Origin of the sequence: Sphingobacterium sp. (genome assembly GCF_039596235.1) — a bacterium.
In the GTDB taxonomy this organism is placed as follows: domain Bacteria; phylum Bacteroidota; class Bacteroidia; order Sphingobacteriales; family Sphingobacteriaceae; genus Sphingobacterium.
Window position 1 is genome coordinate 230,685 of the sequence record NZ_JBCNKE010000006.1, and the last position, 57,671, is coordinate 288,355.

At 39.9% G+C, this 57,671-nt stretch carries 56 protein-coding genes (2 of these 56 cut by a window edge); 26 read left to right on the plus strand and 30 right to left on the minus strand.

Annotation, left to right across the window (positions count from 1 at the left end; genetic code table 11):
- Positions 1-6, minus strand: the 5' end (the start) of a protein-coding gene (locus ABDW32_RS14340) for a response regulator (RefSeq protein WP_343563523.1). Its footprint begins 3,426 nt before the window's first position; 6 of the gene's 3,432 nt are visible here — the first part of the coding sequence; the start codon lies at positions 4-6; its stop codon lies beyond the left edge, outside the window.
- Positions 7-608: 602 nt separating this feature from the next.
- Here ABDW32_RS14340 and ABDW32_RS14345 point away from each other — a divergent pair.
- On the plus strand, positions 609-1,127 hold the full coding sequence (locus ABDW32_RS14345; protein WP_343563525.1) for an HAD-IIIA family hydrolase: 519 nt from the start codon (positions 609-611) through the stop codon (positions 1,125-1,127).
- Positions 1,127-1,708 carry a Maf family protein gene (locus ABDW32_RS14350; RefSeq protein ID WP_343563527.1) on the plus strand — a complete coding sequence of 194 codons (582 nt, stop codon included), beginning with the start codon at positions 1,127-1,129 and terminating at the stop codon, positions 1,706-1,708. The genes ABDW32_RS14345 and ABDW32_RS14350 overlap by 1 nt, the downstream gene beginning before the upstream one ends.
- A gap of 38 nt (positions 1,709-1,746) precedes the next feature.
- On the opposite strand, the gene ABDW32_RS14355 is transcribed toward ABDW32_RS14350, so the two are convergent.
- The 16 genes from ABDW32_RS14355 to ABDW32_RS14430 form a co-directional block, all read right to left on the minus strand.
- Positions 1,747-4,335: a TonB-dependent receptor gene (locus ABDW32_RS14355; protein WP_343563529.1), complete on the minus strand. Its 2,589-nt coding sequence runs from the start codon at positions 4,333-4,335 to the stop codon at positions 1,747-1,749.
- A gap of 102 nt (positions 4,336-4,437) precedes the next feature.
- Complete coding sequence (locus ABDW32_RS14360) at positions 4,438-4,857, minus strand: hypothetical protein (RefSeq protein WP_343563531.1); 420 nt, start codon at positions 4,855-4,857, stop codon at positions 4,438-4,440.
- Between the two features lie 350 nt (positions 4,858-5,207).
- A complete protein-coding gene (locus tag ABDW32_RS14365) occupies positions 5,208-7,673 on the minus strand; it encodes a phospholipase C, phosphocholine-specific (protein WP_343563533.1) in 2,466 nt (821 codons plus the stop codon).
- Positions 7,674-7,822: 149 nt separating this feature from the next.
- Positions 7,823-8,584: a tryptophan synthase subunit alpha gene (gene trpA, locus ABDW32_RS14370; RefSeq protein WP_343563535.1), complete on the minus strand. Its 762-nt coding sequence runs from the start codon at positions 8,582-8,584 to the stop codon at positions 7,823-7,825.
- Between the two features lie 3 nt (positions 8,585-8,587).
- Positions 8,588-9,772, minus strand: coding sequence for a tryptophan synthase subunit beta (gene trpB / locus ABDW32_RS14375; RefSeq protein WP_343563537.1), 1,185 nt, complete (start codon positions 9,770-9,772; stop codon positions 8,588-8,590).
- Positions 9,769-10,395, minus strand: a complete 627-nt coding sequence (locus ABDW32_RS14380) for a phosphoribosylanthranilate isomerase (RefSeq protein WP_343563539.1) — start codon at positions 10,393-10,395, stop codon at positions 9,769-9,771. Before ABDW32_RS14380 ends, trpB begins: the two co-directional genes overlap by 4 nt.
- Before the next feature lies 1 nt (position 10,396).
- Positions 10,397-11,386 carry an anthranilate phosphoribosyltransferase gene (trpD, locus tag ABDW32_RS14385; protein ID WP_343563541.1) on the minus strand — a complete coding sequence of 330 codons (990 nt, stop codon included), beginning with the start codon at positions 11,384-11,386 and terminating at the stop codon, positions 10,397-10,399.
- Positions 11,387-11,777: 391 nt separating this feature from the next.
- Positions 11,778-12,245 (minus strand): hypothetical protein, encoded by a 468-nt coding sequence (locus ABDW32_RS14390; protein WP_343563543.1) that lies wholly within the window; start codon positions 12,243-12,245, stop codon positions 11,778-11,780.
- Positions 12,246-12,325: 80 nt separating this feature from the next.
- A complete protein-coding gene (locus tag ABDW32_RS14395) occupies positions 12,326-12,547 on the minus strand; it encodes a DUF2795 domain-containing protein (protein WP_028072584.1) in 222 nt (73 codons plus the stop codon).
- A 123-nt stretch (positions 12,548-12,670) separates the two neighbouring features.
- Entirely contained in the window at positions 12,671-13,429 is a 759-nt protein-coding gene (locus tag ABDW32_RS14400; protein ID WP_343563545.1) for an ABC transporter ATP-binding protein, read from the minus strand.
- A complete protein-coding gene (locus ABDW32_RS14405) occupies positions 13,411-14,202 on the minus strand; it encodes a lysophospholipid acyltransferase family protein (protein WP_343563546.1) in 792 nt (263 codons plus the stop codon). Before ABDW32_RS14405 ends, ABDW32_RS14400 begins: the two co-directional genes overlap by 19 nt.
- A 67-nt stretch (positions 14,203-14,269) precedes the next feature.
- Positions 14,270-15,184 (minus strand): substrate-binding domain-containing protein, encoded by a 915-nt coding sequence (locus tag ABDW32_RS14410; protein WP_343563548.1) that lies wholly within the window; start codon positions 15,182-15,184, stop codon positions 14,270-14,272.
- A gap of 4 nt (positions 15,185-15,188) precedes the next feature.
- Complete coding sequence (locus tag ABDW32_RS14415) at positions 15,189-15,662, minus strand: hypothetical protein (RefSeq protein WP_343563550.1); 474 nt, start codon at positions 15,660-15,662, stop codon at positions 15,189-15,191.
- A 1-nt stretch (position 15,663) separates the two neighbouring features.
- Positions 15,664-16,644 (minus strand): c-type cytochrome, encoded by a 981-nt coding sequence (locus ABDW32_RS14420; RefSeq protein WP_343563552.1) that lies wholly within the window; start codon positions 16,642-16,644, stop codon positions 15,664-15,666.
- Positions 16,645-16,724: 80 nt separating this feature from the next.
- Positions 16,725-17,627, minus strand: coding sequence for a LysR family transcriptional regulator (locus ABDW32_RS14425; RefSeq protein ID WP_343563554.1), 903 nt, complete (start codon positions 17,625-17,627; stop codon positions 16,725-16,727).
- 61 nt (positions 17,628-17,688) lie between these two features.
- Positions 17,689-19,059 (minus strand): dipeptidase, encoded by a 1,371-nt coding sequence (locus tag ABDW32_RS14430; protein ID WP_343563556.1) that lies wholly within the window; start codon positions 19,057-19,059, stop codon positions 17,689-17,691.
- 108 nt (positions 19,060-19,167) lie between these two features.
- Here ABDW32_RS14430 and ABDW32_RS14435 point away from each other — a divergent pair, with 108 nt between their 5' ends.
- The 7 genes from ABDW32_RS14435 to ABDW32_RS14465 all read left to right on the plus strand — a co-directional run bounded on the left by ABDW32_RS14435 (position 19,168) and on the right by ABDW32_RS14465 (position 27,916).
- Positions 19,168-19,482 (plus strand): hypothetical protein, encoded by a 315-nt coding sequence (locus ABDW32_RS14435; protein ID WP_343563557.1) that lies wholly within the window; start codon positions 19,168-19,170, stop codon positions 19,480-19,482.
- A 6-nt stretch (positions 19,483-19,488) separates the two neighbouring features.
- Positions 19,489-20,040 carry a sigma-70 family RNA polymerase sigma factor gene (locus ABDW32_RS14440; protein WP_343563559.1) on the plus strand — a complete coding sequence of 184 codons (552 nt, stop codon included), beginning with the start codon at positions 19,489-19,491 and terminating at the stop codon, positions 20,038-20,040.
- The gene (locus ABDW32_RS14445; RefSeq protein WP_343563561.1) at positions 20,033-20,377 is read left to right on the plus strand and encodes a hypothetical protein; all 345 of its coding nucleotides are present in this window, start codon (positions 20,033-20,035) and stop codon (positions 20,375-20,377) included. The genes ABDW32_RS14440 and ABDW32_RS14445 overlap by 8 nt, the downstream gene beginning before the upstream one ends.
- 188 nt (positions 20,378-20,565) lie before the next feature.
- The gene (locus ABDW32_RS14450) at positions 20,566-23,307 is read left to right on the plus strand and encodes an outer membrane beta-barrel protein (RefSeq protein WP_343563563.1); all 2,742 of its coding nucleotides are present in this window, start codon (positions 20,566-20,568) and stop codon (positions 23,305-23,307) included.
- A gap of 17 nt (positions 23,308-23,324) precedes the next feature.
- On the plus strand, positions 23,325-24,113 hold the full coding sequence (locus ABDW32_RS14455; protein ID WP_343563565.1) for a GLPGLI family protein: 789 nt from the start codon (positions 23,325-23,327) through the stop codon (positions 24,111-24,113).
- A gap of 292 nt (positions 24,114-24,405) precedes the next feature.
- Entirely contained in the window at positions 24,406-27,123 is a 2,718-nt protein-coding gene (locus tag ABDW32_RS14460; RefSeq protein ID WP_343563567.1) for an outer membrane beta-barrel protein, read from the plus strand.
- 1 nt (position 27,124) lies between these two features.
- On the plus strand, positions 27,125-27,916 hold the full coding sequence (locus ABDW32_RS14465; protein ID WP_343563569.1) for a GLPGLI family protein: 792 nt from the start codon (positions 27,125-27,127) through the stop codon (positions 27,914-27,916).
- 75 nt (positions 27,917-27,991) lie between these two features.
- Here the strand turns inward: ABDW32_RS14465 and ABDW32_RS14470 are convergent, their stop codons facing one another.
- Positions 27,992-28,171 carry a histone H1 gene (locus tag ABDW32_RS14470; protein ID WP_077437839.1) on the minus strand — a complete coding sequence of 60 codons (180 nt, stop codon included), beginning with the start codon at positions 28,169-28,171 and terminating at the stop codon, positions 27,992-27,994.
- Positions 28,172-28,289: 118 nt separating this feature from the next.
- The gene (locus ABDW32_RS14475; protein WP_343563572.1) at positions 28,290-30,428 is read right to left on the minus strand and encodes a S46 family peptidase; all 2,139 of its coding nucleotides are present in this window, start codon (positions 30,426-30,428) and stop codon (positions 28,290-28,292) included.
- A 176-nt stretch (positions 30,429-30,604) separates the two neighbouring features.
- On the opposite strand from ABDW32_RS14475, the gene ABDW32_RS14480 reads away from it, so the two are divergent.
- The 4 genes from ABDW32_RS14480 (at position 30,605) to ABDW32_RS14495 (ending at position 33,108) form a co-directional block, all read left to right on the plus strand.
- Complete coding sequence (locus ABDW32_RS14480; RefSeq protein ID WP_343563574.1) at positions 30,605-31,975, plus strand: DEAD/DEAH box helicase; 1,371 nt, start codon at positions 30,605-30,607, stop codon at positions 31,973-31,975.
- Between the two features lie 5 nt (positions 31,976-31,980).
- A complete protein-coding gene (locus ABDW32_RS14485; protein ID WP_343563576.1) occupies positions 31,981-32,226 on the plus strand; it encodes a hypothetical protein in 246 nt (81 codons plus the stop codon).
- Between the two features lie 94 nt (positions 32,227-32,320).
- Positions 32,321-32,671 (plus strand): gliding motility protein GldC, encoded by a 351-nt coding sequence (gene gldC / locus ABDW32_RS14490; RefSeq protein WP_343563577.1) that lies wholly within the window; start codon positions 32,321-32,323, stop codon positions 32,669-32,671.
- Between the two features lie 26 nt (positions 32,672-32,697).
- Entirely contained in the window at positions 32,698-33,108 is a 411-nt protein-coding gene (locus tag ABDW32_RS14495) for an EVE domain-containing protein (protein ID WP_108635912.1), read from the plus strand.
- 110 nt (positions 33,109-33,218) lie between these two features.
- Here ABDW32_RS14495 and ABDW32_RS14500 read toward each other — a convergent pair whose 3' ends face one another.
- The 7 genes from ABDW32_RS14500 to ABDW32_RS14530 all read right to left on the minus strand — a co-directional run bounded on the left by ABDW32_RS14500 (position 33,219) and on the right by ABDW32_RS14530 (position 41,059).
- Positions 33,219-33,749 (minus strand): acyl-CoA thioesterase, encoded by a 531-nt coding sequence (locus tag ABDW32_RS14500; protein WP_343563581.1) that lies wholly within the window; start codon positions 33,747-33,749, stop codon positions 33,219-33,221.
- Between the two features lie 14 nt (positions 33,750-33,763).
- On the minus strand, positions 33,764-34,678 hold the full coding sequence (locus tag ABDW32_RS14505; protein WP_343563584.1) for an SDR family oxidoreductase: 915 nt from the start codon (positions 34,676-34,678) through the stop codon (positions 33,764-33,766).
- Between the two features lie 130 nt (positions 34,679-34,808).
- Positions 34,809-35,753: a M20/M25/M40 family metallo-hydrolase gene (locus tag ABDW32_RS14510; RefSeq protein WP_343563586.1), complete on the minus strand. Its 945-nt coding sequence runs from the start codon at positions 35,751-35,753 to the stop codon at positions 34,809-34,811.
- A gap of 130 nt (positions 35,754-35,883) precedes the next feature.
- A complete protein-coding gene (locus ABDW32_RS14515) occupies positions 35,884-36,534 on the minus strand; it encodes a lipoprotein signal peptidase (RefSeq protein WP_282250257.1) in 651 nt (216 codons plus the stop codon).
- Positions 36,535-36,588: 54 nt separating this feature from the next.
- Complete coding sequence (locus ABDW32_RS14520) at positions 36,589-36,975, minus strand: TraR/DksA C4-type zinc finger protein (protein WP_046674049.1); 387 nt, start codon at positions 36,973-36,975, stop codon at positions 36,589-36,591.
- Between the two features lie 3 nt (positions 36,976-36,978).
- On the minus strand, positions 36,979-40,392 hold the full coding sequence (ileS, locus tag ABDW32_RS14525) for an isoleucine--tRNA ligase (protein ID WP_343563589.1): 3,414 nt from the start codon (positions 40,390-40,392) through the stop codon (positions 36,979-36,981).
- A gap of 316 nt (positions 40,393-40,708) precedes the next feature.
- A complete protein-coding gene (locus tag ABDW32_RS14530; protein ID WP_343563590.1) occupies positions 40,709-41,059 on the minus strand; it encodes an iron-sulfur cluster assembly accessory protein in 351 nt (116 codons plus the stop codon).
- A gap of 284 nt (positions 41,060-41,343) precedes the next feature.
- Here ABDW32_RS14530 and glyA point away from each other — a divergent pair, with 284 nt between their 5' ends.
- The 8 genes from glyA to purE all read left to right on the plus strand — a co-directional run bounded on the left by glyA (position 41,344) and on the right by purE (position 49,124).
- Positions 41,344-42,615 carry a serine hydroxymethyltransferase gene (glyA, locus tag ABDW32_RS14535; protein ID WP_343563592.1) on the plus strand — a complete coding sequence of 424 codons (1,272 nt, stop codon included), beginning with the start codon at positions 41,344-41,346 and terminating at the stop codon, positions 42,613-42,615.
- Positions 42,616-43,218: 603 nt separating this feature from the next.
- On the plus strand, positions 43,219-43,809 hold the full coding sequence (locus ABDW32_RS14540) for a sigma-70 family RNA polymerase sigma factor (protein ID WP_077437828.1): 591 nt from the start codon (positions 43,219-43,221) through the stop codon (positions 43,807-43,809).
- A 231-nt stretch (positions 43,810-44,040) separates the two neighbouring features.
- Positions 44,041-44,736: a zinc metallopeptidase gene (locus ABDW32_RS14545; RefSeq protein ID WP_077437827.1), complete on the plus strand. Its 696-nt coding sequence runs from the start codon at positions 44,041-44,043 to the stop codon at positions 44,734-44,736.
- A 136-nt stretch (positions 44,737-44,872) separates the two neighbouring features.
- The gene (gene ffh, locus ABDW32_RS14550; protein ID WP_121126251.1) at positions 44,873-46,213 is read left to right on the plus strand and encodes a signal recognition particle protein; all 1,341 of its coding nucleotides are present in this window, start codon (positions 44,873-44,875) and stop codon (positions 46,211-46,213) included.
- A gap of 125 nt (positions 46,214-46,338) precedes the next feature.
- A complete protein-coding gene (locus ABDW32_RS14555; RefSeq protein WP_343563601.1) occupies positions 46,339-46,926 on the plus strand; it encodes an NADH-quinone oxidoreductase subunit A in 588 nt (195 codons plus the stop codon).
- Between the two features lie 2 nt (positions 46,927-46,928).
- Positions 46,929-47,432 carry an NADH-quinone oxidoreductase subunit B gene (locus tag ABDW32_RS14560; protein ID WP_077437824.1) on the plus strand — a complete coding sequence of 168 codons (504 nt, stop codon included), beginning with the start codon at positions 46,929-46,931 and terminating at the stop codon, positions 47,430-47,432.
- Positions 47,433-47,464: 32 nt separating this feature from the next.
- Positions 47,465-48,607 carry a 5-(carboxyamino)imidazole ribonucleotide synthase gene (locus tag ABDW32_RS14565; protein WP_343563604.1) on the plus strand — a complete coding sequence of 381 codons (1,143 nt, stop codon included), beginning with the start codon at positions 47,465-47,467 and terminating at the stop codon, positions 48,605-48,607.
- Between the two features lie 7 nt (positions 48,608-48,614).
- Positions 48,615-49,124, plus strand: a complete 510-nt coding sequence (purE, locus tag ABDW32_RS14570) for a 5-(carboxyamino)imidazole ribonucleotide mutase (protein WP_343563606.1) — start codon at positions 48,615-48,617, stop codon at positions 49,122-49,124.
- Between the two features lie 43 nt (positions 49,125-49,167).
- Here purE and ABDW32_RS14575 read toward each other — a convergent pair whose 3' ends face one another.
- From ABDW32_RS14575 to bshA, 4 genes are all read right to left on the minus strand, one after another.
- Complete coding sequence (locus tag ABDW32_RS14575; protein ID WP_343563608.1) at positions 49,168-50,151, minus strand: sugar phosphate isomerase/epimerase; 984 nt, start codon at positions 50,149-50,151, stop codon at positions 49,168-49,170.
- A 244-nt stretch (positions 50,152-50,395) separates the two neighbouring features.
- The gene (gene frr / locus ABDW32_RS14580; RefSeq protein ID WP_343563610.1) at positions 50,396-50,959 is read right to left on the minus strand and encodes a ribosome recycling factor; all 564 of its coding nucleotides are present in this window, start codon (positions 50,957-50,959) and stop codon (positions 50,396-50,398) included.
- 28 nt (positions 50,960-50,987) lie between these two features.
- On the minus strand, positions 50,988-51,692 hold the full coding sequence (pyrH, locus tag ABDW32_RS14585; protein ID WP_343563612.1) for a UMP kinase: 705 nt from the start codon (positions 51,690-51,692) through the stop codon (positions 50,988-50,990).
- Between the two features lie 74 nt (positions 51,693-51,766).
- The gene (bshA, locus tag ABDW32_RS14590; protein ID WP_343563614.1) at positions 51,767-52,909 is read right to left on the minus strand and encodes an N-acetyl-alpha-D-glucosaminyl L-malate synthase BshA; all 1,143 of its coding nucleotides are present in this window, start codon (positions 52,907-52,909) and stop codon (positions 51,767-51,769) included.
- Positions 52,910-53,172: 263 nt separating this feature from the next.
- On the opposite strand from bshA, the gene ABDW32_RS14595 reads away from it, so the two are divergent.
- The 5 genes from ABDW32_RS14595 to ABDW32_RS14615 form a co-directional block, all read left to right on the plus strand.
- Positions 53,173-53,892: a DUF1003 domain-containing protein gene (locus tag ABDW32_RS14595; protein ID WP_343563616.1), complete on the plus strand. Its 720-nt coding sequence runs from the start codon at positions 53,173-53,175 to the stop codon at positions 53,890-53,892.
- Entirely contained in the window at positions 53,889-54,293 is a 405-nt protein-coding gene (gene arfB, locus ABDW32_RS14600) for an alternative ribosome rescue aminoacyl-tRNA hydrolase ArfB (protein ID WP_343563618.1), read from the plus strand. Before ABDW32_RS14595 ends, arfB begins: the two co-directional genes overlap by 4 nt.
- A 149-nt stretch (positions 54,294-54,442) precedes the next feature.
- A complete protein-coding gene (locus ABDW32_RS14605; RefSeq protein WP_343563620.1) occupies positions 54,443-54,811 on the plus strand; it encodes a BlaI/MecI/CopY family transcriptional regulator in 369 nt (122 codons plus the stop codon).
- A 29-nt stretch (positions 54,812-54,840) separates the two neighbouring features.
- On the plus strand, positions 54,841-56,895 hold the full coding sequence (locus ABDW32_RS14610) for an energy transducer TonB (protein WP_343563622.1): 2,055 nt from the start codon (positions 54,841-54,843) through the stop codon (positions 56,893-56,895).
- 12 nt (positions 56,896-56,907) lie between these two features.
- Positions 56,908-57,671, plus strand: the 5' portion of a protein-coding gene (locus tag ABDW32_RS14615; protein WP_343563624.1) for a hypothetical protein. The gene runs 130 nt beyond the window's last position; the window shows 764 of its 894 coding nt (coding positions 1-764); its start codon is at positions 56,908-56,910; the stop codon falls past the right edge of the window.

The following is a 57,671-nucleotide window of genomic DNA, read 5'->3' on the forward strand; positions in this document are numbered from 1 at the left end:
ATCCATGCGAGAATGAGTTTAATGATTTTTGGTCACCCAACTATTGTTCATTTTTCTATAGGTAGTTTTCCTGACATTACCTGGGAAAAAAGATATATGTAAAATAACAAAAAAACTTGCTATTCTTAAAATAGCCTCCAGCTATCGATAGCTAAAATTATGTGGCGAAACGAAGCAAAGATCTTAATGAAAAAAACAAAACCCTGATGATGGGCACCAGGGTTTGTTACTAACCAATTATAAACCTAAATTATGAAAAGACTTTTTAAGGGCGACCAAACTAAATTAGTTGCCGTGTTTTTTGCTGTGAAAAACTAAGTTGATTGTTTTTTTAATCTTCTGCAACTACCAACAGAATTGTCTGTTTCAATAGCGCTGTTAGTGTTTTCATAGCGAGATAACCTTTAATTATCTTCTACAAAGATACAGTAAATATCAGGTTCCATCCAAATGTTTTTTATAATAAGTTGCTAATACAACTATGTTGTGACAAATAAATGATACTTTGTCTTATTTGAATAAATTAGTGACCGAAATTTCACTATAGCGAATAAAAGTGTACTCGTATATTTAATGGAAATGCCTTATTTTTACAAAAATATATTTTAATGGTACTGACTGAATTTAGAACGATAAAAGGATTTGTACTGGATGTGGATGGGGTGTTGACGGATGGAACGGTACAAGTGAACGAGGCGGGAGAACAGCTGCGGACGTTTAATATCAAAGATGGATATGCAATGCAATTGGCCATCAAAAAAGGTTACCCCATCTTTGTCATTACCGGTGGAGCTTCAAGAGGAGTTGAACGACGTCTACAGGGTTTGGGGGTTAAGGAGATTCATTCCGGTGTGGTTGACAAACTTTCAAAATTGAAACAAATAGCTGGGAATTATAATTTAACGCTTAGTGAGTTGATGTATATTGGGGATGATATCCCTGATTTTAGCTGCATGCGATCTGTGGGACTGGCTGTTTCCCCAGCTGATGCTACGGAAGAAATTAAGAAGATATCACATTACGTTTCTGGGTTTAAAGGCGGAAAAGGGGTTGTAAGGGAACTGATCGAAAAAGTACTGAAAGTGCAAGGGAATTGGTATGAGGATGAAACGATAAAAAGTATTTAATGATGTTAGAAAACTTAAAAAATAAGACGGTTATCCTTGGTTCCCAGTCGCCGAGACGGAAACAATTATTATCAGGATTAGGCATTGAGTTTGAGGTGGAAGTACGGGAAACGGATGAATATGTTGATCCGAGTCTCTCTGCTCCTGAAGCTGTCCGTCAGATCGCATTGCAGAAAGTGAAAGCTTTTACAGACAAATCAGATTGTCTGGTTGTTTGTGCAGATACCGTGGTCGTATCGGCAGCAGGCGAAATTTTGGGAAAACCCAAGACCGAGGCCGAAGCTAAGCAGACCTTAAGGAACTTATCTGGGCATAAACATTTGGTCATCACTGCAGTTGCTTTACAGTGGCAAGGCGTCATACATTCCTTTGTAGAAACGACAACAGTCTATTTTCATCACTTAGATCAAGACGAGATAGATTATTATGTCACGCATTTTTCACCACTTGATAAAGCTGGATCTTATGGTATCCAGGAATGGATCGGTTTAATCGGTATTGAAAAGATTGAAGGCGAGTATAATAATGTTGTGGGATTACCAACAGCACGGCTCTATCAGGAGCTGAAGAAGATAACATAAAAAAGCGGCTAAGCCGCTTTTTTTATGTTAACTCTGTACTATTTTATGAAATACCGCACTCCGGTATAAAACATCCGGCCAGTTAAAGGTCCCCATAACATGGAGGTATCGAAGTAATTTCCAAAAGGCTGATCTGCCGCAAGGATAGGGGTTTTCTGGAAATAGTTTGAAAGATTTTCGCCACCTAGATAAACAGTGAAGTTTTTATCTTTTCCGAATGTTTTGCTGATCTGCGCGTTCATCGTAGCATACGTTTTTGATTCGGTGGGCATCTGATATTCAATAGGGTTATCCATTGTTGACGGTATACGTTTTGATCCAACAACATTTAAAGTATAATCCAAGCTCCATCCGGAGTGATGATTATAGGCTAAATTAACAAAACCACGGTGTTTAGCTAACAAAGGTTTTGTTTTTCTTCCGCTCTGAAAGTCGGTCTGAACATCCAGCAAGCGGTAAGCCAATCTGGTTTCGAAATGTGGGGCTGGCATAAACCGAAATTCGGTCTGCAAACTGTTTGAAAAAGATTTTCCCGTTAAGTTGTAAAAACTGATTTCTCTTGGATTTTCATAATCGACCACAACCTGATTGGAAAAGCTGTTGTGAAAAAACTCAACCGAGGCGGAGGCTTCTCTTCCAAAGATGCGCAAGTTTTGATCTACCGCTACTCCCGTATTCCAGGATACTTCCGGCTGTAGGCCGTAAGCTTTATTATAAATATCTTGGGACCGGATAATCAGTTTTCTGCTACTGGCCAAAACAGCGGTGTTTTCCGCAAAGATATTTGCAGTACGTTGGCCTCTCCCGGAGCTTGCACGGAATGTGGTTCCGGCAATAGGAGCATAGCGCAAATTCAGCCGCGGCGTGGTAAACCATCCATACAATGAGTTGTAATCCTGACGTAGGCCTACTACCGCATCAAATTTTTCGGATGGACTGAAGGTATATTCTGCAAATGCACCTGAAACCACCTCTTTACGTTTGAAATTTTGATCTGTTAAATACCATTCATCGTAGTTATCGTAGTTGATGGAGGCGCCAATACGATATTTATGTGTTACAGTCCCGATGATATCCTGGAACAATAGGTTTGCATAACCGTTCTGTTGCTCAGCATTATAATTTTTTAATCCGAAATAACTTTTTTGGTTGTAGTTGGAAACTGCCAATTGTAGACCGATACTGCGGTGTTTATTTTCCGGGAAGACATAACCGATTTTAGCAAAACCTTCAATACGTTCGATGTCGAAACCGAGACCATAACGATTTGTTGTACCCTTGTCCGTTTTTTTGTCAAAATCTATTTGTCCGCCAGTACGATCGTCGTTTAAATACTTGACACCAAACTGAACCATTAGGCCCTTACCATTCTCATATAACCAGCGGTTCACACCGGAGAAAAGATTACCAACAGGCACATCCCTAAACCCGTTATGGCTAAAATTCATGGATTTATTGTACATAAAGTTGTCGTGCAATAACACGGATGTTGACCAATGTTGACCTATTTTTTGCGAAAGATTCAGATTCACGTCGGTACGGCCCATATTATTGGCGTAGGCATTAAAAAACAGCCTCTCGGAGTTTTGTGGTTTTTTCAGTTCCACATTGATCTGACCAGCCATACTTTCGTATCCATTAGCTACCGAGCCCACTCCTTTGGCAATTTGAATAGACTCAATCCAGGTACCAGCGATGGAATTTAATCCGAGCGGTGACGCCAGACCGCGTGGTCCCGGTAAGTTTTCTACCGTCAATTGGGTGTATATACCGCTTAGCCCTAGCATCTGAATTTGTTTACTACCCGTTACAGCATCCGCACTGATCACATCCACTGAGGCGTTGGTCTCAAAGCTTTCACTTAAATCGCAGCATGCAGCTTTAAATAACTCTTTTCCGGTCAGAACTTCCAGCCTTGCAGGTGTCATACGATCGATATAATTGGACCGACGTGTTCCTTTGACTTCAACTTCCATCAAGACATTCCCTTTGGCTGTAATCATGACAACCTCATGTAGGTCTTTAATCGTAATTGTATCGGATTTCATGCCGACGTAGCTAACGACCAGTTTGTCAAAACCTTCTTTGTGTTCTATTTTAAATACGCCATTTTCATTACTTTGGGCATTTCTGCTTGGCAAATTCGCCCAATGTAAATTGGCGCCAACGATAGGTTTCAGATCCCCTTTTTCATTCTCTTCAACGACAACACCGGTGACGGTATGCGGATGATCATGTTGTTCGCCCGTTGCAGGCAATGCTTTCTTTTCCGGAACTTTTCCGTTTTCCAATCTCGGATACATGCAACATTCATGAAGCTTCGCATAGGATTCCTCACTTGCAACCAGATTGTCTACATCGTGCCCGACTTGGGCAATATTCTTTTTGATGGTTTCCAGTCCAACTTTTTGTGCATTGTATTTCAGCTGTAGCAAATTATCGCTTGCATTCCAGACTGCGCTTTCAACGCCTTGTAATTTTGCAGCAGTTTCTATCCTTTTTTTACACATCGCACAGTTACCGGCTACAGTAAGCGTTCGGGTGCTATCGCTTTGTGCCTGGACAATTGCGAAGGAGAATAACAATAAAAGGGTTGTTGTATATATTTTTTTTAAAAATTGATTCATAGTTTTTTGATCATGTACGAGCTAAAAAAAAAGAGTATAGCATGTAAGGTCGAAGGTAATTTCTTCGACGTGTATTTTGGTTAAAATACAAGAACTATGAAATCAAATTCTGAAACTCTGGTTTAGAATAAATACAGCAGGACTGTATCTCCTTAGGAAGCTGTGCTGAGTTGTGCTTAATTTGGATAAACTATCCTCATCTGCAGAAAATTGGTAATAATCATATATCCAGTGAAGTGTAATAATCGCCGGAGAAAAATGATTGAAATTGAGTGACTGAGATAAGCGATTAAAATCATCTACTTTTTGTGCTGCAATAGTAACGTCCTTGCAACTGCCGTCTTGATGACAGTGATTTTGTTGTTTTTTTTCTGACTTGGCACATAGTGGACAATGGGCCGTTTGATCTTGGCTTAATGATACACTTTGTGCTTCTCCTTGACAGAAATGCAAATGTAGGGTTGCACCGCTTGCAGTAAGCAAATAAAAAAATAAGCCGATAAACAATGCGATTTTCCTCATCCCGACAAAAGTAGAGAAAATTTGTATTTTTTTTTTGTAATATTTTGTATAAATGTTATAACTTGTACATTAGAAATGAAAAACCAAAAATTACCGTTATGATGTGTCTATTATTTATTAACTCCATCAGTTTATATTTATTAGCTGTTTTTTTGATTGTCGGTGCAGTTTTACTGTACAAAGGATTTTACCACCTTATTCGTCGTATACAAGAATAATATCGAAAAATCACATTATTGTCGTGGATAATTTCTGAAAATAGAAAATTTAGTCTTAATGACGTTTTGATTTGTGAATCCCAGATAGTCGAGGCTATTCCTTTTAGGAATAACCCCGACTATATATTGTATTTATCTGCTTAATAGCGGATCACTTTTTCCGCCTTGTCCAATTTCTATACGACCGGCATATTGCTCTTGGAACGCACTGTAATCTTTACAGCTGATGCGGAAATCATACCAAAAACTTTGTTTGGAAAGATCGAACGGAATGGTCGTTGAAACACCACTTTTAAGCTGAACTTCTTTTTTGCCCTGGCCATAGCTGATATCTTCCACTATGAGCTGATGGTTTCTATTGTCTTGATTTGTACAGGTAAACAAAAGACGGCCCGTAAAGGAGCTCTCGTCTTTACTTTTTTCATAACTACAACGGATTTTAATGTTTGGATGTTTGGCCTCTCCTTTAAACATCCGGTAAAACCCATTTGGTCCATGGATGTCGAGTTGGAATAATCCGTTGTCAAATGCATTGATAGACCAATTGTCGGATAGGCTGTCGCCTGCTGATACGGCGTAGTTACGGGAAGTCCCAATCTCTCCCTTATACGGCATGCTATGATATACTGTAAAAGGAGCACCTGCGGAGCGTTTACCAAACATTTTATTAGATGCTTCAAATGTCAGTTGATACTTTCCATTGGATAGATATTCCCCATGGGTATAAAGCTCATAGGGCAATGTACAGGAGTCGCGAAGCCCTTCTTCCTGTTTTGGAAAATAGGGCGAGCGGCTGGGATCCTTCTCGATCTGTTCGATCTCATCGGCAGTTAATGCTTTGAATCCCATTGGCAGACCTTTAAATTTTGCTTGATGGATCTCTTTGATAAACGGCTGACGTTGCAGTACCAATGGCTTTTTGATGAGCTCCCCATGATAAGGTCTAAACACAGAGGTAAGATCTCCACAGATGGTACGTCGCCATCTGCTGACATTGTTTTCTTTGACGTCTTTATTGACTTTGTGGCTGATGAATTTCTCTAAAAACTGTAAACTTGAAGTATGGTCAAAAACCTGTGAGTTTACCCAGCCCCCCCTTGTCCATGGGGAGGCAATGATCAACGGGACACGATATCCGAGTCCTATATTACTTTCTCTGCCACTTTCTGGATAATACTGTTCATCACGACGGACGAATTCCAATTTGGGATCTATGCCAATAGATACCTTACCGCTATCGGCCTCATAGGGATTAGGGGCCGTAAAAGGAGCGAAATGATCGAAATAGCCATCATTCTCATCATAGGTAAGAATAAAGATTGTCTTTTTCCAGACTTCCGGATTTTGCGTGAGGATATCCATGATTTCGCTCACATACCAAGCCCCAAACCAAGGCGAATCAGGATGGTCTGAGAAAAGCTGCGGCGGTGCAAGCCAGGAGACAGTGGGGAGTTTCCCTTCCTGAACATCTTTCCTAAATTGATACAAGACATCACCTTTCGGGATTTGTAGCTCCCGTTGCTGGTCACCCTCCTGATATAACATCGTTTCGAGCTCCATGTAATCAGGCTGCGCACTATTATTCACAAATGCCCGGCGATGGATCTCTTTGGTTCGTTCATCGAGTTTTTCAAAATTTTCTGCGCTGTATTGTTGTTGCTCTTCCAGCACATGTTGATGTTCCTTATGCAGCTTATCAAGCTTATCTTTGCTTGTCGTTGTGGCTATTTTCTGTTCCAGTTCTTCTTTTTTCCGTGCAAGTAGTTCTCTATAACGAGCACTATATTTGACCTGGTATTGTGGGAAATATTCCATGGGATTACATCCAAAATTCGCTAACCAACCATTAGCTTCGCCACTGTATCCGGCACCGCTTGAAGAAATCTCATTCTGGTATATTTTCCAGTCTATACCAAATTCCGAAAGACGTTCTGGGAAGGTTTTCCAGTTTGCTTTACCACTGAATTCTGAATCGCCGTTCCATACCAATGCCTTACCGTTTAAATTTTCGCGAATATTAGCTGTCCAAAAATAGAGTCTATTGGGATTTGTACCCGTGATACTTGAACAGAAATGCTGATCACAGATTGTAAAAGAATCCGCCAGTGAATAATAGAATGGAATATCCTCCCGGGTATAATGTCCCATGGTCAATGGAAGCGCTGCGAATTCTTTAAATCCGGAATGTTTGACGTCTAGCCATTTGTCCATCTTTCCTTTGTTTCGGGCATCGGTCTGATCGGTCCAATTATGGGGCAGACAGCCCATCCAGGTAATCTTTGAATCCTTAATGTCCAATCGGAAAGGGGCATATGTTTCGCCTGTTTTTTGCGTCTGTAGCCATACTTTGTGTCTGTTTGGCTGACGGATCGCCCTTGGATCATTGAAGCCCCTCACGCCCCGTAATGTGCCAAAAGCGTGATCAAAAGATCTATTTTCCTGCATGAGCAGTACCACATGTTCGGCATCATAAAAGGTACTGCCCACCGCAGGATTAATGGCCATTGCTTTTGCAATAGCCGATGGAATAACCTGGGAAAGGGATGCGCCTCCCGCAAGCATGGCAGCCTTTTTTAAAAAATCTCTTCGTGTGTCCATATGTTAGTTTATTCGGTTCGTCCTACATCAAAAATGGATGCTTTTTCAAATATTGGTTTTTACGAGGTAACTATAAAATACAAAGCGTTCAGTGAAGGAATTGTTACCTTCGGCTGAACGCTCTTTAGATCATCAAAATCAAATAGATTTTACCCCTTTATCGATTTTATAAAGTCAGGGATTTGAGCCATATAATCTTTTTCTCCAAGCCTTTTTACAAACGCACTGCCGATAATTGCTCCGGCAGTATATTGACTTGCTTTTTGGAAGGCTTCTTTGTTTGAAATCCCAAATCCAACGATCAGTGGGTTTTTCAGCTGAAGATCATGTATCCGCTTGAAATAAGCATTGGTATCTTCGCCCACATCCAGTGTTTTTCCCGTTGTGGCATTGGAGGACAATAAGTAGATAAAACTATTGGATAAACTATCTATTTTTCGGATTCTTTCAGTTGAAGTCTGTGGTGTTACGATAAAGATATTCGCGATACCGTTTTTTTCAAACGTTTCTTTGTAGAGATCTTCGTATTCATACATTGGAAGATCAGGAATAATGACCCCGTCTACACCTACATTTTTGCACTCTTCACAGAATTTCTCTACGCCGAATTGGATCACCGGATTGACGTAACCCATGAGGAAGACCGGAATATGTACATGTTGACGTAATTCACGTAGTTGTTCAAATAGCTTTTTGACGGTCATTCCGTTCGCAAGAGCGACTTCTGAACTGTGTTGGATAACAGGTCCGTCTGCAACAGGATCAGAATAGGGAAAACCTATTTCCAAAAAGTCTGCACCTGCTTCTTCCAGTTTCTTAGCGATCTGGATTGTACTGTCCAGTGCTGGGTATCCTGCTGTAAAATATATCGATAGAAGGGGATTTCCTTCTTTTTTTTCAATCGTATTCATGCTTTAAAAATCAAAGTATTTCATATAGTTGTCAAGATCCTTATCGCCGCGCCCTGATAAACAAACAACAACGGTTTCATCACCCTTAAAAGGAATTTTCGCTAAATAAGCGAGTGCATGTGAACTTTCAATTGCGGGAATAATACCTTCCAGTCGAGTGAGCTCCAATCCTGCGTGCATTGCTTCATCGTCTGTAATGCTAACATATTTTCCTCTTCCGGATTTAAATAGCCAAGCATGTTGCGGTCCGATACCGGGGTAATCAAGTCCTGCCGAAATAGAGTAGGGCTCGATGACCTGACCGTCTTCCGTTTGCATCAATATGGATCGGCTTCCGTGCAATACACCTTCTTTCCCCAAAGCTGTCGTAGCAGCTGATTCACCCGAGTCTACACCATGTCCAGCAGCTTCCACAGCATATAGCTGCACAGATTCATTATCCAGAAAATGATAGAACATTCCGGCGGCATTAGAGCCACCACCAACACAGGCTAATACGATGTCTGGATTCTCTTTTCCGGTTTTTGCTAATAACTGCTTTTTCGTCTCTTCGGAGATAATGGATTGGAATCGGGCAACCATATCAGGGTAGGGATGTGGGCCCACGACAGAACCAATAATGTAATGTGTATCCACAGGATTATTGATCCAGTCCCGCAGCGCTTCATTTGTCGCATCTTTAAGTGTTTTTGAGCCTGAGGTAGCAGCAATGACTTCTGCGCCCATCATTTTCATTCGCGCCACATTGGGAGCCTGTCTTTGGATATCAATTTCCCCCATATAGACAGCACATTGTATTCCTTTTAATGCACATACCGTAGCCGTAGCAACACCATGCTGTCCAGCACCTGTTTCCGCAATGATCCTTTTTTTTCCAAGACGCTCGGCCAAGAGGATCTGCCCGATTGTATTGTTGATTTTATGGGCTCCAGTATGATTGAGATCTTCACGTTTCAGATAGATCGTCGTACCATACTTTTCAGACAGTCGCTTCGCATGGTATAAAGGGGAGGGGCGTCCTACGTAATCACGGAGTAGCTGATTGAATTCCTCCTGAAAACTTTTCTCTTCGATTATCTTGAGATATTCCTCACGGAGCTCTTTCACATTGGGATAGAGCATCTCGGGGATATAGGCACCACCAAACGGACCATAATATCCTTTTTCATTGACTTGATATATACTCATTTTTTAATACTATTTATGCTACGGGCCAAAAGATCGATATCTTTTAATCCTGGTTCTACTTCAAATTTTGAATTAAGATCCAAGGCATACAGCCTGGGATCATTTGCTTGTAAAGCATCTTGGACACTGTCCGCATCTAATCCGCCACTAAGGAAATAAGGGTACTCGAGTTTGTATTGCTGCAATAAGGACCAGTCAAATCGCATACCGGTGCCGCCGTAAGAACTGCTTTTGGTGTCGAATAAAAAAAAGTCTACAGCTCCCACGTAAGCGTCCAATACTGACCAATCAAAATCTTGGTCTATACCGAAAGCTTTGATCACGGTTACAGCTGTATGTTGTTTAAGTTCCTCACAAAATTGAGGGCTTTCATCTCCATGTAATTGAACCGCATTTAAATTGAATTCGTCTATTTTATGACAAATTTCCGTTAAGCTTGCGTTCACAAAGACACCAACTTTAGCGACTCCTTTAACCCCTTTTATATATTCCCGACCGGTATCGCCAACAAATCGTTTGGATTTTTCATAAAATATAAACCCGATGTATTGCACATCAAGGGCAGTTACTGCGGCGATATTATCAGGATGCTTCATGCCACAAACTTTTATTTTGACTGCCATTTTACTGTTTTGTTATTTTCTTGAAACTTTTGAGTGCTTTTCCTGTCAAGAGTGACTCTTCAGCTTCATAGAAACAGTCACCAAAAGATTTTTCCGGATGAAATGTTTTTATGGCAAATGCCGCATTTGTCAAAACTACATTATTCTGTACATCGGTGCCCGCATTATTCAAGATAGCTAAAAATGTCTGTGCGGCCTCTGCGATGCTGTCCCCACCTGCGAGTTCCTGTGGAAGAATAGGGCTAAAGCCCAGCTCCTCCATATTATAATAATTTTCACCCTCATTGTTGATGACCTTAAAATCTCCGGTCATCGATATTTCATCATAGCCATCCAATGCGTGGATAATGGAATATTGTTTGTTCGTATTTTGGTATAAATAACCGTATAAACGAGCAAGTTCCAAGCTGAATACACCAACCGATTGAAATTTCGGGTTGGCTGGATTTGTCAATGGTCCCAACATGTTAAAGAATGTTTTTACACCTAAGGCACGACGTATCGGAGCGACTGTTTTCATCGCCGGATGAAACAATGGTGCGTGTAGAAAGCATATATTGGCTTCGTCAAGCTGCCGTTGCAATTCAGCTTTTTCATTCGTAAATTGATAACCTAGATATTCCATTACATTCGAAGATCCGCAGCTCGACGATACACCTATATTACCATGTTTTGCCACCTGATAGCCTGCTCCGGCTGTCACGAAAGAAGCAATTGTAGAAATATTGAATGTATTTTTTCCATCACCACCGGTACCGCATAGGTCGATCAGATCGTAACCTTCAAAATCCAATTGGAGACATAGGTCATACATCGCATCCCGAAATCCACCAAGTTCTTCCACTCGAATGCTGCGCATACCATAAGCTGTCATAAATGCGGCGATTTGATGACTGTCGTATTTACCTTTGGCAATATTGGTCAAGATCTCATAAGCTTCCTGTCGCGAAAAAGTCTTGTATTCGAATAAATGGGCTAAAATTTCTTTCATAATATTTTTAAATAAAAAGGGCTTACCTTATTCAGGCAAGCCCATCATATCTTGATGTATATATCAAATAATGCAATAGGTGTTTGCCACAACGTTATTCGTCGTGCCACCACCAAGCTTTATTTAATACAGTTATTATCATTTCTTTTTTTGTTAATACAAATATGGTTGATAGAATTTTAAAATGCAAGTGTTTTTATTGAAAAATTTTTAAGAAAGATCCCTGCGGTTAAAATTGCTTTTAAACGAACTATTGTAAAGACCGAAAATAAGTTGAATACCTTAGGCTTATTGAATGCCGGGAAACAGAAAGAGTGTTCTGTCAGACATATGCAGATAATCAGAGCGGTTCAATCTGTTAAAGCAAACGATTAATAAGGGCAATTAAAGATTAATAGAATACAAAATGTGCTTTATTGTTCCCTTTGGAAACCAAGGTAAAAGAGGCTATTTTTTTGTCCTGAATAACAGCAGCAAAAACAAAACGATTGAGATATCTAACAAAATAGACTTGCTTTGGATCTATTCCTTCAAGGTCTATATCGTAGGTTTCTTTCCGGCCAGCCTGTAAAAAATTGATGAATTCTAATTTACTGATATCTTTGCTCTGCACATTGATTCGGATTTCGTCTATGCTAGCTAGCAGATATTCCTGTTGATCTTCATCTAGATTTTTTGCCGTTAATATATCCTGGCTTAAAATAATGTCCGTGGCAAGGTTAGTATCGTTTAGACGATGTACAAATTTCTTTAAAACAGTAATATTTTCGGAAGTAAGTGGTTTTTCCTGTGCACTTAAAGAAATACAGAGTATACAGCATACAAACGTTAACAACAATACCTTTACTTTTATCTTCATACGTTTAAGACTGAATTGTACGGCAATGGATTAATTTCCTGAAATAAAAAACGCCTTTCTTTAAAGGCGTTTTTTATTTTCTAGTATTCATCTTCATTGAAGAAGAAATCATCTTTTGTTGGATAGTCGGGCCAAATTTCTTCAATATTTTCATATGGCTCACCGTCATCCTCAAGAGATTGTAAGTTTTCAATCACCTCAACTGGTGCACCCGAACGAATAGCGTAATCGATTAATTCATCTTTTGTTGCTGGCCATGGTGCATCTTCTAGATGCGAAGCTAATTCTAATGTCCAATACATATAAAAACAATTTAAGTTCTCTATTTTCGCAAAACTATCATTTAATTTAATTTAAACAAGTAAATCAGCTGTTATTTTTGTGTAAATAATATAAGTGTTTGATTTATAATGAAATAATATTTTTTAGATGTTCTCAAAGTCACTCCCTTTTTCATTCAGGGCGTTTAATCGTGGCGATACGGATTTGATATCGGCATTGGGATAATCGTTTTCTATCAAACCATCACGCATGCGTACAATGCGGTGTGCATGTAAGGCAATATCCTCTTCGTGTGTGACGAGGATAATGGTGTTTCCCCGGGAATGGATCTCTTCAAGGAGTCCCATAATTTCAATGGATGTCTTTGTGTCAAGATTCCCCGTAGGTTCGTCAGCTAATATGATAGAAGGATCATTGATCAGGGCTCTGGCTACTGCCACCCGCTGACGTTGTCCGCCTGAGAGTTCATTGGGCCTGTGATCCATACGATGTCCCAATCCAACGCTTTCCAATGCGCTGGTGGCTTTTTCTTCACGCTTGGTCTTATTGTATCCCGCATAAATCAACGGGAGTGCAACATTTTCCAATGCAGTACTCTTAGGGAGTAGATTAAACGTTTGAAAGACGAAACCTATCTCCTTGTTTCTTACTTCAGCGAGTTCATCTTCAGACATGTCACTTACATTAATTCCATTGAGGATATATTCACCTCTACTTGGCGTATCTAAGCAGCCTAGAATATTCATTAATGTAGATTTTCCAGACCCGGAGGGACCCATAAGTGCTACAAATTCTCCTTTATGGATATTGAGTGTAACCGAACTGAGCGCATGAATTGTTTCCGAGCCAATTTGGTATTCACGCGCAATATCTTTGATTTCGATTAGTATCTTTCCTGACATATTTTTTGGACGTTCTCTGGTTGATGAAAATACGATTTATTCTTCATAATCCAATAGGAATGCATTTTGTCATAAACAATTTTCTCCAGCTCAGTGGCGTTGTTGTCATCAAAATCTTTTGTTTCTATAGGAGTGAAAACATGCACTTTAACAATTCCCGGATGCGATCCTCTTTTTGCACCATCATCAAAGAAAATATCCCATGCGTTCTCAATGATAATTGGGACTACAGGTACATCATTTTGTACCGCAATACGAAAAGCCCCGGACTTAAAAGCATGTATTTGAGGTGGAAATCCATCGTCTATCTTTCCTTCCGGAAAAATAACGACGCTTCGGCCACTTTGGACAAGTTCGTTAGCGCGTTGGAATGCTTTAAAAGAAGAAACTTTACTCCTGCGCGTAACAGGAATATCTATGGTTTTGAAGAATATACGGGTGACGGGGTTTTTAAGAAGAGAGGCTTTCCCGATAAACGAAAACGGGATCGGACATAAGTAGGTAAGGGCTGTGATATCGAGCACTGAGGTATGATTGGGGCATAGTACCATTGGCCTGTTCCAGTCGATTTTTGATTCATAAGTTACTTTAAAAAATACCCCCGCTAAAGCCGATCCAGCGATCGAAACCCAGCGTCTCATCCGTACAATCCGCGCATAGTTCTTTTCTGGCCGCTGAGCCAAAAAATAGATATAGGGAAATAGCACGAGGAAAACAAGTAGAACACTGATAAAATACCAATAGCGATGGAGTTTTTTAAGCAATAGAACCATACAATTCAGCTAATTTTGACCTAAAGTAAAAAAAGAAAATGGATAATTAATTATCCATTTTCTTTTTTTAGTCTATTGTAAAGCCATACTTCTTGTAGATCTGCTTGGCTGTAGGAGAGTCCATAAATTTCAGGAAATCATCCGCCGCTTTAGCATGTGGTGCATTTTTTAGCTTTGCGGCTACATAAGTTGCTGTGGTATTTTGGCTGTCGGGAATTGTAATGCCTTCAACTGGATGACCGATCAGTTTTTGATAGACAACTTCAGATGTCCAGACCGGAGCTACATCCGCTTGGGCGTAAAGGATACGCATCGGGCTTTCACGATGATGTATTTTTGTTAAATACGTGCTTCCGTTCTTTACTTTATCTTCCATAATCTTCCTGACCAGTTGTTCGCCCCCCGCTTTTTTATAGGATGCTTTGATTTGCTCGCCTATGCCTTCCCATTGTGGATTGGGCATGCTAATGCGCACATTGGAATTGCCTAGATCGTTCAATGTTTTGATGTGAGCCGGATTTCCCTTTGGTACCATCAGACAGATATTGTTATAGCAATAAGTTTGGGTATGACTGAAATAATCTGCCATCTCATTAATTGCACGTTTGCTTGCGGTATAGATATCAGGTTTATGCGTGATGCGTAGATTGCCGATGGTAATAGAGCCACCTTTAATCTGTTTGGCCAGAATCCCCGGTGGCAATGTCTCTACAAAAATCCGTTCATATTGGGGATATTCCTGTTTGAATGATGTTAATAGATCGTCGACAACCATAAACTGATTGCCCGCAAAAAAAACTGTTAACTGTGGATTCTCAATATCGCCGTATAGATCGGGAATATTAGCTATTCCCGGGACTGTAAAATTCAAGGCTGATTCGGGGGGGCTATTCCAGGGTGGATCAAAACGATGCTCCTGAGCCTTAATTGCTGAGCTGGCAAAGAAGGTCATAGCTAGAGTGAAGTGGACTAGTTTTTTCATTATACTATGGTTTAACAATGACCCAACCTTCATTTGCTCTTAGGATCAATTCACCGTTCCCGCTAGGGACATAACCAATGAAATCAAACAGCTCTTCTTTTGCAATATGTTTTTCTTCCAATGTATTCAAACATTGCGCGACAATAACGCCTTTTTCAACAAGGTCCTGCAAGGGTTTCTCATATTGACTGTTCTTTTTTAAATAAGCTTCTGTTCCGCCTGAAAAAGCAACCAGTTCAATTTGAAGATGTCCCTTTAATCGTGGATCTTTCAAAACGTTGTTGATATTTCGGATGGCTTTCTCAATGGTTTTTGGATCATTACTATCCAGTTGATAGATCGCCTTATACATTTTTTTCTTCGCGACTGCACCCGTATATTGATGGTTGTCCTGTAATAATTTATTGTTTTGTGCTTTAGCTTGTACCGTTGTCATCGCAAAGAGGAGGCAAGCAATCGTCAATTGTTTTTTCATCATATTAAAAATTATAAGGTCCGTGTTTATGTTGTTCTAAACTAATATTATCTGCGTAAGGCGGGTAGGGACTGTCCTTTGGTTTTTTTGCTAAATTTGGATAATCGAGCTCCTTGTTTGCTTTTTTAGGCCGGTCGAAAGAATTAATATAGGCAGCCACATCATAGGCTTCCTCATCGCTGAGCTGCGGCGCATCGTAGCTTGCTCCTAAGGGCATGTTTGCTTTTATAAAACGCGCTGCTGTAAGCAACCTTGCCATACCGGCTCCATCGTTATAGCTGTCTTTTCCCCAAAGTGGCGGATATAAATAGCCTTTGCCAGTAGGCTGTGCCATCCCTTGTCCATCTTTTCCATGACAGCTTGTGCATTTGCTTTCGAATACCAATTGACCATGTTTCAGATCTGCAGCACGATTTGGAATGTCGATTTTGACAAAACCTTGGCCGCCTAGTCTTCCTTTGCTAACCGTATTGACACTGATATTTTTTATATAGGTGACTATCGCCCGCATTTCTTTGCTGTTTTCAGGGATAGCTCGGCCGTTCATACTTCTTTCGAAGCAGCCATTAATACGTTCCTCTAAGGATTCAACTTTGTTTTCCCGGCCGATGTATGTAGGGAAAACGTGTGTGAGCCCAACGTATGGGGCTGCAAATGCCTTTGTGCCACCGTTAAGATGACAGCTGCTACAGGCCAGCTTATTTCCGATTTTTAGGTCACCATCGTAAAAATAATCGTAGGTATTTTTAATTAGCTTTTCGCCATAACTAGCCATTTCCCCTTCAGGATTGTTTTTAAAAGAAACGGTTTTGAATTGTGATACATGTGTAATCAATGAATCATGGACCAGAGTTCGTGAATCTGTTGAACTACCATCGCTCGCATGCTTAAGTGGAAATACACAAAGTGTTGTACAGGTGATAACCAATGCGACAATGATCCAACTGAGCGCTTTTAGATAATTTGTTAGTTTTTTGTATTCCATGCCTCTAATTCGTTTGTACAAATCTACCTCCCTAGGGACAGGGATTAAAACGATCTTTCTTTATGAGACATAACCAAATGTTATATCTTGAAATTCTGTCTGAGGCAAAATTGTAGGAATTGATTCGGGGTACCAGCAAGTCCGCCGTATAGATGCGTAAAGTAAAAATAACGTTCAATGGACAAATTGGGAATGTCAATTATGGTCAACTGATTATTTAATACTTCCCGTTGCACGGTATGGATAGAAAGAAAGGCAAAACTATGACGACGGGCAAGGTATCCTTTGATACTCTCCGTTGATGGAAGTATCATGTCGATCTGGATCTCAGTAAGATTGATCCGTTGTTCTTTTAATGCATTTTCAATAATGGTACGTGTACCTGAACCTTGCTCGCGAAGTACCAAGGGTAAACGTGTGATATCAGAGAGAATAGGATTTTTTAACTGTTTTAGCAACGGGTTTTCGCTATTGGTGACCAAAACGAGTTCATCTTTCATGAAAGGGATATATTTTAAAGCCCTGTTGTCCGTTGATCCTTCGGTAATCCCAAGATCCAATGTTTTGTCAATAAGCTGTTCTTCAATACTGCGGCTATTGGATTGAAAAGATTGGATGCGGTTGTTCGGATATTGGGAGAGGAAATCTGCCAATAACGTTGGAAGCACATATTGAGAGATTGTCGTGCTGGCACCTAGGACAAGATTCCCTTTACGTCCAGTCTGTAATTCCTGTATTTCCTGTCCTGCCTGATTATAGAGGTTGATAATCTGTTGAGCGTATTTATAGAGAATTTGCCCGGATTCAGTCAGGTCAAGGTTATTTCCCTTCCTTTCAAAAAGAGGGACACCTAGTTTTTTTTCCAGTTCCTGGATATTTTTGCTAACTGCGGGTTGTGAGATGAAGAGTGCCGAGGCAGTCTTGGTGAAATTAAGGTGCTGAGCAGCAGTATAAAAAACGATGAGACGAAAATCAAAATCCATAAAGAGATAAAGGGTTATTTCTAAAATTTAAAAATAACCCTTTATCTAATGAAAAACTAAATTATTTGCTTAGTTCTGCGTAATATTTATGAAATAAAGGAATTGTGGAGATACCCATTAAGTAGTTCTCGATTCCATATTTTTCGTTTGGAGAGTGCAGGTTGTCACTGTCAAGTCCAAATCCAAGAAGCACGGTTTTTAGTCCTAAAACGTCTTCAAATAAAGCAACAATCGGAATGGATCCACCACCACGTGTAGGGATTGGTTTTACGCCAAATGTTTCATGCAATGCTTTTTCAGCGGCTTTATAGGCCACACTGTCTGTGGGAGTGACCACTGGTTCGCCGCCGTGGTGCGGTTTTACCTCTACTTTAACGTAATCCGGCGCAATACCCTCGAAATGTTTCTTGAATAGTTCTGTAATGCGTTCAGAGTTTTGGTTTGGAACGAGGCGCATCGAGATTTTTGCATTTGCTTTGGAAGGTAACACGGTTTTGGCTCCTTCACCGATATAGCCCCCCCAGATACCATTAACTTCCAGCGTAGGGCGGATTCCGGTACGTTCTAAAGTTGTATAACCTTTCTCGCCCCAAATATTGTCGATACCTAAATCTGATTTGTATTCTTCGATATCAAATGGAGCTTCGTTCAACGCTTTACGTTCTTCAGCTGTTAATTCAACGACATCGTCGTAAAATCCAGGGATTGCGATATGGTTGTTTTCATCATGTAGAGATGCTATGAGTTTTGCGAGAATGGTAGCCGGGTTGGCAACAGCACCACCGTATACACCAGAGTGTAAATCGCGGTTTGGTCCAGTGACTTCAACCTCAACATAAGAAAGTCCACGAAGACCTGTCTCCAATGACGGTTGCTCCATACTGATCATCGAGGTATCCGAAATCACGATTACATCCGCTTTAAGTCTTTCGGTGTTTTCCTTGACGAAAGTGCCTAAGTTAACCGAACCAACCTCTTCCTCACCTTCGATCATAAACTTGATGTTACATGCCAAAGCATTGTTTTGCATCATATATTCGAAAGCTTTCACATGCATATAAAACTGCCCCTTGTCATCTGCCGAACCACGGGCATATATTTTACCATCGCGGATAGTCGGTTCAAAAGGCGGGGTGTCCCACAACTCATATGGATCTGCCGGCTGTACGTCATAATGACCATAGGTCAGTACAGTTGGCAATGAAGGATCAATAATTTTTTCGCCATAAACGATTGGATTACCTGCCGTGGCGCAAACTTCTACGTTGTCAGCACCTGCGTCACGTAATTTTTGAGCAACAAATTCTGCAGTCTTCTGTACATCGCCTTTAAATTTAGGATCAGCACTGACCGAAGGTAAACGCAATAAATCAAACAACTCATCTAAAAAACGTTGCTTGTTTGCTTCTACATATTCTTTAATGTTTTGCATATTGTTTGTATTTGAAACAAATTTACACAAATCGACACATTTAACTCAATTTCGTGTAACCTTTTCGGGCCGGACGGTGACTAATGGTAAAATTAAATCAAAAATATTATGGAAAAACAAACAATGGGGGCAATTGTAGCGTTGGGATTATTTACCTGTATCACGCTGTGTGTATATTTTATCATGCGTTATCGCAGTAAGGCGATCCATATTCCCGGTGAGGAAAGAAGGAGGCAGCCCGCAGATTGGCAAAAGCCGGGTATCCTCGTATTGGGGATAGGTATCGGACTACTTATTGTGGGCATATTACAAAATTATCTTCGTGCCGGTCTACCCGATTCATTGGTAGTGGCGATTTTGATCATATCCGCTGGGCTATCTATGATCCTTGCAAATCGACTAGATAAAAAACACGATATTTAGGCTTAAATGGATGAAATCTATATTCGTAAAGTATTGTCCGGAGACGTTGAATCCTACCGGTATTTTATAAAGACCTATCAGGACATGGCTTTTTCGGTTGCACTCTCTATTGTCAAACAGGAACATATGGCCGAGGATGTCGTTCAGGAAGCTTTTATAAAGTGTTATCAGTCTTTGTCCTCATTTAAAGGTAAATCCAAGTTCAGCACCTGGTTTTACCGTATTGTTGTCCATGTTGCTTTTAATAGCATCCGTTACAAAAAGCTGGGATTGGTCGATTTTGATCTGAAAGATCACGACCATGCTAGTGATGTGTCCGTTCTCGACGAAATTATTGATAACGAGCGTAAGGAAATGATCAATGATGCCTTAGCGATTTTGTCGCCAAAAGAATCTGTTGCCTTACGCCTTTTTTATTTGGAGGAACAGTCTATGGAAGAAATCCAGGAAATAATGGGTTGGACGCTCGCAAATACCAAAGTAGTGCTACATCGGGCAAGGAAAAATATGCTGCAAGTGTTGAATCAATTGATAAAAAAATCAGAATACCATGGATAGGGAAAACAATAAAATAAAGCAAGCCATGCAAATGAGCCGAGTCAATATGCCTTTCGATGACTTCGAGCAGCGTGTTATGAGACAGATCAGCGATTTGGAAAAAGAAAAAGCCAAGGCACTCTCCGATCGGAAATATGCCATCGTATTTTTTCTGTTGGGATCGATATTTGGGATTATGCTCAATAACTACTTTATTAACAGAATTCAGATCCTAACCACCGTGGTTGCGTATCGCAATTATGCGCTCATATTCTCCCAGATTATCTTTGTGCTATTGATCTGTTTTTTCTGTCTGCAGTTGTGGAAATTAATTCAAATACAAAAAGATAAAAGCTAGCAGTAATTTTAATTTTTTTTATGGAAATGTTGGATTCAAGCATCCTAATTATATAAGCTTTATTTCGTTTCAATTAGTGATAGCACCTTGCTAAATGTTTTTTGGAAATAAAATTTAATTTACTGTAACAAAACATTGGTTTTATATACTAATGTTATATTGATGTTAATATACTATCCAACAATTTTATGAAAAGAGTTTTGCAAATTCTCTTATTTTTTGTTTTCGGTATGCACGGAATAGCATTAGGGCAGTCCAAAATCGCCGGAAAAATAAGTGATGTAAAAGATCAGATTAAGCTATCCTATGCAACAGTCATGTTGTTAAGTGCTAAAGATTCCATATTGACTGGTTTTACGAGATCAGATGAAAATGGACTTTTTTCCTTAGCAAAGCCCGATAGCGGTTCCTATCTGTTGATCGTAAGTTATCCCAAATACGGTGATTATTATACCGAAATTTCCCCGGATAAAGATTATTCCAAATTAAGTGTTGGGCTGACCAAGACAGCTACTTTATTAGAAGAGGTTATTGTTACCGGTCGAATTCCCATTACGATAAAAGGAGACACTACCGAGTACGATGCGGGTAGTTTTAAAGTAGAAAAAAATGCGAAGGTTGAAGACCTGTTGAAGGTACTGCCAGGGATCACCGTGGATGCATCTGGGAAAATTACCGCACAAGGTAAAACGGTCAAAAAGGTTCTCGTGGATGGCGAGGAGTTTTTCGGCGATGATCCAACGCTAGTGACCCGCAATATTCGATCGGATATGGTTGATAAGGTGCAGGTGTATGAAAAAAAATCTGAGCAGGCAGAACGCACAGGTGTAGATGATGGGCAACGTGAACAGACCATTAATGTGAAATTAAAAGAGGGCTCCAAAAATGGCATGTTCGGAAAGGCCTTATTGGGAGGCGGTACCCGTGACTATTACATGGGGCAGTTGATGCTGAACAAATTCAAAGGATCACAAAAGATCTCCGTGTATGGTTTATTCGGAAATAATGGAACGACCAGTATGAACTGGCAGGATGCACAGAAATATGGTGGTGATTCGGGCGTTTCATATGGAGACGACGGATCCATGTCCTGGACTAATTTTACGGATCCTTTTTCTGGACAGGGTGTAATCGGCATACCCCGGGCGATTAATTCGGGCGTTAATTTTTCGGATAAATTCAACAAGGATAAACACAGTGTCAATATCAACTATAAATACGGAAGATTAAGCAGTGATGGAGACGATGAGACCATTAGTACAGGGCTAATCAATAATAAGTCAACGAAATCTGTAGATACGGAGAACGATCAGCATCGCGCCAATTTAAAATATGATCTGAATTTTGATTCATTAAATACGTTAACCATCCGGGGCGGAGCTTCCCGCAAAAATCTTTGGTCGGACAACAAGCGTGACGCCTATCAATTTACGCAAAGTATGGATACAACAATCGCTGAAACTACGCGTGAGACCATCAAGAATACCATCAATGAGTTGAATTTTAGCACTTATTTTACCCATAAATTTAAGAAAAAGGGGCGTTCATTTACATTTGATGGTCAATTCAGACGAAGTGAAATGATAGGAGATGGTCATCTATTCTCAACTGTTGAAAATTATGCTAAAAAGGATACCGCGGGCAATAGACTGATTGACCGGACAGATCAACGCAAGGAACGCAATAATAAAAATAATGTGCTGGGCGCCTCAGTTTCGTATACGGAACCGTTATCAAACATTTGGAATCTCGTTGTTGGAACTGGCATAGAAAGTAGTAATAACTCCTCCCGTGTTGAATCATTCAATAAAGGTGCTGACGGGAAATATAATGATCTGGACAGTCGTTTCAGTAACAATTACGATTTTGATAGACGGAGTAGCAACTATAAATTAGCCATCGTGCATACGACGGACAAGTTAAAGTTTACTGTTGCCAATAACTTTAATAATGACAAACTCAAACAATATAATTACTATAGTCAAGAAGGGCTTTCCAGAAGTTATTTTACCTACAACCCCAATGTGAGTGCCGGATATTCTTTTACAAAGACCAAGGGATTATGGATGAATTACACTGGAAAGAATCAATTGCCTTCCATGAGTCAGATCCAGCCGATTTTGGATAATTCGGATCAGATCAACCGCTATTTGGGAAATGAAAATTTAAAGCCTTCTTTTAGAAATTCCCTAAATATCAATTATAATTCATTTCGTATTCTTACGGGAAGTTACGTCTATGTGGGCGGTAATATTACGCTGGATAAAAATCCGATCACACAAAATATCGATACCGCACAGGGGCTCAATATTTATACCTGGAATAACGTAAATGGGAAAACAAATACGTCCGTAAATATCTGGTCCGGATACCATTTTAAATTGAGCAAGAAACTGGGCTTGTCCAATACCCCGCAGTTCTACCTGAATATGAGTGACAATTATAATCTATTCAATCAACAATTGAACAAAGTCAATACAACGAATTTCAATTTTACCTATAATTTCAAAAGAGATACGAAGACCGGGTTGAACTTCGATTTAAATTTCAGTCCGCAATATCGCTTAATGAAATCCAGTCTGGAACGTAACACAAATAGCAATGGCTTTGTGTTTGGATCGAATGGTAGTGTGGAATATTTTATCAACAAAACTTTTAAAGTCTATACAAACTATAGTTACACCTATGAAGCAGCAACAAAGGCTTTTGATGAAAAATTTGAGCAATTCCTGCTTCATCCGGGAGTAAGTAAAAAATTCCTGAAGAATGAATCCCTGATGTTGGATTTTATGATCAATGATGTGCTTGACCAGAATAAAGGCTTTAGCCGTTCGGCATCCACTTCAATTTTTACGCAGCGTCGCTATGACACGATCCGTAGATACTATATGCTGAAGCTATCCTGGGACTTTACAAAAATGTTCTTATAAAATTTAAGTTAATGACCATGTTAAAATATATCTTTTTTCTCTTGTTGTGTTGTACTGTATTAAGCCTCAAGGCGCAGTACACGCTCTTCGGACGATCTGGGAGCATTTCCTATGATAAGACCATGTATATGAAAAATATTGTGAGCAAGAAGTTTATCGCGAAGGCTGACAACAATTCAAAAACATTTTTTGAGCAGGTATTGTCCAAGCTGCCCGAAAATGCTGTATTGAAAAAGACTTTAAAATTCAATGCGAATGAAACCCTGTTTGAGCCGGTCAAAAATGACAATCTGGATCAAATGGTTAAGCAATATATCATGATGTTTGCATTGGACTTTGAAGCGATTACATTGTCCAATATGACCACACGTTCCTTTCAGCGATATAATGATATTGTTGGTGAAAAGATCATTGTTGAGGACACGATGAAATGGATAAAATGGAAGATTACAGATGAATACCGTGAAATAGCCGGATACAACTGTCGGAGAGCAAACGGACTTACAACTGACTCGATTTACGTAATCGGCTATTATTGCAATGAAATTCCAGTCAGTGGCGGACCTGAGTCGATCAATGGACTCCCCGGAATGATACTCGGATTGGTAGTACCTAGCCAGCACGTTTCTTATTTTGCCACCAAGGTCGAATTGAGCAACGATGTGCCTATGGATAAACAGCGGTTCGAAAAAAGCAAGGTAAAACGGATGACCAGAAAATCCATGACCGATCAGATTTCGGGTGTATTGTCTCAGCACATGAATAAAGAAACAGTTCAATTTATTATGGAACTGGGCAATATGTAAGAAGTTTGTCTTATGTTATAATCCATGTGATTGGGCGACATTGTTTCGATCGACAAAGGGCTATTCACGGATAGCCCTTTGTCGATCGGAACAAAATAAAATCACTGTTAATATACTGGCTTGATCTGAAACTTTGGCGACTTTATCTGATCTACGTTGACCCGGCTTAAGGGAAATGGTGATTTTTTCATTACATAGTTATTTTTTTTTATAACGAAGTAAAAATTACCTCGTAAAATAGTAGTTTTACCTGCTGTTGCAATTTGTCACTAAATACCATTTAATAAATTTTATGAAAAGAGTGTGGTCATCACTTTTACTTTTTCTACTTTGCTCATGCGGAATAGTTCAAGCACAATCCAAAATCGAAGGAAAAATCATCGACGCCAAAGATAAAATCAAACTCCATCATGCGACCGTTATGTTGTTAACGGCCAAAGATTCAATTCTGACTGATTTTACCCGGTCTAATGAAGCAGGACAGTTTTCCTTATTAAAGCCGGATACTGGGCAATATATACTTATCGTTACCTATCCAAAATATGGCGAATATTATGTCGATATTTTGCCCTCACGGGATTATACAAACTTGTCGATCGGGCTTACAAATAGTGCTACTTTATTACAGGAGGTGATCGTAACGGGTCGGATTCCAATAACAATCAAGGGAGATACCACAGAATACGATGCCCGCAGTTTTAAGGTCGAAAAGAATGCCAAGGTTGAGGATCTTTTAAAGGTTCTGCCCGGGATTACTGTGGATGCTTCCGGAAAGATTACCGCACAGGGAAAAACGGTCGAAAAGATGCTTGTTGATGGGGAGGAGTTTTTTGGCGACGACCCGAAATTGGTGAGCCGAAATATCCGTTCTGATATGGTCGATAAAATCCAGGTCTACGAGAAAAAATCCGATAAAGCAGAGAAAACAGGTATTGATGATGGCGTACGTACACAAACCATCAATGTGAAGTTAAAAGAAGAAGCAAAACGTGGTATTTTTGGAAAAGTTGACGCTGGTGGGGGAAGTAATAAATTTTATCTTGGTCAAGGTTTCCTCAATTATTTCAATCAATCTTTTCGGGTTTCAACTTATTTGATCGCAAGCAATACCGGTAAAACGGGATTAAATGATCAGGAAGCTTCTAGCATAGGCGATGATGGTGGTGGTTCCGGAAATTTTGATGGCGAAGGAGTTCCAAAATCCCTCAATACTGGTTTCTTATATTCGGATAAAACCGCCAATAAGAAACACTCCTGGCGGATTGACTATAAATATAGTCAGTCAGATGTCGATCTGGATAGAAGTGTATTTACCAGAAATGCAGCCCGGGATACGATTCTGATCAGTAATAACAGTACTTCGGCTGCCAATGAGAATAAAAAACATAATGTTGGACTGAAATATGAATTTAAAATAGATTCTTTATCCGATTTGACGGTATGGGCAGGTGCCAGTAGGAGACGGGATATCAGTTCTTCAAAAACTGTTTCAAATACGGTCAACCAATTTGATCAGATGGTTAATGGAAATACCCGAGATTTTTACAATGATACCAAGTCCGAGCGGTATAATGTTTCGGCACTTTATGTGAAACGGTTTAAGAAGAAGGGCCGTTCATTAACAATCAATTATTTCACATCTGGAAGTAAACAGGATGGCGAACAAAAGCTATATTCCAGCTTGGTTTATTATAGAAACGGAGACTCTGTGGGGAACACAATCCTGGATCAGAAAAAGATCATCGACAACAATACATTATCAACCGGTGGTCAGCTGTCTTATTCTGAACCATTGTCAAAAAAGGTTATACTGGCTTTTGAATATGGTATTAATTTTGACCGCAATAGCAATTCGGTGGAATCCCTGAACAAAAATCTAAATACAGGAAAGTATGACGATAAGGACGAGGTGTATAGCAATGACTTTTTATACAAAACAACGAAGAACACCTATAACCTTTCGCTTAACTATAAACCATTGGAGAAATTTATTATCAATCTTGCCAACAGGTTTGAAAATAGTGATTTATCACAATTAAATAGAGCGGATGACGCACACTTGTCCAGATCTTTTTTTGTATATAATCCAGTTTTGGATTTAAAATACGAGATTAATAAAAATAGGTCAGTTTCAGTAGTCTATCGGGGTACTAATGGACTGCCTTCCCTCAATCAGATTCAGCCCTTACGATCAAATCTTGATCCATTGAACGAATATTTAGGAAACGAAAATTTAAAGCCATCTTATACGAATGAATTGAATTTAAATTTTAGATCGTTTTCAATTCTTCGTGGTGAATTTTATGGGGTTTTCGTAAATGCTTCCCGTACGAATAATGCACTTGTTCAGAATACCACAATTGATTCCGTTGGTAAAACAACCTTTATTTGGGATAATTTGAATCACAATGCCAATAATCAAATCAGCATTTCACCAATGTATTATGGAATTTTATGGAAAAAGTATCAATTGCGACACGGTGGGGGCCCTGCTATTTCCATTGGTAATAATTATAATTACGTGAACAATGTTTTGGCTAATGCAAAGTTTCAGACCTATTCGTTGAGTTATGGACTTCAAAAGTCGACTACGAAAGGTTTGGATTTTGGGGTTGAATTTTCGCCGGGTTATGTCATCCAGGATAATTCAATTGGTATGATGGAAGATAGTAAAGGTTTTACATTTTCTTCCAATGGGGAATTTAAGTACTTCCTACCGGCCAAATTTGTCCTGCGGACAGATTTTAACTACAGATATCAGGCACCAACGGCAGTTTATAGCAAGAAATTCGAACGGTTTGTGCTGAGCCCGGGACTGTCGAAAAAGTTTATGAAAGACGAAAAGCTGGAACTGACCTTTACGATCAATGATATATTGAACCAAAATGTTGGCTTTGAGCGTAATCAAAATGGAACACTGCTGACCGAGCGCCGATTTAATACCATCGGTAGGTATTATATGGTAAAACTGAGCTGGGAAATAAACAAGATGTTAGTCAAATCAAAATAAAATGAGAACGATCAGAAATATAATAACCCTATTTTTGGTACTATGCTTGGGAAAGGCAGCGGAAGGACAATATGCTTACTTTCCGGATCAAGGAACGATTACTTTTGAGAAAACCGTATTTCTTAAAAATCTGATCAAACGTTATGCGGCTTATGCTAAGGATGAGGAGAGCCGCAACGCATTCAAAGGGATGGTCGAACACGCACCCGAAAATCAGGTGCTTAAAAAAACGTTGAAATTTTCTGCAAATGAGGTGCTGTACGAGCACATTCCAGAGGAGTATCCGGAAGCTGCTCAGAACTTAATGCGGATGGGGGTTTTTGAGTCCGGAATTAGCAGTTATCAGAACCTAAAAACAAAGGAATTCAAGTCTGCCTTCGAGTTGGGAGGCGAGCGGATTGTCATAGCAGATTCTACATTGAAGATTAAGTGGAAAATTACCAATGAGTATAGACAGATCGCGGGCTACCAATGCCGAAGAGCAAATGGGCTCGTACTGGACTCGATCTACGCTGTCGCATTTTATACAGACCAGATTCCGGTATCCGGTGGACCTTCTGCATTTAGTGGTTTGCCAGGGATGATTTTGGGATTGGCCGTCCCTGAGCTTCACTATAATATGTTTGCGACCAAGGTAGAACTAAGTCCTGTTACAATTTCTTCTGCGGATTTTCTTAAGAAAAAAGACAAGCCTCTGAATAGAAAGCAAGTTTATGATAAACTGAATGCTGTAGTGGGGGATTATCTTGGTGTGAAGGTATATAATCTTGTGATGGGATGTTATTACTTGTAACAAACTCCAGCTGCCATTAAAGCAAAAAAAAGGCCTTTCATTGAGAAGGCCTTTTTTATGTAAACTCAGGAAAGATTATTTTCCGCTGTTTTTCTTAGCAGTAACTTCGTTACGAATTTCTTGTGCTAAGGTTTTGATGTCTTGTAATCCTTTACGTACACGTGTACCAGCAGCAGAATTACCATTGTTGAAGAACTTGTCTGCATCAGCTTCGATAGAAGCTACTAACTCTTTTAATTTTACGTAGTTTTCCATTTTTTTATAATTATAATTTTAGTTTTTATGGTTTTTCCTAAACACTCCTTAAATATACAAAAACGAATCAAATAGAAAATAAATTTCGTTTTTTTTTATCGAAAAAGCTTAAAAAAAACTATTCAACAATCTTAAGTTCGTCAATAATGTTGCTTGCTCCTGCAAATTTATCAATGATAAATAACACATAGCGAATGTCAACTGAAATTGTACGTTGTAGCTTATGGTCAAAGATTACGTCGCCGGCCATTGCCTCGATATTCCCATCAAAAGCTAGGCCAATTAATTCGCCATTGCCATTTATTACTGGAGAACCTGAGTTTCCGCCTGTTATATCATTGTCACTTAGGAAGTTTACTGGTAAGTGTCCTTTTTTGTCGGCGTAACGGCCATAGTCCTTATTTTTGTACAAATCCATCAAACGTTGTGGCAAATCGAACTCTTCGTCACCTTTTTTGTATTTGGCAATAGTACCTTTTAAGGTTGTATAGAAGTTCTTGTCAGCATCGTTACGAGGGTCTTTCGGTAAGCCTTTGATCGAGCCGTATGAAAGACGCAAGGTGCTGTTAGCGTCTGGATAGAATTTGCCTTTTGGATTTGAAGCCAATACACCAGCAACATATTTACGGTAAGCACCCTCAAACTTATCATGTTCAGCTTTTGCACTAGGGTCTTCCTGGCGGTATTTGTTGATCAATGCCGAGGATAATTTATATAATGGATCATTTGCCAAAATTTCAGCATTTGGATTTTCCAGGTAATTGTTTAGGCGCTCAGCAGAAGCAAAAATACTGTTTTTAACAGCTTCTTTGATATAGGCCGTAAAATCATTGTTGTTTTTGGCCGCTAACTCCGCAACATAAGGTGCGATATTTCCAGCTTTTTTCGCGTAAAGGTTCAATTCGTCGATCAACACTTGTTCTTCCAAAGGCATATACATTTTTTCGTAGCCCGCATCGATCGCTGACTTTAAGCGTGGAAGGATATCTTTTCTGCGTGCATCATCGCCTGCAGCATACACTTCTAAACCAGAACCGATCGAATAAGGTAAAGTCGCAATGGCACTGGAGCGGATCATACCCATCAGGTAATTGTCGTGTTTCGCTTTCTCATTGGTTGCGGTATAGTATGCATTGATTGTGCTGATTACATCACCGTATTCCGCTTTGTTGGCCGCTTTGTTTGCCCATTTGTCAAATTTAACCTCATCTTTCGCTTTCGACTCCGCAGTTTTATGTAAAGTCAATGCGTCAATCATCCCTTGACGGTTTTTCCAGTAATTGGCAACCTGAGAGTATTTGGAAGCATAATTCAATTTGACAGCCTGATCCTGATCCATGAATTTCTTCATGGCATCCATACCTGTTTTGGAAGCCTCCACCCAAGCAGGGTATGCAAATTTTACGTTTTGATTGATTCCACCTGAAGGCATCCAACGGTTGGTACGACCAGGGTAACCTAAGATCATTGCAAAATCGCCTTCCTGAATACCCTTTAGACTTATAGGTAGGAAATGTTTTGGTTTTAATGGAACATTGTCCTTTGCATATTCTGCCGGATTTCCATTTTTGTCTGCGTAGACGCGGAAAATGGAGAAGTCACCAGTATGGCGAGGCCATTCCCAGTTGTCCGTGTCGCCACCGAATTTACCAATGCTGTTTGGTGGCGTTCCCACTAAACGTACGTCATTATAATCTTGATATACAAAATAATAATACTCATTGCCTTGGTAGAAAGATTTCACCTCAACAACGTATTTGCCATTTTCGCTGTTCTCTTTTTGGATTTTAGCAATCTCGGCAGCGATGATTTTGTTGCGCTCATCTTCGGACATTTTATTATTAACCAATCCTAAGATGCGTTTTGATACATCGTCCATGCGTACAAAGAAGCGTACAGATAGCGATTTTGGTTTTAATTCCTCGCTTTTTGTCTTTGCCCAGAAACCATTAGTCAAGTGGTCATTCTCAGGTGTGGACAATTCCGCAATTGCGCCGTACCCGCAGTGGTGATTGGTGAATACCAATCCTTGGTCAGACACAATCTCTGCGGTACATCCACCGCCGAATTGCACAATCGCATCTTTTAAGCTTGAGTTGTTAATGCTGTAGATCTCTTCGGCACTTAAACGAAGTCCCTTTTTTTGCATATCAGCCTCATTCAGACGCTTCAGATACATTAAAAACCACATTCCCTCATCGGCAAATGCAGCAAAGCTTGTTGTTATCAACAACAAACACATCCATAATTTTTTCATATCAACCTGATAAAAAGTTTGTTTATACCCTACAAAAATGCTTTAATTCTGTTAAAAACCAAAATATTAGACTTTATATTGTACTTTTTCCCAATTTTTATGTCAATTAAAAGTAAATCTGTGCTGGATTGGTTATCGAAGAAAGTCAAATGGACTCTTTTCCTTATCTTTGTCGGATGCAGCAATCATTTGAAAATTTTAAATTCAATAAACAGATCCTAAATGCGATAGCAGAAGCGGGGTATGAACAACCGACTGAAATCCAGGAAAAGGCAATTACACCGATATTGGCGGGGCAGGATGTGATGGGAATAGCCCAGACCGGAACGGGAAAAACGGCTGCATTTGTATTGCCCATGTTAATGAAATTGAAGTATGCTCAAGGAACTGATGCGCGTGCTTTAATTTTGACTCCAACCCGGGAGTTGGCCATGCAGATCGAGGAGAACATCAAATTATTTTCTACGTACCTCGATTTACGTTCTGTTGTATTGTATGGTGGATTGGGACCTAAAACTCAGATAGAAGCACTTGAAAAAGGAGTTGATATTATCGTTGCTACTCCGGGTCGCTTTCTTGATTTATACTTAGAAGGACATATCGTCGTTAAGTCACTTAAATTTTTAGTTTTGGACGAAGCGGACAAGATGATGGATATGGGATTTATCAGCAAAATCCACCGTGTATTGGAGATCGTACCGCGCAAGCGCCAAAACCTGTTGTTTTCAGCGACAATGAGTGAGCTTGTTCGTAAGATTGCTGGAGATTTTCTTGCATTTCCTACCGTTATAGAAGTATCTGAACAGGCGACACCGGCTAAAACGGTCAGCCAAGCTTTGTATTTTGTCCCGAATCAGAAAACCAAACTGAACTTATTGCAGCATCTATTGAAGGATGATGAAGCTTTTAGCCGACTGATAGTTTTTTGTAAAACAAAACAAGTCGCAGATAATGTTTTTCATTTTCTGGAGCGTAAATACGGCAAAGATGAAGTGCGTGTCATCCATGCCAATAAAGGACAGAATACACGCATCAATTCGATCAATGCATTTAAGGAAGGTAATATCCGTATCCTGGTAGCAACGGATGTTGCGGCACGTGGACTTGATGTGTCCAATGTGAGCCATGTAATCAACTTTGAGGTGCCTATTGTTATCGAAGACTATGTACATCGTATCGGACGTACGGGTAGGGCCTTCAATGAGGGAGATGCCATCACCTTTTGCAATGAGGCGGAGAAATATTACGTCCGAAAAATTGAGAAATTGATCAAACAGAATATTCCGGTATATCCAATTCCAGAGGAGGTTTTTATTGAAAAAACGCCTTTTCAGGAGAAACAGGATATCGCCCGCGATATCGATAATCAAAAGAAAAAAGATAATCCAGATTATCAGGGTGCTTTCCATGAAAAGAAATATGTGATCAAGCAAAAGGAAGTACGCGAAGCGCAACGTGCTTCGGGCTTTAAGCCGAAGGCTAAAAGCAAGGGTAAATCGGGCGGGGGGAAATCCGCAGGACCAAGCCGTAATTTCAAGAAACGATAATCAGCATGCGGTTTACCCCATTAAATATTGCCAGTGCATGCTTGGTCGTTTGGTTTGTCCTAGAAAATCCCAATGACGAAAGGGTGCTCTTTACATGGGGAGCATTTATTGCCTTAATGGTATTGCTGACAGTCGTGGATATTTTGTTTAGGGTACTTATCAAAGAGAATAAAAAAATGTGGATGTTACAGTTGGTATTTTTGGTGGTGGTTTGTGTTGCCAGCCTGATCGTTAAAGTGACATTCAGCTGATATATTTAAAAGTAAAAATTAAAAAAAATGGAGATAGTGCATAAGCCGTAGGCTTGTTAAGGTAAAATCTCAATACTCATATCTCAATACTAAAATGAAAAAAGCAGAAATAAAATTACAGGTAGAGCTTGACGAAAACAATGTTCCTGAAAACATTATGTGGTCGTCCACAGATGGGAATAATTCGGACGAATTGCCCGCAAAAGCGATGTTTTTAGCTTTATGGGATTCTCATTATAAGAATTCGATGCGGATCGACCTCTGGACGAAAGACATGCCTTACGATGAGATGAAAAGATTCTTTTATGAGACTTTGCAAACGTTGGGAGATTCTTTTATCCGTTCTTCAGGTGGAGATCCCATGGCTGAAAAGGTGATTGGCGATTTACGTGATTACTGTGCCCATTTTGCAGATAAAATGGAAGTATTAATGCCACAACAATAGTTTTTAACGCTTAACAAATTTAGACGATGCAATATTTCTTAGTAAAATCTGAACCATTTAAATATAGTTGGGAGCAATTTAATAAAGATGGACGGACGTTTTGGGATGGTGTACGCAATTACCAGGCTAGGAATAATATGAAAGCAATGAAAGAAGGGGACTTGGTCCTGTTTTATCATAGCAACGAAGGTAAAGATGTTGTTGGAGTTGCGAAGGTCGTGAAAGAGTTTTATCAGGACCCAACAACCGACGATGAACGCTGGGTTGTCGTCGATCTAGCTCCAGTGGAAACATTGAAGAAGTCAGTTACATTGGAGACGATTAAAGCGGATGAACAGTTACAGGATATCGCTTTGGTCAGACAGGGCCGTCTATCGGTGATGCCACTTAAGCCCGAAGAATTTGACCGGATCCTAGCTTTAGGCAATGGGGAGTAAGCATTCGATCTAAAAGGTGCAGAATACCATTGTTCTTACAGCCAATAAAAAAAGAAAGCGCGTACATGACGAAATGTATGCGCTTTCTTCGTATAGTAACTTATCTATGTTTATGAGTTCTTCTGACTGAACAGACTGACCAATGCTTTTAGTTTTTTTGCATTTTCAGGTTTTAATTTCCCTGCAAGGATAAGACGAAGTTCTCTGCGCTGCAATGCATCCTCGTAAGCTTTGTGTTCTGATTCTGTCTCGGGAATCAATACGGGTACAGCTTTGGGGTTGTTGTCGGCATCAACCGCAACGAAGGTATAATATGCCTCATTGGTTTTCACGCGTGTGCCCTCTGGTAAATTTGATGCGAAAATTTCCATACGTACCTCTAGGGAGCTGTTAAATGCACGGGTGACCTGTGCCTGTATGGTAACTACTTCACCCAATTTGATCGAACGCTTAAAAGATACATTGTCCACAGATACCGTGACGACTACATTGCTGCAATGCTTTTGTGCGGCAATAGCCGAACAGATATCCATCCAGTATAATAAGCGGCCGCCCATGAGATTACCAAAGGTATTGGTATCATTCGGAAGGACCAGTTCGTTCATCTCCGTGTATGACTCTCTCGCAAATTTCTCTATCATATCGTTTTTTGTCATTATCTTCCAAATTCCTTGGCTTGGCGATCAATTATAGCCAAAGATTCTACAAATGCTGTCGGCTTATAACCCAGCTCGTTTTTGGACTTGCTAAGATCAAAACCTGTCAGACGAGGCCTGTTGTCTGCTTGTCCAATGCTTGCAGCACTGATTTCCGAAATCAAGGATTTGTCCAGCTGCCAATAATCCGCTATTTTATACACCGCTTCATTGATGGACATCAATTCTGCTCCAGAAATATGAAATATCCCCTGAGCCTGTCGTTCGATAGCCAATTGACATGCATGCGCTAAATCATCTACAAAGGTAGGCATTCTCCATTGGTCATTGACCACTTTTATCGCTTCTTTTTGTGATAACTTTCCTTTTGCCCATAGCACCAGATTCGAACGGTTTGGATCAGCATTGATGCCATAGACCAAAATTGTACGCAGAATTGCATAAGGACAGGACGACTGTGCAAGGACTTGTTCAGAAGCATATTTGCTTTTCCCGTATTCACTTTGTGGATTGGGCTTGTCCAGTTCATTGTAGGAAGTGCCTTTCTTGCCATCAAATACAAAATCTGTCGATAGATGTACCAGTTGTGCTTTATTTTTTTCGCAGTAATCCGCTAGTGTCCTTACCAGGTCCACATTGATCAGCTGACAGGCTGATTTATCGGCCTCACATGCTTCCACACTGGTCATGGCAGCGGTATGTATAATTGCATCAAAGATATGGTTGGATAAAAAATCCGCTAATAGGCTCTGATCCAATAAGTCGACTTGAAAGAAAACATATCCGATTTGATTAGGGTTTCTATTCGGCCCCTTTGAAATGGCTGTAACTTCATAACGATCATTACCAGCAAGTAGGTCGACAACCTTCTGACCCAAAAAGCCATTCGATCCTGTGACAAGAATTTTTTTCATCCGTATTACTATTTTTTTATCCGTGTTTTCATCTCGAAGGTATGCATGGTACCTTCGTCTATTTTTCGCTGGTCTGTCCTCCGGTTAAGGGAATGTCTTGAAAGACTCTTAATGCGTTACTCTATCGGTCTTAGTTGGTCCAGATAAAGTCCATTTTATTTGACTGTTTCATGATGTTCTCGATCACCGATTTCTCCAAATCCAGAATAGATTTTAATGCATTATAGTCGATTTTATCTGCGTCATCCGTTGGCATATGATAATCGGGATGTCCGCCGGTATGGAAAAATAACACCGGAATATTCTTCTTATAAAATGATGTTTGATCGGATCCGCCATTACCATCTTTGCTCAGGTTAAATTTTATAGGCGCCTGGATGTCTTTGAATACCGTAGGCCATTGACTGCTCGTTCCATATCCGATAACAGCAAGCCCATTGTCCGGGTTGTAACGGCCGATCATATCCATATTAAGCATAGCTGTTATTTTTTCTAATGGTAGGGTAGGATGCTCGGTAAAATATTTAGAGCCGACCAAGCCTAGTTCTTCAGCACCGAAAGCGATGAACAACAAGTTATAAGGTTCTTTTTGGTTATTGGTACTGAAATAGCGTGCAAGTTCCAATAAACCTGCTGTACCTGAGGCATTGTCATCGGCGCCATTGTGGATTTTACCAACGCCTAGTGAATCTTTTGAGCTCCCCTGATGACCTGTTCCCAAATGATCGTAATGCGCGCCTATTACGACGGTTAGCGCAGCTCCATTATCGATAAAGCCAATAATATTGGCTGCGTTGCGGATGCTGTCGGCTACTTTTACTTTCCACACCTTGGCTTTGAAGGATTGGCGATAGCCTTTTTCACCCTTTGGTTGCAATTTATATTTTTTGAATTCCTTTTCGATGTAGTCTGCGGCTTTGAACACTTCTTTGCTGCCCGTTCCTCTACCTTTCATTTTATCATCTGCCAGGTAGTAGATATGTTTTTTAAGGTTTGGAATTTCAATTTGTTGTGCTTGTGCTAATTTTGTCACAAAAAGTAAGCCTGCAATCAGGAATAAGTTTATGTTTTTCATTTTTTGGTATGCTATTATTTCGATCATCCTAATCCGGTTTATTAGCTTGGTGGATAAGGGTTAGGATCCGCATTAATTTATTTTTAAAAGAAAAGCCTTGCGATTAACAAGGCTTTTGTAAGATATTTCGTTAATCTTCAACGATTTCGCTATGGATACTTGATTTCTCTTCTTTTTCAGTTTTGAAATACCGTTTTTGAAACAATAGTATAAGCACCACACCAACTGAAATAGCCGAGTCTGCAATGTTGAATACCGGCCGGAAGAATAGGAACTCTTCACCGCCCCAAAAAGGAACCCATGTAGGAAACGTACCTTCAATTAAAGGAAAATAGAGCATATCGACAACCTTTCCATGCAGGAAAGAGGAATACCCTCCACCAGCGGGAAATAAGGATGCTTTTTCGTAAAAGGTGCTTTCACTGAAGATCACACCGTAGAAGGCCGAATCAATGATATTTCCTAACGCACCGGCAAGAATCAGGGCTACATTTAATATAAAACCGCGGTTGTATTTATTCTTGATCATGTAGTGTAGACCATATCCGATACCAGCTACGGCCAGTATCCGAAACACGGTCAGGAACAATTTCCCGTAGTCACCACCGAATTCCATTCCGTAAGCCATTCCATTATTTTCAATAAAATGGATCTGAAAGAATTTACCTAAGATGTGATGACTTTGGCCGATTGTCATAGAGAGCTTAACCCATATTTTTGACAATTGGTCTATTAAAAGAATCGCCACGATTAGTGCGACTGGTTTCGTATACCCCTTCATTGTGCTATAAAAATGGTCTTTGCCTAAGCAAAGACCATATATTTTTACCTAAAATTAATATTGTTTGTTTTTCGCTTCGATGCTCAACGTGGTGTGTGGAACAGCTTTCAAACGCTCTTTTTGGATCAGTTTTCCGGTTTCTCTACAGATACCATACGTTTTGTTCTCGATACGTACCAAGGCTGCTTCCAAGTTGTCGATAAACTTCTTTTGGCGTGCCGCTAATTGATTTGTTTGTTCCTTCTCCAACGTTGCAGATCCATCCTCCAAGGTCTTGTAAGTCCCCGCAGTATCATCTGTACCATTCGCATTGCTGTTATTAAGCGTTGCTGTCAACGAGGAAAGCTCTTCTTTTGCTATTCTAAGCTTGTCCAAGATAATATCTTTGAATTCTTGTAATTCTGAATCGCTATAGCGTGTTTTCTCGTTGTTGTTTGCCATAATTTAATTTTTTTGGATTAATGCCTTAAGTTCTTTGCCATCGATCTCGATGGTCTCTCCTTCAGTTAGTGAATCTTCAAATACCAATGAATCGGCTAGAATTTCGGTGCAAATATACGATAAATTTTCTTTCGCAGCATGGACTACTTCTGAGGCAGCTGTTAACTTTACGTTAATTCTATCCGTCACTTCAAGTCCTTTTTCCTTCCGTAAATTTTGTAGGCGGTTGATCAATTCTCTTGATAAACCTTCCTTCTTCAATTCTTCAGTAATATGGACATCCAATGCTACAGTCAATTTACCCAGATTGGCAACCTGCCATCCTTCCACATCCTCTGCTATAATTTCGACATCGCTCAATAGAATAGTATATGGCGTGTCAACTAAGGCCAATTCACCTGCTGATTCCAAGGTACTGATCTGTTCTATAGTCAACGATTGGATAGCTGAAGAGACTAACTTCATATCCTTACCAACTTTCGCGCCAAGAGCTTTAAAATTTGGTTTTATTTTTTTCTTGATGATACCAGTAGTATCTGTAATAAACTCAATATCTTTGATATTGGTTTCCGAAAGTATCAAATCTTTTACTTTTTCCACCTTCTCCTGGAAAGCACTGTCCAGTACCGGAACAAGGATTTTGTTTAATGGCTGACGCACATTGATCGACGTTTTCTTACGTAATGAAAGTGTCAATGACGAAATATCCTGCGCCAGGGCCATACGTTCTTCCAGATCTTTATCTACAAGTTTTTCATCGTATACCGGGAAGTTGGCCAGGTGAACAGATTCAACTTGCTCTTTATTTGTCGCTGTATTCAGGTCAAGGAACAGTCTGTCCGAGAAAAATGGCGATATCGGTGACATTAATTTCGCGATAGTATCCAAACAGGTATATAAGGTCTGATAGGCCGAAATTTTGTCTTCAGTATATTCTCCTTTCCAGAAACGGCGACGGCACAGACGAACGTACCAGTTACTCAAATGCTCATCCACAAAACTTTGGATCGCGCGAGCAGCTTTGGTCGGTTCGTAATCCGCTAAGTATTCGTCTACTTCTTTTGTTAGTGAATTGAGTAACGAAATAATCCAACGATCGATTTCAGGACGGTTTTCCAATGCGATATCTGGTTCTGCGTAGGAGAACTTATCAATATTGGCATAAAGCGCAAAAAATGCATAGGTATTGTATAGCGTACCGAAAAATTTACGACGTACCTCATCCAATCCCTCGAGGTTGAATTTTAAATTGTCCCAAGGAGCAGCATTACTGATCATATACCAGCGTGTAGCATCCGCACTGTATTGATCTATCGTTGAGAAAGGATCGACGCCATTGCCCAAGCGTTTGGACATCTTATTTCCGTTTTTATCTAATACCAGTCCATTGGAAACCACATTTTTGAAAGATACCGACTTATACATCATCGTGGAGATCGCGTGTAGCGTAAAGAACCATCCACGGGTCTGGTCTACACCTTCAGCAATGAAATCTGCAGGGTATGCATGGTTGAAACCGGCTTTAAATGGAAACTCTTCACCGTTTGCCAATTTTTCATGATCCAGTCCCCATTGTGCATAAGGCATTGCTCCAGAGTCAAACCATACGTCAATTAAGTCCGGTTCCCGGAATAATTTTTGACCGGCATCAGAAACAAGGACGATATCATCGACATAAGGACGGTGTAGGTCCAGCTGCTCCGTGTCAAATTTATCCAGGTAAGCCTGGTTTTTTGCTTTCTCCTCAGCGGATAAAACCTCTGAAGCCAAGGAAGCTTCCAATAGAGACTTTAATTCTGGTAATGAACCGATACAAACTTCTTCGTTTTCATCTTCCGAACGCCAGATAGGAAGTGGTGTTCCCCAGTAGCGTGAGCGGGAAAGGTTCCAGTCCACCAGGTTTTCCAACCAGTTTCCAAAGCGTCCTGTGCCGGTAGCTTCGGGTTTCCAGTTGATTGTTTTATTTAAAGCAACAAGATCTTCTTTTACTGCAGTAGTACGGATAAACCAGCTATCCAATGGATAGTATAAAACCGGTTTGTCTGTACGCCAGCAGTGTGGGTAGGTGTGCTCGTATTTCTTGACATCAAATGCTTTGTTGTCCTCCTTAAGTTTGATGGAGATCAATACATCTGTAGGTTTGAAATCCTCTTTTGCACGTTCCTCAGCACTGTAGTATTCCTCTTTTACAAATCGTCCGGCAAAATCCGTGATTTCGTTAACGAAGCGGCCGGTACGGTCTACTGTAGGCACATCTTTTCCATTTTCATCTTTTACCAGGATACCCGGAACACCATGTTCTTTGGCTACACGAAAGTCATCGGCACCATAAGTCGGCGCAGCGTGTACGATACCTGTACCATCTTCAGTGGTCACAAAGTCTCCAGGGATGACACGGAAAGCATTTTCCTGTAGATCTTTATTGGTGATATAAGGTAACAATTGCTCGTAACGTAAGCCAACCAGTTCCTCACCGACAAATTCAGCCGCAAGTTCCCAGGGGATAACTTTATCACCCAGCTTGTAGTCTTGGAAAGAGGCATTTTCACCTTCAGCTTTAAAATGCTTGCCGATCAGATCTTTCGCCAATACAACAGATACTGGTGCGCCTGTATATTTATTGAACGTTCTGATTTTGACATAGTTTATTTTCTTGCCAACAACCAAAGCCGTATTGGAAGGTAAGGTCCAAGGCGTAGTCGTCCAGGCGATAAATGCAACATCCTCGGCTTCGTCGTCCACTAATTTTTCAATCGCTGGATGCAGCTGGCTTTTGATCAATCGGAATTCAGCAACAATTGTTGTATCCTTCACATCCTTATAGGTACCCGGTTGATTGAGCTCATGTGAACTCAAACCTGTACCCGCAGCAGGTGAATAGGGTTGGATGGTATAACCTTTGTATAATAAGCCTTTTTTGTATAGCTCTTTTAACAAATACCATAAGGTTTCGATGTATTCATTTTTGTAGGTGATGTAAGGATGTTCAAGATCAACCCAATAGCCCATTTTATTGGTTAGGTCGTTCCATACATCGGTATATTTCATCACTTCTTTGCGACAAGCCTCATTATATTCTTCTACGGTAATTTTTTTACCGATATCCTCTTTGGTAATACCAAGCGCTTTCTCGACAGCGAGTTCAATTGGAAGGCCATGGGTATCCCAGCCTCCTTTTCGTTTTACCTGGTAGCCTTTCAATGTCTTGTAGCGACAGAAAATATCCTTAATCGTACGGGCCATCACGTGGTGGATGCCTGGCATTCCATTTGCAGAAGGTGGGCCTTCAAAAAATGTATATGACTTGCTCTCAGGGCGATTATTGATACTTTTTTCGAATATTTTTTCCTGTTCCCAACGGGTCAAAATCTCTTTACCAATTTCCGGTAAATTTAACTGCTTATATTCTTTGTACATCAGACTGTTGTATGCTTCTTTTCTAAAGGTCGCTAATTTAGTGAATTATGATGGAAAAAGAAAGAGGGCTTTGTTGCTGTAATATCATTTATAAGGGACTCAATCTTTCGAAAATATTGCCGAGGGGTAAAATGGAGGACTACGCGAGAATGCTAGGCACTGAGGCCGGATTAAAAGCTGAGAAACCGCTAAATTGTTGTGGGAACAAGTGAATAAAAGCACAGCGAAAGCAGATCCATATTGATAAGAAAGTTAAAATAAAAGGGGGATTGCTATTGGCAATCCCCCTTTTATTGAAATATGTATAGATTTCAATTTATGCGGAAAAACTACTTCCACAACCACAGGTGCTGGTTGCATTGGGGTTATTAAAAGTAAAACCTCTTGCATCAAGTCCTGATTTGAAATCAATTTCCATGCCTGCAAGATAGAGGCCGTGTGCTTTGTTCATGAAAATGCGGATGCCTTCAATTATGTACTCGTTGTCTCCGTCTTTTTTCTGGTCAAAACCCAGGATATAACTCATACCTGAACAACCACCGCCTTCAACACCGACACGTAAACCAAAATCATCAGAGATTTCTTGCTGATCTTTTAATTTATTGAGTTCCTTGATCGCTCCTTGAGTTAAGGTAACGGGAGCAACTGCTGTATGTTCTACGCTCATTTTGATATCGTTTTAGCCAATTCTTTAACAAAAATACATATTTTAACTCGCAAATTGCTGGTATTGGATTTTTTGACATTTACAAAACATTCGATTTTTATGGATTATATTGCTCCAAGTCCGAGTGAAATGGATAGGATGCTAATTAGCTAATTCGCATAAATAAGGTCGTTTTTCTAAGAACATTTAATAAAATATGGCTTTTTGTCGATATTCTTTATGGAATATGCTATCTTTGAGGCATTAAAATAAAAACAAAATTTACTTTACAACATTTAAAAACAATGGAAAGAGATCAAGCCATTTTTAATTTGATAGCTGATGAGCTGAAACGCCAAGAAGAAGGTATTGAATTAATTGCTTCGGAAAACTTTGTTTCAAAACAGGTGATGGAAGCTGCTGGTTCAGTGTTGACAAATAAATATGCGGAAGGCCTCCCAGGAAAACGTTACTATGGAGGTTGTGAAGTTGTGGATCAGATCGAGAGCATTGCAATTGATCGCGCGAAACAATTATTTGGTGCAGAATGGGTAAATGTTCAACCTCACTCTGGAGCACAGGCAAATGCGGCTGTTTTTTTGGCGACAATCAAACCTGGCGACAAAATTTTAGGTCTTGATTTATCTCATGGTGGACACTTGACGCACGGTTCACCGGCAAACCTTTCCGGTAAGATCTATCAACCATTATTTTATGGTGTAAAAGAAGATACAGGTCTGATTGATTACGAACAATTGGAGGAAACAGCACTTCGTGAAAAACCAAAAATGATCATCTGTGGTGCTTCAGCCTACTCACGCGATTGGGATTATGCCCGTATCCGTAAAGTTGCTGATGAGATCGGCGCAATTGTTTTAGCTGATATTTCCCATCCAGCTGGTTTGATCGCACGTGGCCTATTAAATGATCCACTTCCACATTGCCATATCGTCACAACAACCACACATAAGACATTACGTGGCCCTCGTGGTGGTATGATTATGGTCGGTAAGGATTTTGAAAACCCTTGGGGTATCAAAACACCTAAAGGCGAAATCCGCACGATTACACAATTATTGGATCTGGCTGTTTTCCCAGGTACACAAGGTGGTCCTTTGGAGCATACAATTGCTGCTAAAGCAATCGCTTACGGCGAAGCATTATCAGACGAATACATGGAGTATATTGTTCAGGTGAAGAAAAATGCAGCTACATTAGCGAAATTCTTCGTTGATAAAGACTATAAGATTATCTCTGGCGGTACAGATAACCACTTGATGTTGGTTGACCTACGTAACAAAGATATTTCTGGTAAAGAAGCGGAAGCGGTATTGGGTAAAGCGGGCATCACAACCAACAAAAACATGGTTCCTTTTGATACACGTTCTCCTTTTGTGACCTCAGGTGTACGTTTCGGTACAGCAGCGATTACTACACGTGGTATCAAAGAAAATGAAATTGTTCAAATCGGAGAGTTAATTGACGAAGCATTACAAAATGCCTCGAACGATGCTCAATTGGATAAAATCCATGGTAAAGTGAAAGCCCTAATGGCCGAATTCCCATTGTATAAATAAGACATTGTCTTTTTAATATAGCAAAGCTTAATAGTGTAAAGCGGAATCATCTTAAGATGATTCCGCTTTTTTGTTTGTAAAACTGTTTTCATTCCCAAAGCCTTTACCCTACATTCTTAAATCTCATTCATTTGACCTAAAACTTTATGATCGTAAAGTTATGACCTAGTGCTACCATATCTTATTATAAACTGCAGAATTACTACTAAAATAATAAGAAATTCAATCGGATTTGATAGGGATTTCACAGGGACTTTATACGCTTTTATCCGAATGAGGTCCGGGTAAAGTCCGAATGAGGTCCCTATAAAGTCCCTATTATTTGTGAATTTGTAGCAGCGTTAATTGCCACATAAATTGTGGAAGGCTGAAGCATGTTGTCGAACGTTTTTTTCGCGGAGTGGAGGAGGATTTACACTTTTTAAATGTTAAAAAATCTTAAAATAAATTGTAATAATTTGATTACTCAATAATTTTACGGTACTTTGAAATACTATTAATTGATTGTTTTACAATAAGAAAGGAACACTATACGCCCAACATTTACATTTTACAACAGAACTGATAATTTATTTTGCGAACTGCTAAAAAAGTAAGTGACGTATGAGACTTTTGAAAAGTAAGAGTGATCAAGAATTGATCCAAATGTATGTCGGGGGCCAAGAGTCCGGCCTAGAGGCATTGTTGAATCGATATAAATCGAAAATTTACACCTCTATATATATGAAAGTAAAAGACGAATATCTTGCTGAAGATATTTTCCAGGAGACTTTCATTAAAATCATTAACACTTTAAAATCGGGCAAGTACAATGAAGAGGGGAAATTTTTGCCTTGGGCAATCCGTATTGCACATAATATGATCGTTGACTTTTTTAGAAAAGCCAAGCGGGCACCAAATATTGTAAATGCGGATGGATTTGACATTTTTGAAGTATTGGAATTCAGTGATGAAAGTGCTGAATCCAAGATGCTGAAACAACAGGTGGACGTAGATTTAAAAAAAATGATCCAAAAACTTCCGGACGATCAGAAGGAAGTCTTAATTATGCGCCATTTTTGTGATATGAGTTTTAAAGATATTGCTGAAATTACAGAAGTGAGTATCAATACAGCTTTAGGGAGAATGCGCTATGCATTGAGCAACCTACGCAAAATGATTGAAGGTTCTGATCTGGTTTTTCAGATGGGATAAGGAAGCAAGCACTATAATTAGAAAATAACAACAAGGAGGGAGTGAGTTTTTCACTCCCTTTTTTATGCTACAATGTCATGTTGGCATCAGAAGAATCTGTTCTTTTTGTCAGTTATCTGCTTTTTATTATCTTAGAAGTTCATGCCTTCACCGATTTGAGCGAATTGGAATGGCGTTTGATCATTAGATTGAAACAGTAAAAGAGAATAAAGATAAAAATATAAAAAAGCTATGTACTTGATTTTATTTATTGGAATAATGGTGGTAAGCCTGATAGTCCAGACACGATTTAAAAACAAATTTAAAAAGTATTCGGAGATGCCATTGGGGAATGGGATGTCAGGTGCTGAGATTGCGCAAAAAATGCTCAACGATAACGGTATATATGATGTAAAAGTGATCTCCATTCCCGATCGTTTGGGTGACCATTATAATCCCTCGGATAAAACGGTCAATTTGAGTCCTGAGGTGTATAGCGGTCGCAGTGTAGCTGCAGCAGCTGTTGCGGCCCATGAATGTGGCCATGCCGTGCAGCATGCAAAAGCATACAAATGGCTGGGGTTCCGTTCAGCAATGGTGCCTATGGTCAATGTGGCTTCCAAACTGACCTCATGGGTATTAATGCTCGGTGTGATGTTATTTGCATTTTCCAAAGGCGGTAACCCCTGGTTGTTAGCAGTAGGTGTGGGTGCCTTGGCAATCACCACAATATTCTCGTTCATTACACTTCCGGTAGAATTTGACGCGTCAAACCGCGCTTTGGAATGGTTGAACCATGCCGGCGTAACTTACAATGGCGAGGAACATGATGGAGCGAAAGATGCGTTAAAATGGGCTGCCATGACTTATGTCGTTGCTGCTTTAAGTGCCTTGGTAACACTTTTATACTATGCTTCCATCTTATTTGGTGGCCGTAGAAGCGATTAATGTGTCGTTGTGCCACTTGAGTATACAAAAAAATGCGATTATTTTTAATAGTCGCATTTTTTTATGGGGTGTTAATGAGGTTAGTACAGACAATTTTTTTAACTTTGCTGTTTATATAGAATAAGATTCAGATTTTATGTTTTCAAATCTTCAAGATAAGCTAGATAGGGCCTTTAAGGTATTAAAAGGACAAGGCAGTATTACCGAAATCAACGTTGCTGAAACGATGAAAGAAATTCGCAAAGCATTGTTGGATGCCGATGTGAATTATAAGACTGCTAAAACTTTTACAGATGATGTTAGACAAAAAGCTTTAGGGCAGAATGTATTGACAAGTATTTCTCCGGGTCAGTTGTTGACAAAAATCATGAATGATGAATTGACCGCATTGATGGGGGGATCTGTTACCGAATTAGAGACCGGTAAAAACCCTACTGTTATTTTGATCGCGGGTCTGAATGGTGCGGGTAAAACAACTTTTTCGGGTAAGCTGGCCTTATACCTGAAAGATAAAAAGAATAAAAAGCCATTATTGGTAGCTGGCGACGTTTACCGTCCGGCGGCAATTGATCAATTGGAGGTGCTGGCTGAACAGGTTGGTGTTCCGGTGTATGTCAATAGGGAATCAACGGATCCGATTGCTATCGCCAAAGCGGGGGTTGAAGAGGCCAAACGCAATGGCCATAATGTTGTCATCATCGATACCGCCGGTCGTCTGGCCATAGATGAGCCTTTGATGGTGGAGATTACCGCAGTTAAGGAAGCAACCAAACCGGACGAGATCTTGTTTGTGGTCGATTCGATGACCGGTCAGGATGCTGTGAATACAGCGAAGACATTCAACGATCGTCTTGATTTTACAGGTGTGGTATTGACCAAATTAGATGGTGATACACGTGGTGGTGCTGCATTATCCATAAAATCTGTTGTCAATAAACCAATCAAGTTTATTGGTACCGGTGAGAAGATGGATGCACTGGATGTTTTCTATCCGGATCGTATGGCCTCTCGTATTTTGGGCATGGGTGACGTCGTATCTTTGGTAGAACGTGCACAGCAACAGTTCGACGAAAAACAAGCGGCTGAGCTTCAAAAGAAAATCCGTAAGAATAAATTTGATTTCAATGATTTCAAATCGCAGATCCAACAGATCAAAAAAATGGGTAACATGAAAGATTTGATGGGCATGATTCCGGGAGTAGGAAAGGCAATGAAGGATATTGAAGTCGATGATAATGCGTTTAAACCAATTGAAGCAATTATTGATTCGATGACTCCTTTTGAACGTGAAAATCCGGATGTTATTGACCAAAAACGTCGTTTACGTATTGCCAAAGGTTCGGGAACTGATATTAATGAAGTGAACAAATTATTGAAGCAATTTGGCGATATGCGTAAAGTGATGAAACAGATGTCTAATCCTGCAATGGCCGCTAAATTGATGCGCAATATGCCTAAAATGCCGGGTAAAATGTAATTTTAATGTATCATTATATAGGATGGGGCATTGTAGAAGATACAATGCCCCATTTTTAATAAATAATTTGTAATTTCAAGTTCCTCGCTAGAGTAAACGAAATAATTGTTAAATTTGTAATCATTATGGATGACCCCGCGCAATTATCGGAATACGGCAAAATCCTTATCATTCTTCTGATAGGGGCGCTGTTAGTCTGTGCGACCATTTTTCTAGCCCGTTTTATTTCTCCCAAAAAGAATAATCCCATTAAATCCGCTACTTACGAATGTGGGGAAGATCCGATTGGATCCTCTTGGGTACAGTTTAATCCTCGATTTTACGTCATCGCTTTGGTATTCCTGCTTTTTGATGTGGAACTCATTTTTATTTTTCCCTGGGCGACGGTGTTTGGACAGTCGGAATATATTGCTGCTGACGGGCGATGGGGATGGTTTACGCTAATTGAAATGGCAATGTTTATCGGTGTTTTGGTCTTGGGGTTGGTTTTTGTCTGGAAAAAAGGAGATTTGGAATGGGTGAAACCAAATGTATCACTACCGAAGGTTCCGGTCAATATCCCCCAAAGTGCTTATTCCGCATTGAACAATACCGCATATCAGGTACGGGATTATAAACAGCCCGCAGTTGAGGCTGTGGAGCATGCTGTCGTTCAGGAACCGACAAGTGCTCCAAAAATTGCTTTTAAACCTCGATTTAAAAAACCTGAGTAGACATGAGTTTAGATAGTCAGTTGCAAAATAATGGTGTAGTCGTTGCCAAATTGGATGATCTGCTAAACTGGGCACGACTTTCGTCGATGTGGCCGATGAGTTTTGGTATAGCCTGTTGTGCGATCGAAATGATGGGTGCCATGGCTTCAACTTATGATCTGGATCGGATGGGGGTATTTCCAAGGCCTTCGCCAAGACAATCGGATGTTATTATTATTGCAGGTACAGTCACATTTAAAATGGCTGATCGTATTAAAAAGCTATATGAGCAGATGCCAGATCCTAAATATGTAATTTCGATGGGATCCTGTTCCAATTGTGGTGGTCCTTATTGGCAACATGGGTATCATGTAGTGAAAGGGGTTGATAAGATCATCCCAGTGGATGTGTACGTTCAAGGCTGTCCTCCACGTCCGGAAGCACTGATAGGTGCTTTTATTGAGCTGCAAAAAAAGATAGATAAAGAAAGCTTATTAGGTGAACAGCTGTTCAGAGAAAAAGCTTAAAAGATAAATTTTATAAGATTTTAAAATCAACTATGGCAAAAGATTTTTATGGTGAACTGCAATTAGGCATTCTTGGTGGTGGTCAACTGGGAAGAATGTTAATCCAGGAAGCCATTAATTACAATGTAAACGTTCATGTATTGGATCCCGACAAGAATGCGCCCTGTCGTAAGCTCTGCAATAAATTTGAATGTGGTTCATTGAGCGATTTTGAGACGGTATATAATTTTGGTAAAGACCTGGATTTGATTACTATCGAAATCGAAAAAGTAAATGTGGATGCACTGGAGAAATTGGAGGAAGAGGGGGTAATTGTTTATCCGCAGTCCCGCATCATTCGCTTGATCCAGGATAAGGGATTACAGAAGCAGTTTTTTAAACAAAATGATATCCCGACTTCTGCATTTCAATTGATATCCAATAAGGATAATCTCACCAATGCATCTTTGAATTTACCTTATATTCAAAAACTCCGTAAAGACGGTTACGATGGAAAAGGAGTGAAGAAAATCGTTACGGAAGCTGATATTGAACATGCCTTTGAAGAGCCAAGCCTGATTGAAGAATGGGTGGATTTTGAAAAAGAAATCGCGGTTATTGTTGCACGTAACGATAGAGGTGAGGTATCGACTTTTCCAATGGTGGAAATGGAATTCAATCCACAGGCTAATTTAGTGGAATTTCTTATCGCACCATCTTTATATGGAATAGAGGTTCAGCAACGTGCTGAAGCAATTGCGAAGAAGATTGCAGATGATCTGCAGATCGTAGGTTTACTTGCCGTGGAAATGTTTTTAACGAAAAATGGCGATATCCTTGTGAACGAACTGGCTCCGCGCCCACATAATAGTGGACATCAGACGATCGAGGGAAATTATGTATCTCAGTTTGCGCAGCATTTAAGGGCCATTTTCAATTTGCCGATGGGTGATACCAGATGTCGGACAAATGCCGTCATGATTAATCTCTTGGGTGAGGATGGCTACGAAGGCTTGGCAAAATATGATGGTGTAGAAGAGGTGTTGGCCATGGAAGGAGTCTATCTGCACCTTTACGGCAAGAAGTATACAAAACCTTTTCGTAAAATGGGCCATGTATGTATCATTAATGATGATCGGGAAAAAGCCATTTCCAATGCGAGAAAAGTACAAGAAATATTAAAAGTTAAAGCTTAATTATACTATGTCAGTCAATAATAAGGCCCAGGTAGGGATTATCATGGGAAGTAAATCCGATCTTCCGGTTATGCAGGATGCCATTGATGTTCTGAAAGTCCTTGGAGTAGAATTTGAAGTTACAATCGTATCGGCGCACCGTACACCACAACGTATGTTTGATTATGCAAAAGATGCGTCATCCCGTGGCTTAAAGGTAATTATCGCGGGTGCTGGTGGTGCAGCACATTTACCTGGAATGGTGGCTTCAATCACGCATTTGCCTGTGATCGGTGTACCTGTAAAATCATCCAATTCCATTGATGGTTGGGATTCGGTATTATCAATCTTACAGATGCCCAACGGTATTCCAGTGGCCACAGTTGCCTTAAATGCTGCGAAAAATGCAGGTATTTTGGCAGCTCAGATTCTAGGAACCCATAATGAGGCGATCAGTAAGAACATTATTGACTTCAAGGAAGAACTTGCACGGAAAGTGATTGAAACTGCGGTTGAAGTAGAGGATACACAATTCTAAAGGGATTTATAAAATAAAAAAGGGAAGCATTTGCTTCCCTTTTTTATTTGGTCAGATTTGCCTGAACGTAATCGTAGCTCTTTTTAAGACTTTCCATCTTGTTTGGTAAATAGATATTATCCTGTTCGACGAAAGCGTATTTCAGACCAGCTTTAGCCTTTTCTTTCACAATTTCGGCAAAATTGATACTTCCGGTACCAACTTCGGTATATTTAATTTCCTTAAAGATCTCTTCAACAGGTAGCTTACCATCTTTAGGCCATTCGATCGGATTTGATTTTGTGCGATCCATATCCTTTACGTGCCATAGTTTAAACCGCTTAGGGAATTTTTCGAATATGGAGATCGGATTTTTCCCTGCTTTTTCCGCCCAGAAGAGATCAAGCTCAAAATCGACAAGATCGGGTTCCGTAAAAGCCAGCATGACTTCTTCCCCTGATGTATTATTTCCCAAATCCCTGAATTCCCAGAAATGATTATGGTATGCAATTTTTAATCCGAGTTTCTTCGCCTGTTCACCCGCTTTATTGAGCTGTTCTGCAGCATAGAGATAGTCATCTTTTTTTAGCGCATTGATATCGAACATCGGTGTAACCGGTGCAATCACATATTCCTGTCCAAGTTCCTTTGCAGCGTCAAAGTAAACAGATAGATCTTCCTTATCGGTATGGGATTTACTGAGGTATTTGGACATATCATAGTGGCCCGAATGGGTTTTAAGACCATTGTCGTCCAGAATCTTTTTTAGCTCTTTATAGGGTAATTTCCAGAATTGTTTGGCAGTCGGATCTATGCCATAGAGCTCGACATGTTTATAGCCTATTTTTGCGACCTGTTCCAAAGAACCTTTCGGATCCTTATCCATTAAATCACGGATGGAATAAAGCTGTACGCCTATATTCTGCAATGGGTTGTCGCTGACAGCACCCGCTTTATTTTGACAAGATAACAAATTGGGCATCAGATAAGCTGCCGAAAGACCTATTCCAGCTTGCTTTAAAAATTGACGGCGAGAATTGTTCATCATATAACTGATTATGTGTAGTGTACAATGTACAATTATTTTGCTCAAAAATCAATACAACCTGCTGGAAATATTTTTTTGAACAGATGGCATCGAACTTCCGGAATATAAAAAGAGTTTGCCTAGAAAGTGAGAGTGAGTCCGATGAAAAAAGGGTAAATGTTAAGAGATCGTGGGGAAAAACGCAAAAAAAAGAGGATGTCCAATGGCTTTGGACATCCCCGTTGAGTATGTTTAAAATAAGATTTTAAACAGTCATGATATCTTTTTCTTTCAGTTCAGCCAATTTATCAACTTTTACAATATACGCATCAGTTAATTTTTGGACTTCACCTTCAGCCGTTTTGATTTCGTCTTCTGAGGCACCGTCATTTTTTAGTTTTTTGATGGACTCATTCGTATCCTTACGAATATTACGGATAGCGATACGGCCTCTTTCGGTCTCTTCTTTTACCTTTTTGACCAGGTCACGTCTTCTTTCTTCAGTCAAAGGAGGGACATTTAAGCGAATGACAATACCATCATTTTGAGGATTGATGCCAAGGTTAGCATCCGTAATAGCTTTTTCAATTGCGTTGATGAGTGATTTTTCCCAAGGTTGAATGACAATTGTCCGAGCATCAGTTGTATTGATGTTAGCAACCTGCGAAAGCGGAGTTGCGCTACCATAATAATCGACTGAAATACCATCTAACATCGATGGAGAAGCTTTACCGGCGCGAATTTTTGTTAACTCTGACTCCGTGTAAGCAACTGCTTTGGACATCTTGTCTTTACAATCGTCCAATTCAATTGAAATTAGTTCGTTCATATAAGATTACGTTTTTTACAGATATTAATTATTTTACCACAGTTCCAACATGTTCTCCATTGGCAAGTTTCAATAAATTGCCCGGTTTGTTCATGTCAAATACAATGATTGGTAATTTGTTTTCCTGACAAAGGGTAAAGGCTGTCATATCCATTACATTAAGTCCTTTTTCGTAGACCTCTGTGAATGAGATTTCCTCAAATTTTGTCGCGTTAGGATCTTTCTCTGGATCAGCAGTATAGATACCGTCTACACGTGTTCCTTTTAGCACTGCATCCGCATTGATTTCAATTGCGCGCAAAGAGGCTGCAGTGTCCGTTGTGAAATATGGATTTCCGGTACCAGCTCCGAAAATAACAATACGACCTTTTTCAAGGTGGCGTACCGCTCTTCTGCGGATAAATGGCTCACAGATCTGTTCCATTTTGATAGCCGTTAGTAAACGTGTCTTTTTACCTACTTTTTCAAGAGCATCCTGAAGTGCCATACTGTTGATAACAGTGGCAAGCATTCCCATGTAGTCCGCCTGAACACGGTCCATTCCTGATTTTTCAGCGCTTAAACCGCGGTAAATGTTACCACCACCGATAACAATTGCAATTTCTAAACCTTGATCGTGAATTTCTTTGATATCATTAGCGTATTGTGATACACGGTTAATATCGATACCATAGCTTTGGTCACCCATTAAGGATTCACCGCTAAGTTTTAATAAGATACGTTTGTATTTCATAATTGTTTTTTTGGAAATTTTCCAAAGGTCAAAGATAAAATTTTTTTTTCAACCCTTAAGGCCAAAAATGATATTTATTGCGCTTTTGTTGTTTGATCAATCACTTCCTGATAATATTGTTCGTATAAAGGCATGATATTGGACAATTGGAATTTTTTTGCGTGATTTAATGCCGCTGCCTTAAATTTTTCCAATCGCTCCGCATCTTCTAGGATATAGATCGCATTCTTGGCCATATCATCCACATCACCTACGTTGCTGAGAAACCCTGTTACACCATTTTCATTCAACTCGGGTAATCCACCGGTATTGGAGGACACCACTGGAACCTGACAGGCCATCGCTTCTAATGCCGCTAATCCAAAACTTTCGGAACTGGAAGGCATCAGAAAAAGATCGGAAACTGAAAGGATCTCTTCAACAGCATCCTGTTTACCCAAAAAACGGACATCCATACATACATCCAATTCTCTGGATAATTCTTCTGCATTACGGCGTTCAGGTCCATCGCCCACCATTAATAATTTGGATGGAATGACATCATGTACTTTCTTAAATATACGGATGACATCTTCCGTGTTTTTTACTTTTCTGAAATTGGAGGTATGCACTAAGATCCGCTCATTACCCGGAGCGATGGCCTTTTTGAAATGGGAGCGATCCTTATTGCTGAATCTATCGAGATCAATGAAATTGGGGATTACTTTAATTGCTCTGGAAATATCAAAATACCGTAGCGTCTCATCTTTAAGGTTCTGCGAAACAGCAGTTACACCATCAGACTGATTGATGGAGAAGGTAACCACCGGGCTGAAGCTTTTGTCCTTTCCAACAAGGGTGATGTCCGTACCGTGTAAAGTGGTTACTACGGGGATATTGATTCCATAGGTGGTCAGTAGGATCTGCTTGGCCATAAATGCTGCTGAAGCATGGGGAATGGCGTAATGTACATGGATCAGATCCAGCTTTTCAAAACGTACGACATCGACCAATTTACTGGCAAGTGCAGATTCGTAAGGTAAAAAGTCAAAAAGTGGATATTGGGATACAGCTACTTCGTGATAGTATAGGTTTTCCGAAAAGAAATCTAGGCGTGCGGGTTGTCGATAGGTTATAAAATGGATCTCATGTCCATTGGCCGCTAAAGCCTTTCCTAATTCCGTTGCCACAACACCACTGCCACCAAATGTGGGATAACAAACAATGCCTATTTTCATTTGTGTAATTTTTTATTAGTGTTCGCTTTCATTGAGTCTAAATGAACCCGCGGCACCCGTTTTTATTTTAAACGTGATAAAGCTGTCTGATCTTATACCGCTCACTATTGCGCGGAGTAGATCCAGACGTTTTCATCATCTGATTTTTTGTGTTGCAAATTTCGGCTATTTATGCCTAAAATAACAAAAACCAATTGCCATAGTTTTGTGAATTTTTTGATTACTTAAAAAGCATTATCTTTAAGTAGACATTTGAGTGGTATATGGACAATTTCATAAGTGATATTTCAGGCCAACAATTCCCCTTGGAACAACGTATTTTGGGCGCTTCTATCCGACAGCCTATTTTTAAACTGATCCGCAAGGAATATCCAAATTTTAGAAAAGATAACGCTATCGCAGCGACAGAGCTGACACGATTTAAGGAAGCCTATATTACTGAATTTTTGAAGGACGAGTCCGGCCAGCTCAGTCAGCTGGATCAGCAAGTGATACAGAGCTTTAAGGATAATAAGGTGATCAGTGCAAATCTGGATAATGAGGGGGCTGCAGCGCTCTCAATAGGCGAACGCATAGCGGATAAGGTTGCGGAATTTGGTGGTAGTTGGACTTTTATTATTTCCTTCGTCGTATTTTTGCTGATCTGGATCGGAGTCAACATGTATTGGTTACATAACAAGGGATTTGACCCGTATCCATTTATTCTGCTTAATCTCATCTTGTCCTGCGTGGCTGCACTACAGGCCCCTGTTATTATGATGAGCCAAAATAGGCAGGAGGCTAAGGATCGTGAACGGGCACGGAATGATTATATGGTGAACCTGAAGGCGGAACTCGAAATCAGGGAATTACATGAAAAAATAGATCATCTCATTATTAGAAAAGAGCAGGAACTGGCTGAAATACAGCGCGAGCAGGTAGAAAAATTAAGCTTCCTGCTACAGAAAATGGAAAAAATTGAAGAAGCATTTAAAGACAAATGAATATAACAGGATTAATAGGGGAACTGACGTTTAAATTTTCAAGGTCTGGTGGAGCAGGGGGGCAACATGTCAACAAAGTATCTTCCAAGGTTACCCTGCAGTGGGATGTGGAGCGGTCTGCTGTATTTTCGGCCGAAGAAAAGGCTCTAATAGCTGAAAAGCTTTCGAATCGTATCAATAAAGAAGGAATATTGCAATTGGAATCGGATACGGACCGCTCACAGGTAAGAAACAAAGAAATCGCCATTGACCGTTTTCTTCATCTTGTGGAAGATGCGCTTGTGCCCAGCAAGCCAAGAAAGAAAACCAAAATACCCTATTCCAGCGTGCTAAAAAGGTTGGACCGCAAAAAACAACAATCTCAATTGAAAGCTTCACGTAGACGAAGTTTTGAGGATTAATTTGTTATAAAACAGTGGTTAGTTGAATTTTATTGAATTAATAATCAGATTGTTGTGTATATAACTAAAGAAATAGTTGTAAAACTATTTCTTTAGTTATATACTTGTATTGTAATCGATTACAACAGTACTGTTAATCATAAGGAGTTATGGAAGATTTTAAAGAATTGACTAAAGCAGAAGAACAGATTATGCAGGAGCTTTGGGAAATGGGACGTGGTTTTGTCAAGGATATCATTGACCGACTACCCGAACCGAAACCTGCTTACAATACAGTTTCAACGATAGTGCGTATTCTCGAAACCAAGGGTTTTGTGACGCATGAATCTTTTGGTAAAAGCCATCAGTATTTACCGAAAGTCTCAAAAGAGGAATATAAAAAAGGAATTACCGGTAAGTTGTTGAATAATTATTTTGATAATTCTCCCAAAAGTATGCTTTCTTATTTTCTGGAAGAAAATAAATTGGATGTCAAAGAACTAGATGATATTCTTTCGATTATCCGAAAAAACAAATAGCAACAACCGCCTCTTATAAACTTTTGATTATGATTTACTTATTGATTGTCAATGTTTCATTGATTATCAGCTTTGCGCTCTATAGGCTGATATTTCGTAAACTCACTTTTTTCCAATGGAACCGGATTTATTTGATCGGGATGATTATATTCTCGCTCTTGGCGCCAATCGGGATTTTTATTGAATTACCGAAAAACGAGGTTATTTCCTATTCCATACCAATGGTGGATCTGAGTGGTTATATGGATATCGCTATCAGTACCCCAAAGGAACAGCCTATTTATTTGGTTGATATCTTGACTTATGTATATTGGACGGGCGTTGCGATAGCATGCGTTTTACTGCTAGTTCGGATAATACAGCTGTTTCGGGCATTACGTCACGAGCATGATTATTTAAGTTTCTCATTTTTCAATAAAATCGTCATTGGCGGATCTATTACAGATAGGGGCAGTATAGCATCGCATGAGCGTGTTCATGTCGAACAGGGCCACTCTTATGATCTGCTTTTGATGGAACTGTTGAAAATTTTCAACTGGTTTAATCCGATTTTATATTTCTTTCAAAAGGAGTTAAAGTTTCAGCATGAGTGTATTGCCGATGAAGTCTGCTCAACGGACAAGGTGGCTTACGCCGAAATGCTGGTTGCTCATGCCCTGAAGGTGGATCATCTGGCACTCACGCATGAGTTTTCTAATCATTCGTTTTTAAAGAAAAGAATTATGATGTTATTTAAGAATAAATCGGCGCGAAAAAAGCGTTTATTATATGCTGCCGTATTACCTATGTTGCTGGTCGTCATGGGGTCTACTTTGGTCTTTAATACCACACGTGCCAAGGATATTGTTTCAGACGTCGAGAGTTCGATCAATCAAGTGGAACTAAAGACGCCAACGGAGACGATAAAGGCGGAGGATGGTCTATTCACCAACAATAGGGAACTCCGATCAGATACAACCAAAAATAGAAAAGTAGCCGACGCCAAACAAGCTAAATTGGATGCTGAGCGAGCCATGGCAGAAAAAAAGGTGAAGGATGGGAATACCAAGCTCGATTCGCTTGATCCAACCTTCAATGCGATATTTACAGCGGTTGAGGTTAACCCGGAGCCAATCGGAGGAATGGCCAATTTTATGAACTGGATATCTACAAATTATACATATTCTAAAGAAGCGCTTGAGAAAAAGCTGAATGGTATCATTGAGATTTCTTTTGTTGTAGAAAAAGATGGTAGTCTTTCCGATTTCAAAGTAAGGCGGGATTTGGGGTATGGCACGAAAGAGGCTGCATTGGAATTAATGAAAAAAGCGAAAAAGTGGAAGCCGGGAATTCAAAATGGGCGGGCCGTTCGAGTGGCTTATACATTGCCGATTCGTCTAAATCTAAGTGATGGGAAAGAGAATCAGGTTGTGCGTGAAAATCCAGCGGGAAGTCCGGTCTTGGGTCGTGAAGGGCTTGAGAAATGGTTTATTCAGAATTTTAAATTTCCCAGGAAGATTTCCAAAGAAGATCTTGATCCTGTTATCCAGGCTTATTTAACAATCAATGCGGATGGTACCATCAATTCAGTGTTGACCAATTCGGATTTAGGGGGAGCATTTGCTCAGGAGGCTGCAAGACTTTTACAGAAAACGAAATGGAATCCCGCTGTGGTAGAGGGCAAACCCGTAAAATCCACTGGTTTTTTTCGCATTAAGTTTACGCCAGATGGGGGATATGTGAAAAATTATACGCGGGTGGATGTAAATTCGGAACCCATAGGGGGGATGATTGCCTACAGAGATTATGTCATAAAGAATTATAATCCAAATTCGACGGGGGAGGATGGCAATGTCGTCGTACAGTTTATGGTTGAAAAAGATGGCAGTTTGAATGACTTTAAAATCCTTAATACGCCTGATGCGAAGGCTGCACAGGAGCTTGTAAAACTGTTGCAACGCGGAGTAAAATGGAGACCCGGACTTCTTGATGGCCGACAGGTTAGAAATCAATATGAGCTGACATTAAAGGTGATGAAAAGAAATGGAAATTCATATGATGTTTATCGTTGGGAGGGGCTAAAGGTGCAAAAGCTAAAATCATAGGAGACCTCTCAGATGTTTAAAAAAGAAAGAACGTTTCTGCTGTTTATCACACTGTCCCTATGTGCTATGCTGTCGTCCTGCAAATCCTATCAGGTTGTACCAAATGGTTACACCGTGGAAGGTGATGAGTATTTTATCAATATTGACAAGGAACTGGCGGTATTTCTGGGTGATGATCTTTTAAGAGAGGAAAACTGGAATACTTATACCGGCCCGATCAATGTCAGTAAGGTCAATGTGAAATACAAAAATGTCCTCAAGCATCTCAATTACGCGGACACTGCCTACAAGGTGTTATTTACGGGAAGTCTAAAAGGAAGTTACAGTTATGATATCCTTGCAGTAATGAACAATTATCCGAATGCTAAAGGCAAAAAAAATCATTTACTGGATCTGACTACTTTCCAGCGCGAGGAAAACAAGGAAGGGCGCTATTTCTATAATATAGGTGAATTTAAAGGACGGAAGGTACTTCATTTTGTTATTCCATTCAATGACCGGCTTTGGCAGGAAAAAATGTTAAGTATGATCTTTCTGCTTCCGGCTGATGTTGAAGATATTGCCTGGGCAAAAGATATTGTGCAATCTAATGTTGCCATGTACCGAAACCGCTATATTTTTACGCCGAGCCGAACGACAATACACTGTGCGGATGATGGAAGCCGTTCGCACCTGGACTATAAGATCCCCGAAGAGAAAATTAACAAAACCGGATATATGCTGATGAAAGCATACGGAATGGTTGAAGGAAAGCGCGCCTTGGTGGTCTATCGCTT

Excerpts from the sequence above, each read along its gene's own strand:
- ABDW32_RS14345 (WP_343563525.1), top strand. The coding sequence starts at position 609 with ATGGTACTGACTGAATTTAGAACGATAAAAGGATTTGTACTGGATGTG.
- ABDW32_RS14350 (WP_343563527.1), top strand. The coding sequence starts at position 1,127 with ATGATGTTAGAAAACTTAAAAAATAAGACGGTTATCCTTGGTTCCCAG.
- ABDW32_RS14355 (WP_343563529.1), bottom strand. The coding sequence starts at position 4,335 with ATGAATCAATTTTTAAAAAAAATATATACAACAACCCTTTTATTGTTA.
- ABDW32_RS14360 (WP_343563531.1), bottom strand. The coding sequence starts at position 4,857 with ATGAGGAAAATCGCATTGTTTATCGGCTTATTTTTTTATTTGCTTACT.
- ABDW32_RS14365 (WP_343563533.1), bottom strand. The coding sequence starts at position 7,673 with ATGGACACACGAAGAGATTTTTTAAAAAAGGCTGCCATGCTTGCGGGA.
- trpA (WP_343563535.1), bottom strand. The coding sequence starts at position 8,584 with ATGAATACGATTGAAAAAAAAGAAGGAAATCCCCTTCTATCGATATAT.
- trpB (WP_343563537.1), bottom strand. The coding sequence starts at position 9,772 with ATGAGTATATATCAAGTCAATGAAAAAGGATATTATGGTCCGTTTGGT.
- ABDW32_RS14380 (WP_343563539.1), bottom strand. The coding sequence starts at position 10,395 with ATGGCAGTCAAAATAAAAGTTTGTGGCATGAAGCATCCTGATAATATC.
- trpD (WP_343563541.1), bottom strand. The coding sequence starts at position 11,386 with ATGAAAGAAATTTTAGCCCATTTATTCGAATACAAGACTTTTTCGCGA.
- ABDW32_RS14390 (WP_343563543.1), bottom strand. The coding sequence starts at position 12,245 with ATGAAGATAAAAGTAAAGGTATTGTTGTTAACGTTTGTATGCTGTATA.
- ABDW32_RS14395 (WP_028072584.1), bottom strand. The coding sequence starts at position 12,547 with ATGTATTGGACATTAGAATTAGCTTCGCATCTAGAAGATGCACCATGG.
- ABDW32_RS14400 (WP_343563545.1), bottom strand. The coding sequence starts at position 13,429 with ATGTCAGGAAAGATACTAATCGAAATCAAAGATATTGCGCGTGAATAC.
- ABDW32_RS14405 (WP_343563546.1), bottom strand. The coding sequence starts at position 14,202 with ATGGTTCTATTGCTTAAAAAACTCCATCGCTATTGGTATTTTATCAGT.
- ABDW32_RS14410 (WP_343563548.1), bottom strand. The coding sequence starts at position 15,184 with ATGAAAAAACTAGTCCACTTCACTCTAGCTATGACCTTCTTTGCCAGC.
- ABDW32_RS14415 (WP_343563550.1), bottom strand. The coding sequence starts at position 15,662 with ATGATGAAAAAACAATTGACGATTGCTTGCCTCCTCTTTGCGATGACA.
- ABDW32_RS14420 (WP_343563552.1), bottom strand. The coding sequence starts at position 16,644 with ATGGAATACAAAAAACTAACAAATTATCTAAAAGCGCTCAGTTGGATC.
- ABDW32_RS14425 (WP_343563554.1), bottom strand. The coding sequence starts at position 17,627 with ATGGATTTTGATTTTCGTCTCATCGTTTTTTATACTGCTGCTCAGCAC.
- ABDW32_RS14430 (WP_343563556.1), bottom strand. The coding sequence starts at position 19,059 with ATGCAAAACATTAAAGAATATGTAGAAGCAAACAAGCAACGTTTTTTA.
- ABDW32_RS14435 (WP_343563557.1), top strand. The coding sequence starts at position 19,168 with ATGGAAAAACAAACAATGGGGGCAATTGTAGCGTTGGGATTATTTACC.
- ABDW32_RS14440 (WP_343563559.1), top strand. The coding sequence starts at position 19,489 with ATGGATGAAATCTATATTCGTAAAGTATTGTCCGGAGACGTTGAATCC.
- ABDW32_RS14445 (WP_343563561.1), top strand. The coding sequence starts at position 20,033 with ATGGATAGGGAAAACAATAAAATAAAGCAAGCCATGCAAATGAGCCGA.
- ABDW32_RS14450 (WP_343563563.1), top strand. The coding sequence starts at position 20,566 with ATGAAAAGAGTTTTGCAAATTCTCTTATTTTTTGTTTTCGGTATGCAC.
- ABDW32_RS14455 (WP_343563565.1), top strand. The coding sequence starts at position 23,325 with ATGTTAAAATATATCTTTTTTCTCTTGTTGTGTTGTACTGTATTAAGC.
- ABDW32_RS14460 (WP_343563567.1), top strand. The coding sequence starts at position 24,406 with ATGAAAAGAGTGTGGTCATCACTTTTACTTTTTCTACTTTGCTCATGC.
- ABDW32_RS14465 (WP_343563569.1), top strand. The coding sequence starts at position 27,125 with ATGAGAACGATCAGAAATATAATAACCCTATTTTTGGTACTATGCTTG.
- ABDW32_RS14470 (WP_077437839.1), bottom strand. The coding sequence starts at position 28,171 with ATGGAAAACTACGTAAAATTAAAAGAGTTAGTAGCTTCTATCGAAGCT.
- ABDW32_RS14475 (WP_343563572.1), bottom strand. The coding sequence starts at position 30,428 with ATGAAAAAATTATGGATGTGTTTGTTGTTGATAACAACAAGCTTTGCT.
- ABDW32_RS14480 (WP_343563574.1), top strand. The coding sequence starts at position 30,605 with ATGCAGCAATCATTTGAAAATTTTAAATTCAATAAACAGATCCTAAAT.
- ABDW32_RS14485 (WP_343563576.1), top strand. The coding sequence starts at position 31,981 with ATGCGGTTTACCCCATTAAATATTGCCAGTGCATGCTTGGTCGTTTGG.
- gldC (WP_343563577.1), top strand. The coding sequence starts at position 32,321 with ATGAAAAAAGCAGAAATAAAATTACAGGTAGAGCTTGACGAAAACAAT.
- ABDW32_RS14495 (WP_108635912.1), top strand. The coding sequence starts at position 32,698 with ATGCAATATTTCTTAGTAAAATCTGAACCATTTAAATATAGTTGGGAG.
- ABDW32_RS14500 (WP_343563581.1), bottom strand. The coding sequence starts at position 33,749 with ATGATAGAGAAATTTGCGAGAGAGTCATACACGGAGATGAACGAACTG.
- ABDW32_RS14505 (WP_343563584.1), bottom strand. The coding sequence starts at position 34,678 with ATGAAAAAAATTCTTGTCACAGGATCGAATGGCTTTTTGGGTCAGAAG.
- ABDW32_RS14510 (WP_343563586.1), bottom strand. The coding sequence starts at position 35,753 with ATGAAAAACATAAACTTATTCCTGATTGCAGGCTTACTTTTTGTGACA.
- ABDW32_RS14515 (WP_282250257.1), bottom strand. The coding sequence starts at position 36,534 with ATGAAGGGGTATACGAAACCAGTCGCACTAATCGTGGCGATTCTTTTA.
- ABDW32_RS14520 (WP_046674049.1), bottom strand. The coding sequence starts at position 36,975 with ATGGCAAACAACAACGAGAAAACACGCTATAGCGATTCAGAATTACAA.
- ileS (WP_343563589.1), bottom strand. The coding sequence starts at position 40,392 with ATGTACAAAGAATATAAGCAGTTAAATTTACCGGAAATTGGTAAAGAG.
- ABDW32_RS14530 (WP_343563590.1), bottom strand. The coding sequence starts at position 41,059 with ATGAGCGTAGAACATACAGCAGTTGCTCCCGTTACCTTAACTCAAGGA.
- glyA (WP_343563592.1), top strand. The coding sequence starts at position 41,344 with ATGGAAAGAGATCAAGCCATTTTTAATTTGATAGCTGATGAGCTGAAA.
- ABDW32_RS14540 (WP_077437828.1), top strand. The coding sequence starts at position 43,219 with ATGAGACTTTTGAAAAGTAAGAGTGATCAAGAATTGATCCAAATGTAT.
- ABDW32_RS14545 (WP_077437827.1), top strand. The coding sequence starts at position 44,041 with ATGTACTTGATTTTATTTATTGGAATAATGGTGGTAAGCCTGATAGTC.
- ffh (WP_121126251.1), top strand. The coding sequence starts at position 44,873 with ATGTTTTCAAATCTTCAAGATAAGCTAGATAGGGCCTTTAAGGTATTA.
- ABDW32_RS14555 (WP_343563601.1), top strand. The coding sequence starts at position 46,339 with ATGGATGACCCCGCGCAATTATCGGAATACGGCAAAATCCTTATCATT.
- ABDW32_RS14560 (WP_077437824.1), top strand. The coding sequence starts at position 46,929 with ATGAGTTTAGATAGTCAGTTGCAAAATAATGGTGTAGTCGTTGCCAAA.
- ABDW32_RS14565 (WP_343563604.1), top strand. The coding sequence starts at position 47,465 with ATGGCAAAAGATTTTTATGGTGAACTGCAATTAGGCATTCTTGGTGGT.
- purE (WP_343563606.1), top strand. The coding sequence starts at position 48,615 with ATGTCAGTCAATAATAAGGCCCAGGTAGGGATTATCATGGGAAGTAAA.
- ABDW32_RS14575 (WP_343563608.1), bottom strand. The coding sequence starts at position 50,151 with ATGATGAACAATTCTCGCCGTCAATTTTTAAAGCAAGCTGGAATAGGT.
- frr (WP_343563610.1), bottom strand. The coding sequence starts at position 50,959 with ATGAACGAACTAATTTCAATTGAATTGGACGATTGTAAAGACAAGATG.
- pyrH (WP_343563612.1), bottom strand. The coding sequence starts at position 51,692 with ATGAAATACAAACGTATCTTATTAAAACTTAGCGGTGAATCCTTAATG.
- bshA (WP_343563614.1), bottom strand. The coding sequence starts at position 52,909 with ATGAAAATAGGCATTGTTTGTTATCCCACATTTGGTGGCAGTGGTGTT.
- ABDW32_RS14595 (WP_343563616.1), top strand. The coding sequence starts at position 53,173 with ATGGACAATTTCATAAGTGATATTTCAGGCCAACAATTCCCCTTGGAA.
- arfB (WP_343563618.1), top strand. The coding sequence starts at position 53,889 with ATGAATATAACAGGATTAATAGGGGAACTGACGTTTAAATTTTCAAGG.
- ABDW32_RS14605 (WP_343563620.1), top strand. The coding sequence starts at position 54,443 with ATGGAAGATTTTAAAGAATTGACTAAAGCAGAAGAACAGATTATGCAG.
- ABDW32_RS14610 (WP_343563622.1), top strand. The coding sequence starts at position 54,841 with ATGATTTACTTATTGATTGTCAATGTTTCATTGATTATCAGCTTTGCG.